This window comes from Bacillus sp. F9_6S_D1_P_5 (assembly GCF_054823925.1).
Window position 1 is genome coordinate 1 of record NZ_JBTREW010000022.1, and the last position, 57,671, is coordinate 57,671.

At 34.9% G+C, this 57,671-nt stretch carries 48 protein-coding genes and 1 pseudogene; 15 read left to right on the forward strand and 34 right to left on the reverse strand.

The features are described from left to right. Positions 1 to 121: 121 nt before the first annotated feature. The 3 genes from ACUXEY_RS22375 to ACUXEY_RS22385 are packed head-to-tail and all read right to left on the reverse strand — an operon-like array spanning position 122 to position 3,015. Positions 122 to 943, reverse strand: a complete 822-nt coding sequence (locus tag ACUXEY_RS22375) for an ABC transporter ATP-binding protein (RefSeq protein WP_429602008.1) — start codon at positions 941 to 943, stop codon at positions 122 to 124. Between the two features lie 12 nt (positions 944 to 955). After that, the gene (locus tag ACUXEY_RS22380) at positions 956 to 2,014 is read right to left on the reverse strand and encodes a FecCD family ABC transporter permease (protein WP_000760067.1); all 1,059 of its coding nucleotides are present in this window, start codon (positions 2,012 to 2,014) and stop codon (positions 956 to 958) included. Continuing rightward, positions 2,011 to 3,015 (reverse strand): FecCD family ABC transporter permease, encoded by a 1,005-nt coding sequence (locus tag ACUXEY_RS22385; protein WP_098096025.1) that lies wholly within the window; start codon positions 3,013 to 3,015, stop codon positions 2,011 to 2,013. Before ACUXEY_RS22385 ends, ACUXEY_RS22380 begins: the two co-directional genes overlap by 4 nt. Positions 3,016 to 3,187: 172 nt before the next feature. Here ACUXEY_RS22385 and ACUXEY_RS22390 point away from each other — a divergent pair, with 172 nt between their 5' ends. Both ACUXEY_RS22390 and ACUXEY_RS22395 read left to right on the forward strand, forming a co-directional pair. Beyond that, the gene (locus tag ACUXEY_RS22390; RefSeq protein ID WP_166704596.1) at positions 3,188 to 4,153 is read left to right on the forward strand and encodes an ABC transporter substrate-binding protein; all 966 of its coding nucleotides are present in this window, start codon (positions 3,188 to 3,190) and stop codon (positions 4,151 to 4,153) included. Positions 4,154 to 4,534: 381 nt separating this feature from the next. Then, positions 4,535 to 5,920 (forward strand): peptide MFS transporter, encoded by a 1,386-nt coding sequence (locus ACUXEY_RS22395; RefSeq protein WP_088313982.1) that lies wholly within the window; start codon positions 4,535 to 4,537, stop codon positions 5,918 to 5,920. Positions 5,921 to 5,962: 42 nt separating this feature from the next. Here the strand turns inward: ACUXEY_RS22395 and ACUXEY_RS22400 are convergent, their stop codons facing one another. Further along, the gene (locus ACUXEY_RS22400) at positions 5,963 to 6,142 is read right to left on the reverse strand and encodes an acid-soluble spore protein H (protein WP_000382683.1); all 180 of its coding nucleotides are present in this window, start codon (positions 6,140 to 6,142) and stop codon (positions 5,963 to 5,965) included. A gap of 191 nt (positions 6,143 to 6,333) precedes the next feature. Further along, positions 6,334 to 6,621, reverse strand: coding sequence for an ArsR/SmtB family transcription factor (locus ACUXEY_RS22405; RefSeq protein WP_000081429.1), 288 nt, complete (start codon positions 6,619 to 6,621; stop codon positions 6,334 to 6,336). A gap of 822 nt (positions 6,622 to 7,443) precedes the next feature. Here ACUXEY_RS22405 and ACUXEY_RS22410 point away from each other — a divergent pair. Beyond that, positions 7,444 to 9,063 (forward strand): L-lactate permease, encoded by a 1,620-nt coding sequence (locus tag ACUXEY_RS22410; protein ID WP_166704594.1) that lies wholly within the window; start codon positions 7,444 to 7,446, stop codon positions 9,061 to 9,063. 37 nt (positions 9,064 to 9,100) lie between these two features. Here the strand turns inward: ACUXEY_RS22410 and aspA are convergent, their stop codons facing one another. The 3 genes from aspA to gloA2 form a co-directional block, all read right to left on the reverse strand. Further along, a complete protein-coding gene (gene aspA / locus ACUXEY_RS22415; protein ID WP_461301637.1) occupies positions 9,101 to 10,534 on the reverse strand; it encodes an aspartate ammonia-lyase in 1,434 nt (477 codons plus the stop codon). A gap of 162 nt (positions 10,535 to 10,696) precedes the next feature. Continuing rightward, positions 10,697 to 11,995: a hemolysin family protein gene (locus ACUXEY_RS22420; protein WP_429602010.1), complete on the reverse strand. Its 1,299-nt coding sequence runs from the start codon at positions 11,993 to 11,995 to the stop codon at positions 10,697 to 10,699. Positions 11,996 to 12,102: 107 nt separating this feature from the next. Continuing rightward, complete coding sequence (gene gloA2 / locus ACUXEY_RS22425; protein WP_166704591.1) at positions 12,103 to 12,489, reverse strand: SMU1112c/YaeR family gloxylase I-like metalloprotein; 387 nt, start codon at positions 12,487 to 12,489, stop codon at positions 12,103 to 12,105. Between the two features lie 91 nt (positions 12,490 to 12,580). Here gloA2 and ACUXEY_RS22430 point away from each other — a divergent pair, with 91 nt between their 5' ends. The 3 genes from ACUXEY_RS22430 (at position 12,581) to ACUXEY_RS22440 (ending at position 16,459) form a co-directional block, all read left to right on the forward strand. Continuing rightward, positions 12,581 to 13,759 (forward strand): NupC/NupG family nucleoside CNT transporter, encoded by a 1,179-nt coding sequence (locus ACUXEY_RS22430; protein WP_461301638.1) that lies wholly within the window; start codon positions 12,581 to 12,583, stop codon positions 13,757 to 13,759. Between the two features lie 186 nt (positions 13,760 to 13,945). After that, complete coding sequence (locus ACUXEY_RS22435; RefSeq protein WP_461301639.1) at positions 13,946 to 14,962, forward strand: LCP family protein; 1,017 nt, start codon at positions 13,946 to 13,948, stop codon at positions 14,960 to 14,962. A 234-nt stretch (positions 14,963 to 15,196) separates the two neighbouring features. Further along, positions 15,197 to 16,459: a VanW family protein gene (locus ACUXEY_RS22440; protein ID WP_461301640.1), complete on the forward strand. Its 1,263-nt coding sequence runs from the start codon at positions 15,197 to 15,199 to the stop codon at positions 16,457 to 16,459. Positions 16,460 to 16,507: 48 nt separating this feature from the next. On the opposite strand, the gene ACUXEY_RS22445 is transcribed toward ACUXEY_RS22440, so the two are convergent. Then, the gene (locus ACUXEY_RS22445; protein ID WP_166704587.1) at positions 16,508 to 16,780 is read right to left on the reverse strand and encodes a hypothetical protein; all 273 of its coding nucleotides are present in this window, start codon (positions 16,778 to 16,780) and stop codon (positions 16,508 to 16,510) included. Between the two features lie 15 nt (positions 16,781 to 16,795). Continuing rightward, complete coding sequence (locus ACUXEY_RS22450; RefSeq protein WP_000822716.1) at positions 16,796 to 17,314, reverse strand: RNase A-like domain-containing lipoprotein; 519 nt, start codon at positions 17,312 to 17,314, stop codon at positions 16,796 to 16,798. A 398-nt stretch (positions 17,315 to 17,712) separates the two neighbouring features. Here ACUXEY_RS22450 and ACUXEY_RS22455 point away from each other — a divergent pair, with 398 nt between their 5' ends. Then, a complete protein-coding gene (locus tag ACUXEY_RS22455) occupies positions 17,713 to 18,261 on the forward strand; it encodes a TVP38/TMEM64 family protein (RefSeq protein ID WP_461301641.1) in 549 nt (182 codons plus the stop codon). 63 nt (positions 18,262 to 18,324) lie between these two features. Here the strand turns inward: ACUXEY_RS22455 and ACUXEY_RS22460 are convergent, their stop codons facing one another. The 3 genes from ACUXEY_RS22460 to ACUXEY_RS22470 all read right to left on the reverse strand — a co-directional run bounded on the left by ACUXEY_RS22460 (position 18,325) and on the right by ACUXEY_RS22470 (position 21,726). Then, entirely contained in the window at positions 18,325 to 20,025 is a 1,701-nt protein-coding gene (locus ACUXEY_RS22460; protein WP_166704585.1) for a M4 family metallopeptidase, read from the reverse strand. 175 nt (positions 20,026 to 20,200) lie between these two features. After that, the gene (locus ACUXEY_RS22465; RefSeq protein WP_064477121.1) at positions 20,201 to 20,455 is read right to left on the reverse strand and encodes a Phr family secreted Rap phosphatase inhibitor; all 255 of its coding nucleotides are present in this window, start codon (positions 20,453 to 20,455) and stop codon (positions 20,201 to 20,203) included. Further along, a complete protein-coding gene (locus tag ACUXEY_RS22470) occupies positions 20,452 to 21,726 on the reverse strand; it encodes a helix-turn-helix domain-containing protein (RefSeq protein WP_429602012.1) in 1,275 nt (424 codons plus the stop codon). Before ACUXEY_RS22470 ends, ACUXEY_RS22465 begins: the two co-directional genes overlap by 4 nt. A 199-nt stretch (positions 21,727 to 21,925) precedes the next feature. Here ACUXEY_RS22470 and ACUXEY_RS22475 point away from each other — a divergent pair, with 199 nt between their 5' ends. Continuing rightward, on the forward strand, positions 21,926 to 23,389 hold the full coding sequence (locus tag ACUXEY_RS22475) for a nicotinate phosphoribosyltransferase (protein ID WP_461301642.1): 1,464 nt from the start codon (positions 21,926 to 21,928) through the stop codon (positions 23,387 to 23,389). Positions 23,390 to 23,591: 202 nt separating this feature from the next. Here ACUXEY_RS22475 and ACUXEY_RS22480 read toward each other — a convergent pair whose 3' ends face one another. The 7 genes from ACUXEY_RS22480 to fdhF form a co-directional block, all read right to left on the reverse strand. After that, a complete protein-coding gene (locus tag ACUXEY_RS22480) occupies positions 23,592 to 25,958 on the reverse strand; it encodes a heavy metal translocating P-type ATPase (RefSeq protein WP_461301643.1) in 2,367 nt (788 codons plus the stop codon). A gap of 21 nt (positions 25,959 to 25,979) precedes the next feature. Next, complete coding sequence (locus ACUXEY_RS22485) at positions 25,980 to 26,357, reverse strand: ArsR/SmtB family transcription factor (protein WP_000918377.1); 378 nt, start codon at positions 26,355 to 26,357, stop codon at positions 25,980 to 25,982. A 266-nt stretch (positions 26,358 to 26,623) separates the two neighbouring features. Then, positions 26,624 to 28,039 carry an amino acid permease gene (locus ACUXEY_RS22490; RefSeq protein WP_461301644.1) on the reverse strand — a complete coding sequence of 472 codons (1,416 nt, stop codon included), beginning with the start codon at positions 28,037 to 28,039 and terminating at the stop codon, positions 26,624 to 26,626. Between the two features lie 103 nt (positions 28,040 to 28,142). After that, complete coding sequence (ald, locus tag ACUXEY_RS22495; RefSeq protein ID WP_001219742.1) at positions 28,143 to 29,276, reverse strand: alanine dehydrogenase; 1,134 nt, start codon at positions 29,274 to 29,276, stop codon at positions 28,143 to 28,145. A gap of 369 nt (positions 29,277 to 29,645) precedes the next feature. Then, on the reverse strand, positions 29,646 to 31,517 hold the full coding sequence (locus ACUXEY_RS22500; protein WP_429602014.1) for a glycerophosphoryl diester phosphodiesterase membrane domain-containing protein: 1,872 nt from the start codon (positions 31,515 to 31,517) through the stop codon (positions 29,646 to 29,648). A 156-nt stretch (positions 31,518 to 31,673) separates the two neighbouring features. After that, complete coding sequence (locus ACUXEY_RS22505; RefSeq protein WP_001040526.1) at positions 31,674 to 32,156, reverse strand: helical membrane plugin domain-containing protein; 483 nt, start codon at positions 32,154 to 32,156, stop codon at positions 31,674 to 31,676. 12 nt (positions 32,157 to 32,168) lie between these two features. Further along, on the reverse strand, positions 32,169 to 35,105 hold the full coding sequence (gene fdhF, locus ACUXEY_RS22510; RefSeq protein WP_461301645.1) for a formate dehydrogenase subunit alpha: 2,937 nt from the start codon (positions 35,103 to 35,105) through the stop codon (positions 32,169 to 32,171). Between the two features lie 300 nt (positions 35,106 to 35,405). On the opposite strand from fdhF, the gene fdhD reads away from it, so the two are divergent. Together fdhD and ACUXEY_RS22520 are read left to right on the forward strand one after the other, a co-directional pair. Continuing rightward, positions 35,406 to 36,212, forward strand: a complete 807-nt coding sequence (gene fdhD, locus ACUXEY_RS22515; RefSeq protein WP_429602016.1) for a formate dehydrogenase accessory sulfurtransferase FdhD — start codon at positions 35,406 to 35,408, stop codon at positions 36,210 to 36,212. A gap of 230 nt (positions 36,213 to 36,442) precedes the next feature. Further along, the gene (locus ACUXEY_RS22520) at positions 36,443 to 36,949 is read left to right on the forward strand and encodes a GNAT family N-acetyltransferase (RefSeq protein WP_000405874.1); all 507 of its coding nucleotides are present in this window, start codon (positions 36,443 to 36,445) and stop codon (positions 36,947 to 36,949) included. Positions 36,950 to 37,457: 508 nt separating this feature from the next. On the opposite strand, the gene ACUXEY_RS22525 is transcribed toward ACUXEY_RS22520, so the two are convergent. Further along, positions 37,458 to 37,580: a hypothetical protein gene (locus ACUXEY_RS22525; RefSeq protein WP_001068388.1), complete on the reverse strand. Its 123-nt coding sequence runs from the start codon at positions 37,578 to 37,580 to the stop codon at positions 37,458 to 37,460. A gap of 329 nt (positions 37,581 to 37,909) precedes the next feature. On the opposite strand from ACUXEY_RS22525, the gene ACUXEY_RS22530 reads away from it, so the two are divergent. The 3 genes from ACUXEY_RS22530 to ACUXEY_RS22540 all read left to right on the forward strand — a co-directional run bounded on the left by ACUXEY_RS22530 (position 37,910) and on the right by ACUXEY_RS22540 (position 40,769). After that, positions 37,910 to 38,581 (forward strand): response regulator transcription factor, encoded by a 672-nt coding sequence (locus ACUXEY_RS22530; RefSeq protein ID WP_000238949.1) that lies wholly within the window; start codon positions 37,910 to 37,912, stop codon positions 38,579 to 38,581. Positions 38,582 to 38,646: 65 nt separating this feature from the next. Beyond that, positions 38,647 to 40,110: a HAMP domain-containing sensor histidine kinase gene (locus ACUXEY_RS22535; RefSeq protein WP_461301646.1), complete on the forward strand. Its 1,464-nt coding sequence runs from the start codon at positions 38,647 to 38,649 to the stop codon at positions 40,108 to 40,110. A gap of 146 nt (positions 40,111 to 40,256) precedes the next feature. Then, a complete protein-coding gene (locus tag ACUXEY_RS22540; RefSeq protein ID WP_000351216.1) occupies positions 40,257 to 40,769 on the forward strand; it encodes a GNAT family N-acetyltransferase in 513 nt (170 codons plus the stop codon). Between the two features lie 34 nt (positions 40,770 to 40,803). On the opposite strand, the gene pdxR is transcribed toward ACUXEY_RS22540, so the two are convergent. Next, the gene (gene pdxR / locus ACUXEY_RS22545) at positions 40,804 to 42,204 is read right to left on the reverse strand and encodes a MocR-like pyridoxine biosynthesis transcription factor PdxR (protein WP_461301647.1); all 1,401 of its coding nucleotides are present in this window, start codon (positions 42,202 to 42,204) and stop codon (positions 40,804 to 40,806) included. A 120-nt stretch (positions 42,205 to 42,324) separates the two neighbouring features. Between pdxR and ACUXEY_RS22550 the strand changes: the two genes are divergently transcribed. Together ACUXEY_RS22550 and ACUXEY_RS22555 are read left to right on the forward strand one after the other, a co-directional pair. Continuing rightward, the gene (locus tag ACUXEY_RS22550) at positions 42,325 to 43,251 is read left to right on the forward strand and encodes a DMT family transporter (RefSeq protein ID WP_166704574.1); all 927 of its coding nucleotides are present in this window, start codon (positions 42,325 to 42,327) and stop codon (positions 43,249 to 43,251) included. A 115-nt stretch (positions 43,252 to 43,366) separates the two neighbouring features. Further along, positions 43,367 to 43,891, forward strand: a complete 525-nt coding sequence (locus ACUXEY_RS22555; protein WP_461301648.1) for a DUF4871 domain-containing protein — start codon at positions 43,367 to 43,369, stop codon at positions 43,889 to 43,891. 292 nt (positions 43,892 to 44,183) lie between these two features. On the opposite strand, the gene ACUXEY_RS22560 is transcribed toward ACUXEY_RS22555, so the two are convergent. The 12 genes and pseudogenes from ACUXEY_RS22560 to ACUXEY_RS22615 all read right to left on the reverse strand — a co-directional run bounded on the left by ACUXEY_RS22560 (position 44,184) and on the right by ACUXEY_RS22615 (position 57,513). Beyond that, the gene (locus ACUXEY_RS22560; RefSeq protein ID WP_166704572.1) at positions 44,184 to 45,383 is read right to left on the reverse strand and encodes an NAD(P)-dependent malic enzyme; all 1,200 of its coding nucleotides are present in this window, start codon (positions 45,381 to 45,383) and stop codon (positions 44,184 to 44,186) included. A gap of 59 nt (positions 45,384 to 45,442) precedes the next feature. Then, positions 45,443 to 46,789: a 2-hydroxycarboxylate transporter family protein gene (locus tag ACUXEY_RS22565; RefSeq protein ID WP_461301649.1), complete on the reverse strand. Its 1,347-nt coding sequence runs from the start codon at positions 46,787 to 46,789 to the stop codon at positions 45,443 to 45,445. A gap of 122 nt (positions 46,790 to 46,911) precedes the next feature. Further along, complete coding sequence (locus tag ACUXEY_RS22570) at positions 46,912 to 47,619, reverse strand: response regulator (protein WP_461301650.1); 708 nt, start codon at positions 47,617 to 47,619, stop codon at positions 46,912 to 46,914. Next, positions 47,616 to 49,220 carry a sensor histidine kinase gene (locus ACUXEY_RS22575; protein ID WP_461301651.1) on the reverse strand — a complete coding sequence of 535 codons (1,605 nt, stop codon included), beginning with the start codon at positions 49,218 to 49,220 and terminating at the stop codon, positions 47,616 to 47,618. Before ACUXEY_RS22575 ends, ACUXEY_RS22570 begins: the two co-directional genes overlap by 4 nt. A gap of 78 nt (positions 49,221 to 49,298) precedes the next feature. After that, positions 49,299 to 50,246 carry a methyl-accepting chemotaxis protein gene (locus tag ACUXEY_RS22580; RefSeq protein ID WP_439984951.1) on the reverse strand — a complete coding sequence of 316 codons (948 nt, stop codon included), beginning with the start codon at positions 50,244 to 50,246 and terminating at the stop codon, positions 49,299 to 49,301. Continuing rightward, a pseudogene (locus ACUXEY_RS22585) lies at positions 50,238 to 51,281 on the reverse strand (HAMP domain-containing protein); the annotation flags it as partial. The pseudogene ACUXEY_RS22585 and the gene ACUXEY_RS22580, both read right to left, overlap by 9 nt. 253 nt (positions 51,282 to 51,534) lie before the next feature. Further along, positions 51,535 to 52,284, reverse strand: a complete 750-nt coding sequence (locus ACUXEY_RS22590) for a C39 family peptidase (RefSeq protein WP_429602023.1) — start codon at positions 52,282 to 52,284, stop codon at positions 51,535 to 51,537. Between the two features lie 13 nt (positions 52,285 to 52,297). Beyond that, the gene (locus ACUXEY_RS22595; RefSeq protein ID WP_166704567.1) at positions 52,298 to 53,119 is read right to left on the reverse strand and encodes a transporter; all 822 of its coding nucleotides are present in this window, start codon (positions 53,117 to 53,119) and stop codon (positions 52,298 to 52,300) included. 205 nt (positions 53,120 to 53,324) lie between these two features. Then, complete coding sequence (locus ACUXEY_RS22600; RefSeq protein ID WP_429602025.1) at positions 53,325 to 54,560, reverse strand: sensor histidine kinase; 1,236 nt, start codon at positions 54,558 to 54,560, stop codon at positions 53,325 to 53,327. 11 nt (positions 54,561 to 54,571) lie between these two features. Further along, a complete protein-coding gene (locus tag ACUXEY_RS22605) occupies positions 54,572 to 55,243 on the reverse strand; it encodes a response regulator transcription factor (RefSeq protein ID WP_001238626.1) in 672 nt (223 codons plus the stop codon). A 150-nt stretch (positions 55,244 to 55,393) separates the two neighbouring features. After that, complete coding sequence (locus ACUXEY_RS22610) at positions 55,394 to 56,098, reverse strand: metallophosphoesterase family protein (protein ID WP_461301652.1); 705 nt, start codon at positions 56,096 to 56,098, stop codon at positions 55,394 to 55,396. Between the two features lie 578 nt (positions 56,099 to 56,676). Beyond that, the gene (locus ACUXEY_RS22615; RefSeq protein ID WP_243870731.1) at positions 56,677 to 57,513 is read right to left on the reverse strand and encodes an ankyrin repeat domain-containing protein; all 837 of its coding nucleotides are present in this window, start codon (positions 57,511 to 57,513) and stop codon (positions 56,677 to 56,679) included. Positions 57,514 to 57,671 lie beyond the last annotated feature (158 nt).

The window sequence follows — 57,671 nt, forward strand, 5'->3', positions numbered from 1 at the left end:
TTCTAAATTCTATGATTTTATATTGTTTTCTTTCACTAAAATCAAAAAAGATTCCGGAGTGTTGGGAACCCCTTCAGGGTTTCCCAACACTCTGACGATGAATTCTCATCGTCTTTTTTATTTATCTCATTGCCTGAGCAACCTCTCTACGTACACGTCTTCCTTTTCCGTGCGGAATACAAAGTGGCGTCCCAAATAACGGATCCGTACTAATTTGACATTCCATTCGGAATACATCACGTACTAGTTTCTCATCTACTACTTCTTCTGGCTTACCTTGTGCATATATTTGTTTATCTTGAATGGCTACAATATTATCTGCATAACGGCATGCTAAATTTAAATCGTGTAATACCATAACAATTGTTCTTTGTTCTGTTTCATTTAATTCGAATAATAAATCTAGCACTTCAATTTGGTGGGTCATATCTAAATAGGTAGTAGGCTCATCCAATAAAATAATATCTGTATCTTGTGCAAGCGTCATTGCAATCCAAGCACGTTGTCGTTGTCCACCTGAAAGAGCATGCACATCACGCTCAGCAAATTCTGTCATACCTGTTGCTGCAAGGGCTTTTTGTACCATTTCCTCATCTTTTTCTGACCATTGCTTCAGCCATGTTTGATATGGATAGCGTCCTTGCTTTACAAGTTGCAATACTGTAAGCCCTTCTGGTGCTTGCGGTCCTTGCGGTAAAATTGCCATTTGACGAGCGATTTGCTTCGTTTGCATACTTTGAATGGCTTGATTATCTAATAAAATGTCACCAGTTGTTGGTTTTAGTAATCTAGCTAGTGAGCGCAATAATGTTGATTTCCCGCAACCGTTAGAACCGATAAAGATTGTAATTTCGCCTTTTGGAATTTCTAAATTCAACTCATCAATAATAATTGTTTCACCATAAGACAATGTCAAACGTTTCGTTTCCAATGCTTTTTGCATATTCATCTCCCTTTATGAATTCCGACTTTTATAAAGTAAATAAATAAAATAAGGTGCACCAATTGCTGATGTAAATACCCCTGCTGGAATTTCAAGTGGCGTGAAAACCGTACGCCCAATTAAATCTGCAGCAAGTACTAAAATTGCACCAACGATTGCCGCAACTGGGAGTAATGCACCGTATAAAGAACCAACTAGTCTTCGTGAAATATGAGGGGCCATTAAACCGACAAATCCAATTCCTCCGGCAAAGGCAACTGCTCCACCAATTAAAGCTGTACTAAGTAATAACATGAATATGCGTGACTTCGTTAAAGGGACACCAAGTCCTACCGCAATATCATCCCCTAGCTCTTGCGCATTTAAATGTCTAGCAGCTATAAATGATATTACCGTTAAAATGAGAACCCACGGCGCAAGCACCATAACGTTTTGCCATGAAGACCCGTAAACGGTGCCTGTAATCCATACATTCGCTTGACTCGCTTGGTAAATTGGCGCTAACAACATAAACAAAGTCGTTGCCGCTTTCGTTAATGCCCAAAAGCCAACACCAATTAAAACAAGACTAATCGGTGATAATCCGTCATTTCTCCATGCAAATAAATATACAAAAAGTGCTACAATCGTTGCCCCAACAAAAGCTGCTAACGGCATATAATGAATGCTTACAGTTAGCGCATTATTTTTATCACTAAATATAGCTAAAAATAATACAACAGCAACACTTGCACCACCTGTAATCCCGATAATATCAGGAGAAGCTAGTGGATTTCGAACGAGACCTTGTAAAATACATCCTGCTACAGCAAGTGCAATTCCTACAAGGATGGCAATTAAAATACGCGGCATACGAAACTTATTTACAACCATATTTGACATCGCATCGCCATTTCCAGTGATCGCTTGCCATACATCATAAGGAGCAATTTTCATGTCTCCCATACCTGCACTCGCAAAAAATAATCCTATTAAAACAACTAATAAACTGAATAAGACGAGACAAGCTCGTTTATACATTAAAAACGAGAGCCCGCCTTTTCCTATACGAAACGGAATATACTTCTTCATTTGCTAAGCCCTCTCTTACGTGCAATATAAATAAAGAACGGTGCACCAATAAATGCTGTCATAACACCTACAGGTACTTCTTGTGGCATAATGACATATCTTGCTGCTATATCAGCTAAGATTAATAGTATTGCGCCTAACAAGCCGCTATACGGTACTCTCCATCTGTGATCGACCCCAACAAGAAATCTGGCAAAATGCGGGGTAATAATTCCAATAAACCCAATCGGACCAGCGACCGCAACTGAACCACCAGATAACAAAACAATTATAAGTAACACGAATGATTTCATTAAAATTGTTCGTTGCCCAAGTCCTTTTGCAACATCTTCCCCCATCATCAATGTATTTACTTTCCCTGCCATCATAATAGATGCAATCCAGCCTATTAATAAATATGGGAATACAGATTGTAAAATTTCTAACTTTCTTCCTTGCACAGATCCGGCAAGCCAAAATAATACTTCTTCAAGCGCCTTTTCATTTAAAACAAGTAATCCTTGTGTTAATGATGAAAATAACGCACTAATTGCGACCCCTGCTAATGTTAATTTAAGAGGCGTTGTCCCCTCTTTTCCTAAAGAACTAGAAGCAAATACAAATACAGCTGCAACTGCTGCCCCTAAGAAGGCAATCCACGTGAAAGCTGATAATGATGTCACGGAAAAAAGAACAATTGCTACAACTATGAAGAAAGCAGCACCTGAATTTAATCCAATAAAATCCGGAGAAGCAAGTGGATTCTTCGTTAAAGTTTGCATAAGACAACCTGCAATGGCTAAACTAGCACCAACACTAGCTGCAATTAATGCCCTTGGTAGACGCACATTTTGAATAATAATATGCTCATTGGAACCATTAAAATGAAAAAAAGCATCTAACGCTAATTTCCAGCTCGTATTTGTATATCCGAAAATAATACTTCCCCAAATACAAGTAATGACTGCAATGATCCCAACAAATAATCCAATCCATTTTGCTCGATTTGTTTTTAATAACATGCAGCGTTTCCCCTTCAATGTATAATGATACGTTGTAAGTGTATTTCAACTTAATTCTCATTGTCAACGGAAATGAGAATTATTTTCAACCGTATGTATTGACAATCCAAAGATAAAGGCTTAATATCATGCTTGCTATTGAAAAAAATTCTCAATATGTAGGGGGTACATAATGAATTTCATGCGAAAGAAATCGTTTACAGTATTTGTATTTTTACTAGCCTTTTCATTACTTTTAAGTGCTTGTGGAAAATCAAATACGAAAGAAGAATCAAAAGAAGATACGAAAAAAGAAATGATTACTGTGGAACATGCAATGGGTAAAACAGAAGTTCCTGCTAATCCAAAACGTGTAGTTATTTTAACAAATGAAGGAACTGAAGCTGTACTTGAGCTAGGTGTGAAACCAGTTGGGGCTGTAAAATCTTGGACTGGTGATCCATGGTATCCACATATTAAAAATAAAATGAAAGATGTAAAAGTTGTTGGTGATGAAGGACAAGTGAATGTGGAAACAATCGCTTCTTTAAAACCAGACTTAATTATCGGTAACAAAATGCGTCACGAAAAAGTGTACGAGCAACTAAAAGCAATTGCACCTACTGTGTTCTCTGAAACGCTACGCGGTGAATGGAAAGATAACTTCAAATTTTATGCAAAAGCATTAAATAAAGAAAAAGAAGGTCAAAAGGTTTTAGCTGATTACGATAAACGTATGAAAGATTTAAAAGCCAAACTAGGTGATAAAGTAAATCAAGAAATCTCTATGGTTCGCTTCATGCCTGGTGATGTTCGTATTTATCATGGTGATACATTCTCTGGTGTTATTTTAAAAGAACTTGGATTTAAACGTCCTGGTGATCAAAATAAAGATGACTTCGCAGAGCGTAACGTATCTAAAGAACGTATTTCTGCAATGGATGGTGACGTATTATTCTACTTCACATTCGATAAAGGAAACGAGAAAAAAGGCTCTGAATTAGAAAAAGAATATATCAATGATCCGCTATTTAAAAATTTAAATGCAGTGAAAAATGGTAAAGCATACAAAGTTGATGACGTTATTTGGAATACAGCTGGTGGTGTAATGGCTGCTAACCTACTATTAGATGATATCGAAAAACGCTTTGTTAAATAATATTTCCCTAACCAGCTCCCCTTCTATGGAGCTGGTTATTTTTCAATTCACTTAAATGTCACATTATTTCGTTTTGTATTTTTATTCCCAATATGTTATATTATAAAAGTAAATAGAATATATTTTCTCTATATCAGAATAAATATTTTAATCTAAATTTTCTGATTAGTCTTTATTTTATTTTCTTTTAGAATTCAATTATTACATTTGAAAACGCTTATCATTGTGTTTTCAGGGCAAAATACAATAACGGTTGAAGAAAAATAGAACCTTTTTAGAAATTTTCTTTCTATTTCCATATAATTCTATTGACTTCTAAATATTTTGTAAATTAAAATGATTACATAAATATCCGTTATACAGGATTAGGGGGAAACAAAAATGGATGCAGCTTTAAAATTAGACAAAGCTGGAGAGCAACAATCACCAAAAAAACATCCACCAGGGTTGTACTTGTTGTTCTTAACAGAAATGTGGGAAAGATTTAGTTATTATGGAATGCGTGGCCTTTTAGTTCTTTATTTAACAACTGCTGCTGTTAGTGGCGGGTTAGGATTTGATAAGGCAGTCGCAGTGCAATTATATGGTACTTTTACAGCGGCAGTATATTTCATGCCAATTATAGGCGGATGGCTAACAGATCATTATATCACAAGACGTCATGCCATTACTCTCGGTGGAATTATTATGGCAATCGGAAACTTTGTACTATTCTCCATGAATACAAAAACAGGACTATTCCTTGGATTAATACTATTAGTTATTGGTAATGGATTCTTCAAACCAAATATTTCTACACTGCTAGGTGAATTGTATGGTGAAAATGATTCACGCCGTGACAGTGCATTTACTATCTTCTATATGGGTATTAACGTAGGTGCTTTCTTCGCTCCACTTATTTGTGGATTTTTAGCAGAAGATTTCTTTAAAACAAGCGTTGATGGCGTTATGGTTATGGGATATAAATACGGATTCTTAGCAGCTTGTATCGGTATGATTATTGGACAAATTGTTTTCAACTTATTAGCTCCTCGCTACCTTGGTACAGCAGGAACAACAGTTGTTGGTAAAAAAACAAAAAATCAACCTGCAATCGAAAAGAAACCTTTAACAAAACAAGAAAAAAATCGCACTTGGGCAATTGTAATTTTAACTTGTTTCGTAGTATTCTTCTGGGCAGGCTTTGAACAAGCTGGTAGTTCTTTAACACTTTATACAGATAAATTTGTTGATCGTACAATTTTTGGATGGGAAGTTCCAACATCTTGGTTCCAATCCGTTAATCCAGCGTTCATCGTACTACTTGCACCATTCGTATCTATGCTATGGTTAAAACTTTCTAAATCAAAGCGTGGCGATTTAAAAATACCAACAAAAATGGCATTTGGTATGATTTTACTAGGTATAGGTTACCTTGTTTTAACATTAGCGGTTCTAAAAACTGGAAGTAGTGAAGCTGATATAACTGTTAAAGCAAACTTATTATTCATCGTTATCACTTATATGTTCCATACAATTGGCGAACTATTCTTATCACCAATCGGTCTATCAATGGTAAGTGCAATTGCACCTGTTAAATTAGCATCATTACTAATGGGTGTATGGTTAGCTGGTTCAGGTATGGCTAACTGGTTAGCTGGTAAACTTGCTTCCTTTACACAATCATTAGGCTATCTTGAAGTATTTGCAAGTATTGGTATTATCGTTATCGTCCTAGGAGTTGTACTTCTTCTCTGCTCTAAAAAAGTTGCAAGTATGATGGAATAACAAATAAAAAAGACGCTTCTAAAATTAGAAGCGTCTTTTCTATTACTTCTCCTCTAAAGCCGTCACGTTCACGTGAACGCTTTCTCCAGGATTAGATACATCATACACTTGAGCAACTCCACTCTGCTCGTCACAGCTCTCAATCCATACTGGTACGCCCTCATATGTAACGTCAATTCTACTTGAAGAAGATAAAATTTGTTTCACACGTTTTACATCCATTCTACTATTCCTCCTTTTACTTACTACACTCCTTTCTATCTTTTCTTTTCCCTTTAGAATATATTCCATAAAACAACATGTTAATTAATAGCCTTTTCGTCCTTACATGCTAACATTTACTCTCATATCACCTTTCTGACAAATAAAAAAAGACGTATATCCCACACGTCTTTTTCCATAATATTCAAATTTTAAGAAAATAATGTTTTTACTACTTCACTTACTTTATCATTATGAATTTGATAATACACTTCTAACCCTCGTCGTTCAAAGCGTACTACTTTATTTTGTTTTAATTTCGTTAAATGTTGCGAAACAGTTGATTGCGGAATTTCTAACACTTCCTGTAATTGTGTTACATTACAAGTTCCTCGTTGCATTAGTTCCATTACTAGGCGTAAACGTAACGGATGCGCTAGCGCTCTTAACATTTGTACATCTTCTTCTGAAATACGACATTCGAATTGATTTTGGCTCATAAAGTTCCCCTCATTTTCGTTTTTATTTTCTTTTTATTTATTTATATATCTGTTCTTATATTTCCTGTTACGACATAACTTTATCAACTTATAAAGCCGAAAATTTTTTCCATCTTAACCAACAAAGAACTCAGGAAAAATTCCTTGCTGATTTTGAATATTATACTATATGATATAACGAAAAAGCAAAATAGCGAACTGCAAATACTTTGCTTGCAAACGTTGTTTTATCGGGCTTTTTGTTATATTTTCACCTCATTGCAACGTGCAGTAATGATATCGTAAAATACCATCTATAATTGATAACCTTTCGTAAAGTAGTTGGAGTATATTTAACCTCTTTGTTACACTAAAAGGAATTTTCAGTAAAAAAAGATACCGTAACATTAAAAATTAACTTATTGCTTTTTAATTCGTATTTAATAGCTTGAACTGTGACGGAATACTTCCTATTAAATGTATTCACTGTCCCCTTTCGGACTTGATCAAATAGGACAAGCTATACCAACCTAGCAAATATTAAATACTTCTGTATCCTTCCCTATTTGATCCAAAGACAGCTTCTAATATAGATTTGTAAGATCAATAATAAAAGAAAAGAATATGTAAATAATTTATTTAGCCCGCTCAAATCTATTTAAACGGGCTTTTTGTCTACTTTATGAACAAAGTATTTCTTTTAACACTATTATGGAATAATTATACTTTTTTACGTTGACAATAGTGTTGAAGGAGAATATACTAAGCATGTAAGTTGATTGTGAATAGTTTCACAAATAATGTGAATTTCTTCACATAAAATAGATAGGAGTTGTCATTATTATGAGTACTTGGACACAAATTTATGACCCATTAAACAATATTTGGTTATCTGCACTAATCGCAGCACTTCCAATTTTCTGCTTCATCATTTGTTTAATGGGACTGAAAATGAAAAGTTATATCGCTGGTCTTTACAGTGTAATCGTCGCTATTATTCTTGCTATATTCGTTTATAAAATGCCAGCAACAGTAGCTGTAGCATCTGCCGGATTCGGTGTTTTATCTGGATTTTATCCAATTTGTACTATCGTTATCGCAGCAATTTTCCTTTATAAATTAACTGTTAAAACAGAGCAATTCAATGTCATTCGTGATAGTATTTCAAGCATTACAAATGACCAACGTTTACAAGTATTATTAATCGCTTATTCTTTCGGTGCTTTCTTAGAAGGCGCAGCTGGGCTAGGGGTTCCAGTTGCTATTACAGCTGCATTACTTGTAGGTATGGGCTTTAATCCATTAAAAGCAGCAGGTATTTGTTTAGTAGCAAACATCGCTGGTGGTGCTATGGGTGCTATGGGTATCCCAGTTACAGTACCAGCACAATTAACTGAGCTAGACGCATTAACTATCGGTCGTCAAACTGTTCTTATTTTACCATTCATTAGTATTGTTTTACCTTTCTTACTTGTTTCAATGGTCGATGGAATTAAAGGTATTAAAGAAACTTGGCAAGGTATTCTTGTAAGTGGTGTTTCTTTCGCAATTACTCAGTTCGTCGTAACTTATTTCTTAGGTGCAGAACTTACTAATATTTTTGCAGCTGTTGTAAGTATGGTCTCTCTTGCATTATTCTTACGTGTTTGGCAGCCAAAATCTTCTACTAAAGAAGAAAAACAAGAAGAAAAAGAATCTCATACATTCAATCAAATTCTATATGCTTGGTCTCCATTCGTATTCTTAACTGCATTCGTAACAATCTTTAATTTAAAACCAATTAAAGCTTTATTTGCTCCGGATGGCGCACTAGCAAACTTAGTATTTAACATTCAGTTCCCTGGTCTTCATAATGCTGTTATGAAAACTACACCAATTACAAAAGCCGATACACCTTTCGCAGCTGTTTTCAAGTTTGATGTATTCTCATCTACAACTACTGCAATCGTATTAGCAATTATCGTTTCACTTATCGTATACCGCGTAAAAGGAAAAATGGTTAAAGAATTAATGGTTGAAACAATAAAAGAACTAAAAGCTCCAGTATATACAATCTGTAGCGTTATCGCTTTAGCTTACGTAGAGAACTACTCTGGTATGTCATCTACACTTGGACTTGCATTCTCTTCTACTGGTAATGCATTCCCTGTTCTTTCTCCAATCTTAGGATGGATTGGCGTATTCATTACAGGATCAGTGGTATCAAGTGGTTCATTATTTGCACCGCTTCAAGCAGTAACTGCAGATCAATTAAACATCGTTCCTTCTACTCTTGTTGCATTAAACGTAGTAGGTGGTACAATGGCAAAAATGGTTTCACCACAATCTGTAGCAGTTGCTTGTGCAGCAGTTGGACTAGTTGGTAAAGAATCTGTCCTATTTAAAACAGCAATGAAATACAGCTTAATCTTCTTAGCTATCATTAGCTTACTTCAATTAAACGCTGTATTTAATATCTTTTAAAAAAACACCGATCCAAATGGATCGGTGTTTTTTCACATTACATCTTCTTATTCTTTAATAAAGAAGCACCAGCAATTTCAGGATGTGTCATTTCGAACGGATCTAAAATAATATCCAATTCTTCTTCTGTCAGTACACCATGTTCTAAACATAACTCCCTAACAGATTTCCCTGTTTCAATTGCTTCACGCGCAATACGAGATGCTGCTTCATAACCAATATGAGGGTTTACTGCCGTAATAATTCCAACACTCTTCTCCACATATTGCTTCAGCAATTCTTCATTTGCTGTAATTCCTTTAATACAATATTCACGGAATACACGGAATCCGTTATTCATAATACTAATAGATTGAATTAAATTAAATACGAGTACAGGCTCCATTACGTTTAACTCTAATTGTCCCGCTTCTGATGCTAAGCAAATTGTATGATCATTACCAATTACTTGGAAAGCAATTTGATTGATTACTTCTGCCATAACAGGGTTTACTTTCCCTGGCATAATAGATGAACCTGGTTGACGAGCTGGCAATTGAATCTCCGCCAATCCAACACGTGGACCAGATGCCATAATACGAAGGTCATTCGCAATTTTAGACATATTCATCATACATACTTTTAATGCCGCAGATACTTCTGTGTATGCATCTGTGTTTTGCGTTGCATCAACTAAATGCTCTGCACCAACAAGTGGGAATCCGCTAAATGTTCTCAAGTGTTTAACCACTTGTTCAATGTACGTAGGGTTTGCATTTAATCCCGTACCAACAGCTGTCGCCCCCATGTTCACTTCATATAAATGTTGGCGAGACTGTTTAATTCTCTTTATATCACGCTCAAGCACGCGGCTATACGCTTCGAATTCTTGTCCAAGACGAATCGGAACAGCATCTTGTAAATGTGTACGCCCCATTTTAATAACGTGATCGAACTCTTTTGCTTTTACACGGAAAGCTGCATGAAGTTCTTCCATTGTAATAAGAAGTTCTTCTAACATCATAAGAGTTGCAATATGAATTCCCGTTGGAAACGCATCATTCGTTGATTGAGCCATATTCACATGCGTGTTTGGACTAATCTTTGCATACTCGCCTTTTTCATATCCCATACGTTCTAACGCTCGATTAGCGATTACTTCATTTGTATTCATATTAATAGAAGTTCCAGCACCGCCTTGGATTGGATCTACGATAAATTGATCATGAAATTTCCCGTCAACAATTTCTTGTGCTGCCTCTGCAATTTCATGTCCAATGTCTTTCGCTAAGTAACCAGTATCCATATTTGCAAGTGCCGCCGCTTTTTTCACAATTGCCATTGCCGTAATGAGTGACGGATGAATGCGATATCCTGTAATCGGGAAGTTTTCTACAGCACGTAATGTTTGTACACCATAATAAGCTATACTTGGTACTTCTTTTTCACCTAAAAAATCTTTTTCTATACGTATATCCTTCGTTGCTATCATTTTCATCACCTATACTTTTCATTCTAAATCCCTATCTAAAAAATTCGCCCTCTAAAAATACGAGTATCATGCAGAAGAATTTTTCAGTATCCACCTTCACTATATAGCACCTCTTTTGAAAGCGCAAACATTTAATTTTCTATATATAACTTTTATAGAAAATCATTCTTCTCCCTTCTTTATTTCTACTCGTTTAATTTGATGCATATCTTTTTCCAGAACTTTAAAAGAAAAGCCATGTTTCTCAATAATATCTCCTTCAGCAACGATTTGCTTTTGTACCATAATCCAGCCACCAATTGTATCTACATCATCAGCGATTAAGTGGATGCCAAATAAATCATTCACTTCACTAATAAGCACTTTTCCTTCTACAATTTTACACCCTTCACTTATATGCTCTATAGGCGGGTGTTCATCTTCATCGTATTCATCTCGGATTTCTCCAACAATTTCTTCTAAAATATCTTCTAATGTAACAATCCCTGCTGTACCTCCATATTCATCATACAACACAGCTAATGGAATGTGTTTTCTTTGCATTTGTAATAGCAAATCATGTATGGGAATATTTTCTAGCACTTCAATAACTGGTCTTGTATATGGCGTAATCGAGCATTCCTCCTCTCGATTACCATCCATATAACGAATAAATAAATCCTTTACATTAACCATCCCAATGATTTCATCTTTATCTTCACCGAATACAGGATATCTCGTATATTTTTCTTGCGCAATTATTTTAATATGTGTTTCAAATGGTTCGTCCTCATATAAACCTACAATTTCCGTACGCGGCACCATAATTTCCTTTGCTACTCTATTATCAAATTCAAAAATGTTATTTACATATTTAAATTCTCTTTGATTAATCTCTCCGCTCTCATAACTCTCGGATAAAATTAATCGTAATTCTTCTTCCGAATGAGCAACTTCATGTTCAGAAGCTGGATGTAATCCAAATACCCCTGTCACAAGCCTTGCAGAACCATTTAAAGCCCAAATAAACGGATACATTACTCGGTAAAAGTAAATAATTGGCTTCGATAATAGTAAGCTAACTTGCTCTGCCCTTTGTATAGCAAGCGTCTTCGGAGCAAGCTCACCAATAACAACATGTAAAAACGTAATCACTGCAAAGGCAATAATAAATGAAACTGTACTTGCAATTGCAGGAGATAAATGTAGTTTTAAAAACAACGGCTCGAGTAAATGTTTTATAGTCGGTTCGCCTAACCACCCAAGCCCTAAAGCAGTAATTGTAATACCTAACTGACATGCTGATAAATACTCATCTAAATTCGAAGTTACTTTTTTAGCTGCCAATGCTCCACGTCGTTTTTCACTAACGAGTTGGTCAATACGACTGCTACGCACCTTAATAATTGCAAACTCAACAGCTACAAAAAAACCTGTTAATGCAATAAGGATGGCCACCATCAATAATTTTATAATATCCACATATACCCTTTAGCTTTCTTAGCTAAAGTTACACCTCCTTTAAAAAAGAAGTTTCACTTTAGTTTCTTCATTTACACAAAAGCAACCCTATATAAAATTCACCAATTTCAAACCTCATACAATTCTAAAGGTAGGCCATCAGGGTCTTGGAAAAAGACGAATTTTTTTCCGGTTATTTCATCCATACGTATCAACTCAGTCTCAACACCACATTGATTTAAATGTTTCACAGCCTCTTCAATATTTGTAACAGCAAATGCTAAATGTCTAAGGCCAGCCGCTTCTGGGAAGCTTGGGCGATTAGGCGGACTTGGAAATGAAAATAATTCAATTTGATACTCTTCCCCTACACATAAATCTAACTTATAAGAATCTCGTTCCTTTCTATATACTTCATTTATCGCTTTAAAACCTAATATCCGAGTATAAAAATCCTTTGACGCTTCATAATTCGAACAAATAATTGCAACGTGGTGCACTCTACATATATTCATGCTCTATCTATTCCTTTCTTTACCAAAGATGCATATTCTCCCTTGAAATGAAAAACATATATAGCAGAATATCTCTTTTAGGGGGCTTACTATGAAATTTATTACTTTTTTCGTGGGACTTATCGTTGTTTTCTTCCTTGCTTATATTGCTAGCAACAATAAGAAACATATTAAGTTTAAACCAATTTTCATCATGCTTATTATACAGTTAATTTTAACCTATCTATTATTAAATACAGAAATCGGCCTCATACTTATTCGTGTCATTTCCAGTCTGTTTACAAAGCTACTCGAGTATGCTGCTGATGGTATAAACTTCGTATTTGGCGGTCTTGCCAATAAAGGCGAAATGTCCTTTTTCCTTACTGTATTATTACCCATTGTCTTCATTTCCGTCTTAATTGGTATACTACAACATTTCAAAATACTACCATTTTTTATTCATTGGATCGGTTACTTCCTTAGCAAAATAAATGGTCTTGGGAAATTAGAATCTTACAACGCTATCGCCTCTGCCATTGTTGGCCAATCAGAAGTTTTTATTACGGTTAAAAAACAATTAGCTCAAATTCCACAACACCGTCTTTATACACTTTGTGCTTCTGCCATGTCAACCGTATCTATGTCTATCGTAGGTGCCTATATGACAATGATCGAACCTAAATATGTAGTAACCGCACTCGTTCTCAATTTATTTAGTGGTTTTATTATCGTACTGATCATTAATCCTTACGACGTTAAAGATGACGAAGATATTTTAGAAATTAAAGGCGAAAAGCAAAGCTTTTTTGAAATGCTTGGAGAATACATTCTAGATGGCTTTCGCGTAGCTATTGTTGTCGGCGCTATGCTCATCGGATTCGTCGCATTAATTAGCTGCATTAATGACCTATTCCTCATTATATTCGGCATTACTTTCCAGCAATTAATCGGCTACGTATTTGCGCCTGTTGCATTCCTTATCGGTGTACCAAGTTCTGAAATTGTCACAGCTGGTAGCATTATGGCAACGAAGCTTGTAACGAACGAGTTTGTAGCAATGATGGACCTTAGTAAAATTTCTAATAGCCTTTCTCCTCGTACAGTTGGTATTATTTCCGTCTTCCTCGTCTCTTTTGCCAACTTTTCTTCTATCGGCATTATTTCAGGTGCGGTAAAAGGATTAAACGAAGAACAAGGAAACGTCGTTGCCAGATTTGGCCTTAAATTACTATACGGAGCTACTCTCGTTAGCATTTTATCTGCAATTATCGTAAGCATTATGTTGTAATTAGGTAAAATTTTATCATTTTCTTATCCCTATCTTTTGTATACAATAACGAATAGATGTCTTATAAATAATCAAGACATCTATTTTTTATACATGTACAATCGCTTTTATTTAGCGTACAATATTTTTTATGTGTTTGAATATGCTTCTAGATGTATACACTTTGATAGTTTTAAAGGAGAAAAAATGATGAAATCCGATATGAACAAAGATACTCGAGCCAAAAAAGGACGCTCAAAGAAGAAACGCCTCCTTTGGTTCCTTCTTATTCCACTACTGATTATAGCACTTGGAGCAGGGGGCTACTCTTTCCATATATACAGTAAAGCGAAGTCTGTGTTAAGTAATGCCTATTCTGAACTGGGCCGCGGGGATAAATCCAGCAAACGTGAAAAAGCCGTTAAACCTATGACTGATAACATTTCTGTACTCATTATGGGTGTCGATGAAAGTGAAATCAGGGACAAAAATTACGGAAAAGCAACTCGTACAGATGCGCTATTACTTGCGACAATTAATAAAAACGATAAATCAGTTAAGCTTGTCAGTATTCCACGTGACTCACGTGTCTACATTAAATCACGTGAGAAATACGATAAAATTACACATGCACACGTATTCGGTGGTGTGGACAGCACGATTGATACGGTGGAGAACTTTTTAGATGTTCCAGTTGACTACTATGTAAAATTCAACTTTAAATCATTTATCAAAATTGTTGATTCCCTTGGTGGTATTACTGTCGATGTTCCGGTTGAGTTTACAGAACAAAATAGTAAAGACGAAGCAGATGCAATTCACCTGAAAAAAGGACGTCAACATTTAAATGGAGAAGAGGCATTGGCACTAGCTAGAACTCGTCATATCGATAGTGATTATATGCGCGGACAACGACAACAGCTTGTTTTAGAAGCTATTGCTGAAAAAGCACTATCTCTTAATTCCATTAATAAAATCGGTGGCCTATTAGACGCAGTTGATAAAGACTTAAAAACAAATTTAACTTTTGATGATATGATGACAATTGCGAAAAATTCAATGGGTTCAAACTTAAAAATGGACAAATTGCAAGTAGAAGGTACTGATAAATATATAGGTGGTATTTATTATTACGTTCCAAACGAAAAAAGCGTCAATAATATTTCGACAACACTACAAGAACATCTCGGTGTTACGAATAAAAATGAACATAAAAAATTATAATAAAAAGGCTGCTAGATCTTTCTAGACAGCCTTTTTATTATATTTTTCAACATATTTCTCGTACATATTGTGACAAAAAGAGACAATTATTACAACAGTGTAACATTTTTTATAAAATCATTACACACATAGTGGAAATAATAGTATACTAGTACGTACATAATGTTATTTTCATCATTTTTATACAAAAAATGTAATACATATATTTATACGAAAATTTCTGGGGGGAAATAAATGAAGCTAAGTAAAATACTGATCGGTTCTGCAATTGCTGGAGGCATATTACTTTGTGTAGGCGGTGTTGGTGGATATCAATATGTATCCAAACTAAATAATCAGTTAGATACTACTGCACTACCAAATACTACATTTGAAGGTATTTCTCTCGACGGAAAAAATAAACAAGATATTCAAGCCATTATTAATCAAAAGGTAACTGAATTAGATCAAAAATCACTTACCTATATATCACAAAATGATAAACAAACGTACACATGGAAAGATTTAGGGATAAATTACAAAGAAAAAGACCTTATCGACAAAATCTTTAAAGAACAAGAAGGAAACGCAATGAATCGTTACAAAATGCGGAAGCAAGCGGAAAACGGTGAATTAAAACGTGACTACAAATTAACACCTCAATTAAATACAACTGCTTATGAAAGCTTTATGAAGGATAAATATAATGAAACATTAAAAAATCCTGTTAATGCTGAATTAAGTATTGAAGGCACTACAGTAAATATTAGCCAAAGTCAAAATGGAGAAAAAATCGATAAAGCAAAGTTAACTGATTTAACGAGGCAAGCCATTACTTCTGGCACACCTGACGTTACATTACCAGTTACACTATTAAAACCTGAACGTTCTACAGAAGATATACAGAAAATGGGGATTAAAGAAGTAATCGCTGAATATTCGACTCCAATGGCTGGCCGTAATGGGAATCAATCCTTTAACGTAAATAAATCAGCTAAGACTTTAAGTGGCGTTATTGTCGCACCTGATGAAACGTTTAGTTTTAATGGCCGTGTTGGCGTAACGGATGCTGCACATGGCTATAAATCCGCTGCTGTATTTTCACAAGGTAAAGTTATACAAAGTGCAGGCGGAGGTGTTTGCCAAGTTAGTAGTACTTTATATAGCGCTGCTTTAAGAGCGGATTTAGGAATTGTTTCTCGAAGCAATCATTCTATGCCTGTAAATTATTTACCACTGGGGCAAGATGCAGCAGTGGCAGATTATGGTCCAGATTTAAAATTTAAAAACAATACAGGCAATCATATTTATATTCAAGCATTTTCAAATGGAGGTAGTATTACTACACGCATTTTCGGTACAAATACTGGTAAAAATGTTGAAGTTTCTTCTCAAGTAATTAGTAGAACTAACGATAAAATAACAGCAGTTACGTATAAAAAAGTAACACAAAACGGTGAAGTAATATCTAATGGACAAATTTCAAAAAGCGTATATAAAAGCGCTCCAAAACAATAAGACACTATCAAACGGATAAATTTCAAAAACAAAAAAGGCGTGATCTACTCACGCCTTTTTCTTTTGCAATAATAATAAAAAGGTTGCAAGATGGTCTTTCGTTTCTTCTAACGACCACATACGATTCCCTTGCTTCGCAGCTAATACGCACGCCTCTTCCCAAGCATCCTTTTTCTTCATATATATTAATTCATCGCGTAATTTCAAAACAATTTCTTCGTCTTCTTGCTCTATAAACTCTTCCATCACGCCTACTATTTCATCCTCATGAACACTTAACGTACAGTACGATTTAAGAAAGTATTGTAATGTCGTATACATATGTACTCCCCCTTCTTATTTATCAGATGGATAAGAAGTAATGATCTTATACCCTAAATCTCCTGACTTATCTCTCGCTAAAACAGTAACAGTTTTTACTAACTTGTCTTTTACATTCATATTTTTCTTTATTACCGTTTTTCCAACCGGGAATGAATGTGTTGTATTTAATACGAGACGAGCCTCTTTAGAATTTTTTAACCAGTCTTGAATTTCTTTATCATGCTGCTTCAAACTATCTTTTACAGCTTTCGTCGCTGTTTCCTTATCATAGTATGTACTTGCTGCTGATACTTTATCTGTCTTCAATCGATTCTTCAAATCTTCTTCTGATTTGCCTACATGTCTTTCAATCGTATGACCATTTTTAGGTGGTCCTTCCATTTCATCTAAAATATTATCACTAATTTTTTCTACTGATGTCGATTGATTCCCTGTTTGTTTCTCTGTTTTTTGTTCTTTTCCTGCACATCCACTTAAGATCAGCATTAGTGCCATTAAACTACTCAAGAAAAGACTACTTATTCGTTTCATCATATCACCTCTTTCATGATTATTATCGTAACTTCACTAAAAGTCAATTTCACACCGAAAAAACATACACATTTTTTAAATTCCTCACCTATTTTGCCATATTATCAGCCACTTTTCATAAAACCGCTATTTTCGACCCTTCTATAAATATACCCCTACGTTTTTATAATTATTTCCCAAGTTAAATCACCCCTAAAAACACAAAGAAAACCCTTTAATAACAAGGTTTGATTTTTGTTTTTTAAGAAACAAAAATATACCCCTAGTTTTATATACCTAATACCCTTATAAGGTATATAAGTGGTGTTTTATCAACGTTTTCTACATTATGTAAATTTATACTTGCCTACATAATGAAAATATGGTGTAATGCAAAAAAAGATAAAGGATTTTAAACGATGGCTGAAACAATTCAAAACTTCTTAACAGATTACTATTCAATCGCAATTCCACTTAGTATCTTAATTAACATCATCATCAGTCTTTTAGGTTTTATCCCTAGTATTTTTTTGACCGCTATTAACATACAGCTCTTTGGCGTAACGAACGGAACCATTATTTCGATCGCAGGTGAGGCATTAGGGGCTATTATCTCGTTTTATATTTATCGTATAGGCCTTCAAAAGTTCACTCACGATAAAGTAAATAAGTACCCAAAGGTAGAGCGTCTTCTTTATGTACAAGGCAGAGAGGCCTTTCTACTCGTCCTATCGTTCCGCCTCATTCCTTTCATTCCGTCCAGTATCGTGACTTTATTTGCGGCTCTAGGCAAAATGTCATTACTCTCCTTCAGTATTGCCAGTACAATAGGTAAAATACCGGCTTTGTTAGTCGAGGTATATTCGGCTTACCATGTCATGAATGGAACGAATGAAGCGAAGTGGATTGTAACAATCGCAGGCGCTATTGGATTGTTTTATTTGTGGAAAAAATGGAGAAAAAAATAAAGAAGGAGCATAGGCTCCTTCTTTATTTTTGAGGTATTTTATTAATAATAATCTCTTAAATCCTTAGTTTACACCAACAGCACTATATGATTGCTTAACTGCTGCTACTTCTGCAGAGCTAGCACCATATAAGTCAGCTGCAGCTTGTACTAATCCAGCACGAGCTTGACTAAACGTAGTAGATTGCGTGAAATATTGCGTATTTGCACGATAATAAATCGCTCCTACTTTATCTTTACCAATACCGTTCACAGTAACACCGTAATGCGTACCACCATTCGCTAATAAGTAAGCCGCTTTGTTAATAATACCGCTATTTGTATGAACGCCACCGTTATCACCAGTGCCAGTGTAACGCTTAGAATAATGATCTGGATCACCATATTTCGTTGGATCACTCATAGAGCGAAGTGCATCTCCAGCTTTACCAGGCGTGTAAATATCTTCACCAATTTCCCAATCAGGGTTACGGTTATCATAATACTCTACTAATGTACCAAATACATCTGAGATAGCTTCATTTAATGCTCCTGATTCATTTTGATAAATTAAATCTGAGCTATACTCTGTAACAGCATGCGTTAATTCGTGACCAATTACATCAATACCACCAGATAATGAAGTGAACGTTACACCATCACCATCTCCGTATACCATTTGTGAGCCGTTCCAGAATGCATTATTATACTTACTTCCGTAATGAACTGTTGATTTTAATGGTGCTCCTGCATCATTAATAGAGTTTCTATTAAATGTAGCTTTATAGTAATCATATGTTTTACCTGCATAGTAATGAGCATCTACTGCTGCTGCATCATACGCTGCATTGAAAACATTATCTGCATCTACCCATAATGTTCCTGGTAATGTTGAGCGGTTTTTCGCATCATATGTGAAAATCGTTGCTCCGCGCGTATTATCTTGTAAATAGTAAGATGATGCAGATAACGTTGTATTAAGCGATTTCGTATCTCCTAATACACCTTTACCAGTACCCACTGCATTTGTTCCTGTTACAGGCTTTACAGCTGGTTTCGCTTCCTGTTTAGGTGCCTCTTGCTTAACTGGTGATTTATCTTCATTTGCTACATGATCCAATTTATTATATTTATTTAATACTTTACCACTGTCTGCTTCAATGAAATAGTAGTAGTTTCCTGGGCTCGGCTCTAAGAAGTTTAAATTTACAACGTATGCATATGTTGTTTCTTCACCATTTTGATATACATATAAGTCCGCTTTTGGTTCTACCTCATATTTAGGTGTAACACCTAAATCTTTTTGCGCAATTTCAATTGCTTTTGCGCCTTCGATCTTATTTTTATTTTTCAACTTTTCTTTTTTGTCTAAATCAGGTGCAACTGTTCCAGACAATACTTTTAAAGAACCATCTTTACTTACGTGAGCTACTTGCGTAGAACCCCATACAGGTACTCCTTCGTATACTTGTTGTAAACGTAATACTGTTGAATCAGTTACAGCATCTTTCTTCGCTTGTTTCACTTTGAAAGAATCTTGCGCACTCTTTTCCCCTAACTTATAATCACCTTTTGCTGCGTTTAAGTAATCAAACACAACAGATTCTGCTTTCTTACCAGTTGCTCCAGTTAAATCCCCAGAAACAAACTCCGGTGACTGTACTGTCTCATTGTACTTCTTCGTAGAGAGCACATTTTTAGAATCTGCAAATGCAGAGCCTGTCCCTCCAAACGTTGTAACTGCCATTCCTGTCGCTAACACTAACGCTAAACTTTTCTTTTTCATGAACCTTCCCCCTAATAAATTATTTTTTGAAAAAGAGTAGTTTCATATTAGCATTATGTTTTCACTATTAATATACTAAAAATTCAATTAATTTATTTCTCAAGTTTTGTAGAATTTTGGGGAACAAATATTGAAAAACCCCTTTCCGATTGGAAAGGGGTTTTTCAATATTTTCTTAACCATAAATATCTGGATTAGAATAATTTATGAAACTTTTTTCTGAAAAATTAAAGCCATAAATATCCGGATTAGAATATTGTATATTCTCCTCTTTTACAGACTTCAATCCATAAATATCTGGATTAGAGTAATTTACTGATCCTTCTTTTAAGGATTTTACTCCATATATGTCTGGATTAGAATAATTAACTCCTAAAGAAAGAATCGCTACTATTCCTAATCCTACTACACCATATATACGTTTTTTCAATTCAATTCCTCCCTTTCTTCCAAAACTTTAATAACTTCTTTATAATATTTATTGCTTTCCTCGTACTTAAATTCATTCTCTAAGTACATTGCTAATTCTAAATAGGCATTTTTTAATTCTTTCATACTACCCACACTCTTAAAGAATGGAATAGCCTCATTCTCTAAAAATCTCTTAAACTCTTGGGATTCCCCAAAATATTTATACTTAAATATACAGAATGAATAAATCATTTTATTATATTTTTCATCACTACGTGAACACTCAATCCCTTTTTCTATCCATTTCTGTGCTTCTTCATAACATTTAAGATGAATAGATTGTTTAGCCAAACCATAAATTGTTTCAATATAATTCATATTGACAGTCTGCTGTAATTGGAAACTTTGAAGAAAATAGTTTTTTGATTTATCATGCTCATTCTTATAATGGTATAATTCTCCCATATTATTTAAAGTCATAGCTTTAATCATGTCTTTTTCCGCAAAAGAATCCACTTCTCTTAATATACTTTCATAAATCTTTAGAGCTTCTTCATACTGTGCTTTTTCCACATAACTTAAAGCAATAATCGTTTGACAATTTATTACATAACGGAATTTGTATTCGTTACGGAACCCTTCCATGGCAATATTAGCAAAGTGCATGGCTAAATGTGGTATATTTAAGTGACTATACGCAAGGCTCAAGTTATAATATATACCAGTTTCATAATACCCTTGCTCTTTAGCCATTTCTTCCGTTTCAATTAAATACTTCAAACTTTCCTTATGCTTATATTGCAGACTAAGTAACAATGCCTTACTATACGTATACAACATCTTCTGAAAAGGTGAATATTTCTTGTAAACTTTTTTCAATCTTTCCAACTCTTCTTCAACAGCAGGAAAATCTCGTTTCATAATTAAATAACGCGTATAAAGCAGTTTATAATAATTTATAATTTCAAAATCCAAAACATGCTTCATTTCACCTTGCAACTCTTCATATATGCGTTCTACTTGTGGCTTGTCCAAATGAACTAATGCATTTAGCCATTCATCCAACTTCCCCTTCACATCTTCTTCTACATCTCTCAAATCCGTCACGGCAATTTCTAATCTTGCGCAGAGCAATTGTAGAATCTCTTCTGATGCTTCGATCTTTCCATTTTCGATTTTACTTAAGTATGAGACAGAACAAATGCCCTGACATAATTCTTCTTGTGTCATTTTTTGCTGTAGCCGTTTATAAAAGACTTGTTTGCCTATTTTTTCTAATGTTTGTTGCATTGTCCTCCTCCATTCTCATTACCCCCATTACTCTAATAATACATAAAATCTTGAGAAATATAAATTGATAAATGTTAATTTTCTAAAAAATATGCAATATTTCATTTTTTTTCCTCTTGACTATACTTTCATATCCATTCTTTGCTACGAGCGATGAAAAATTGGTATACTATAACCAAATTATGGAGGTGTTTTCGCGATGACTTATTATAAAGACGATAGCTATGCCTTACATACAGATTTATATCAAATTAATATGGCTTATACATATTGGAAAGATGGTATTCACAATCGCCGCTCGGTGTTTGATTTATATTTTCGAAAGCTTCCATTCGAGAACGGTTATGCTGTTTTTGCTGGTCTTGAAAAGATTGTAGAGTACATAGAAAACTTCAGCTTTACCGAAAGTGATATCGCTTATTTAGCAGAATTACAATTTGAAGAAGAATTCCTTCATTATTTAAAAAATATGAAATTCACTGGGACAGTTCGAAGTATGCAAGAAGGTGAAGTTGTATTTAATAACGAGCCTTTATTACGTGTTGATGCACCACTCGGCGAAGCACAAATTATTGAAACTGCCCTGTTAAACATTGTGAATTACCAAACATTAATTGCAACAAAAGCAGCTCGTATGAAGCACGCTGCAAATAACGATGAACTTTTAGAATTCGGCACAAGACGCGCCCACGAGTTTGATGCTGCTCTTTGGGGCACACGTGCTGCCTTTATTGGTGGCTTCTCATCTACGAGTAACGTACGGGCTGGGAAGCGCTTCGGAATACCCGTAGCCGGCACACACGCTCACTCTTTCGTTCAAGCATATCGCGATGAATATGTCGCATTTAAAAAGTACGCTGAAACTCATAAAAAATGCGTCTTTCTCGTTGATACATACGACACTTTAAAATCAGGTGTTCCAAATGCAATTCGCGTCGCGAAAGAGTTTGGAGATCGTATCGATTTTTATGGCATTCGCCTTGATAGTGGTGATATGGCTTATTTATCAAAAAAAGCAAGAAAGCTATTAGATGAAGCTGGGTTTACAAATACAAAAATTATTGCTTCTAGCGATTTAGATGAATACACAATTATGCACTTGAAATCTCAAGGAGCAAAAATTGATGTATGGGGCGTTGGGACAAAATTGATTACGTCCTTTGAGCAACCAGCCTTAGGGGCTGTTTATAAACTAGTTGCGATTGAAGATACTGATGGAAAGTTAAATGATACAATTAAAATTTCATCTAACCCGGAAAAAATTACGACTCCAGGACTGAAACGAATTTATCGCATTATCAATCGAGTTAATGATCATGCAGAAGGCGATTATATTGCATTAGATTCTGAAGAACCAGGAAAAGAAGAACGCTTAAAAATGTTTCACCCTGTTCACACGTATATAAGTAAATTTGTAACAAACTTTGAAGCTCGCGAACTGCATAAAGACATTTTCATTAACGGTGAAAGAACATATGAACTACCAGACATATTAGATATTCAAAAATATAACGAACAGAGTCTCGCGCTATTTTGGGAAGAGTATATGCGAACTTTAAATCCCGAAGAGTATCCTGTCGATTTAAGTCAAGAATGCTGGGATCATAAAATGAATTACATTCAAACTGTTCGAGAACAAGTTGAAAAAAATATACAAAAATAAAACAGAGAAGCTCCCCCTTCTCTGTTTTTTCAATACTTTATGTATCTTTATAGAAAATATATTAAAATAATAAGACAAATATTTTATATTTGTAAATTTTAATATTGAGTTATTTATTTATAAAATAATATTTGTTATTATTTTATTGAGTCAATTTCAACAAAATAACCTAAAAAAGAGGACGCAGATTGCGTCCTCTTTTTTATAAATCTTTCACTCGTAGTACACGCATTGCATTTAACACTGCAAGTAGTGTCACACCGACATCTGAGAAGACAGCTTCCCACATTGTTGCAATACCGAAAGCACCAAGTAATAAAACTAATCCTTTTACACCTAATGCAAAGATGATATTTTGCCATACAATGCGTCGTGTACGTTTTGCAATGTGTACAGCTGTTGCAATTTTTGAAGGCTCATCAGTCATAATAACGATATCTGCCGCTTCAATTGCTGCATCTGATCCTAAACCACCCATTGCAATACCAACATCAGCTCTTGCTAATACTGGTGTGTCATTAATACCATCACCAACGAAAGCAACTTTTTCTTTTCCATGTTTCGCTGCATCAATTTTTTCAATCTCTTCTACTTTTTGTTGCGGTAATAGTTCTGCGTGAACTTCATCTAAACCTAATTCTTTCCCAACAGCTTCACCAACTAGTTTTGCATCACCAGTTAACATGACTGTCTTCTTAATACCTAGTTCTTTTAACTTTTGAATTGCTTGTTTTGAATCTTCTTTTACCTCATCAGAGATAACAATATAACCTGCATATTTTCCATCTACAGCAACGTGAACTAATGTACCTACTGTTTCTGGTTGCTTAAATGTAATGTTTTCTTTTCTCATTAATTTAGCATTACCTGCAAAGATTTCTTTTCCTTGCACTTTAACGACTGTACCGTGACCAGAAATTTCGTTATAATCATTGATTATTTTTTCATCAATTGATTTTCCATATGCATTTCGAATGGATTGTGCAATTGGATGATTAGAATACACTTCAGCAAATGCGGCATACTCTAATAATTCTTCATTTGTAATGCCTTCGCCCGGTTCCATTTTTGTAACTTTGAAGACACCTTTTGTTAATGTTCCTGTTTTGTCAAAAACAATATATTTCACATCATTTAAAGCTTCTAAATAGTTACTTCCTTTTACTAACACACCACTTTTAGATGCACCACCGATGCCTCCAAAGAATCCAAGAGGAATAGATACAACTAACGCACACGGACAAGAGATTACTAAGAACACTAACGCTCTATAAATCCAATCTGCAAATGTAGCTCCTTCTAAAATAAGTGGCGGAATGAACGCCATAATTGCCGCTGTAATAACTACAACTGGAGTGTAGTAACGCGCGAACTTCGTAATAAAGTTTTCTGTTGGCGCTTTTTTACTACTTGCATTTTGAACTAAATCTAAAATTTTTGATACAGTTGATTCACCAAATTCTTTTGTAACTTCAATTGTTAATACACCATTTTGGTTTACAAAACCACTTAGTACATCATTTCCAACTTCCACTTCACGTGGTACAGATTCACCAGTCAATGCTGAAGTATCTACCATTGATGTTCCTTCAACTACTTTTCCGTCTAACGGTACTTTCTCACCAGGTTTCACGATAATATAATCACCGATTTGTACATCTTCTGGTGATACTTGTTTCGTTTCATTTCCAACCTTTACATTCGCGTAATCAGGACGAATATCCATTAATGAAGTAATTGATTTTCGAGAACGGTTTACCGCAATACTTTGGAATAGTTCCCCTACTTGGTAGAATAACATTACTGCAACAGCTTCTGGATATTGCTGAATCGCAAAAGCTCCTAGTGTTGCAATTGCCATTAAGAAGTTCTCATCGAACACTTGGCCACGAGTTATGTTTCTTACCGCTCTCCAAACGATATCTCCACCTATTAATAAATACGCAAGAACGAATAACGGAATCGTTATCATTTGTGGTAAGCCAGCTAGTGCAGCAATTGCTGTCAAAATTCCGCCGACCACTAATCGTCCTACCATCTTTTTCACATTTGCTTCACCATGGTCGTGACTATGCCCGTGGTCATGACCACCCTTTTCTTCACGAATAACTTTCACATCTGGTTCTAACTTTTGAACGACATTTGTTATATTTGCTACAGTCGCTTCTAATTCTCTTCTATTCGCTACTTCAACTCTTAATTTCTTTGATACGAAATCAACAGTTGCTTCTGAAACGGTCGGCATTTCTTTCACTTTATTTTCAATCTTCATCGCACAGTTTGCACAATCTAAACCTTCTAATATAAACACTTCTTTTGCTACTTTTGTGTTTTTTTCTTCTTGTACTTTAATGTCCGGTTCTAATTTTGTAACGAGTTGTTTTGCTTCTGTAACAACTTCGCTTTCTTTATTTTGTGCTGTTTCTAAAATCATTGTTTTTGTCGCGAAATTTACAGAGCAAGAATTTACTCCTTCTATATTTCCAACACCTTTTTCAATTTTCATTGCACAGTTCGCACAATCTAAACCTTCTAACATCAGTTTCTTTTTCACTAATGCTTCAGCCATCGTTCTCCCTCCTCGCGTTTTTTATTCTTCCTCGTTTACGTGTTCAAACGCTTGCTCGAAGATATGAATTACGTGCTGGTCAGCTAACGAATAATAAACGACCTTTCCTTCTTTACGATTCTTTACAAGTTTCGCTTGCTTTAACACACGGAGCTGATGTGAAATAGATGATTGTGTCATTCCTAATAAATACGCTAAATCACAAACACACATTTCAGCTTCAAATAAAGCATGTAATATTCTCGTACGTGTACGATCGCCTAATACTTTAAATAATTCTGCTACTTTACTTAAACTTTCATCAGTTGGAATTGTTTGTTTTACTTGGTCAACAACTTCTTCATGAATTATCGTTTGAGAACATGTCTCTTGTGGTGTTTCTACTTTATTTCCAGCCATTATAGCTCACCTCTTTATTTGAACATATGAACAATCATTCATATATCTTATACTCTTATTATATGAGCAATCATTCATATGTGTCAATGAAATCTCATACATTTTTTCGAACATTTCGTTCACATTTTAATAAGGCTTACACATATTTTCCGCATCCATTACATTCTCATACAAAAAAGAATATACATTTTGCCCAAAAGAAAAAAGCCTTGCGCGCTCCCTAGACGCACAAGACTTACTACCTTATATCCCTTTTAATTAAGCTTTTAATTAGCTTGTTCTAAATTATCCTGCGAACTTCCATCGTCTTTTAAATGACTATGTTTTTTCGAATAAACAAAGTATACAACTACTCCAATTGCTAACCAAACACCGAAGTAGATCCATGTTGTTAATGGTAGGTTAAACATTAAGAATAAACAACATGCGATTGAAATAATAGGTAGCGTTGGTACAAGTGGTACCACAAAGCCACGTTGTAAATTCGGATGTGTTTTACGAAGAATAATAACCGTCACACCAACCATCGCAAATGTTAACAATGCTCCAATATTCGCTAAATTCGACAATTCTTTTAAATCGACAAATCCAGCAATTAAAGCACTACCAATACCTGTTAACCAAGTTGAGAATACTGGCGCTTCTGTTTTCTTATTAATTTTCGCAAATGATTTTGGTAATAAACCATCACGGCTCATCGCGAAGAATACACGTGTTGTTGCATAAATGTAAGCAAAGATTACAGCCATAATACCAATTACAGCTCCAACTGCGATTACACCTGCTACTTTATCTTGTCCTACAACCTCTAACACATATGCCATAGCTTCTGGTACATCTAATTCTTTATAAGAAACCATACCTGTCATAACGAGACAAACTACAACATAAATGATTGTACAAATAACTAACGAAGCAATAATACCAATCGGTAAATCACGTTGTGGATTTTTTACTTCTTCAGCAGAAGTTGCTAATGCATCAAATCCTAAGAAAGCAAAGAATACTGCTGCTCCTCCGGCAAAGATTCCGCTAATACCGTATGGTGCAAATGGCGTCCAGTTTTCTGGTTGTACGTAAAACGCACCAACTGCAATGAATAAAATAACAATACCAATTTTGATTAATACCATTATGTTATTCACACGTTTACTTTCTTTCGTACCTCTTGATAATAACCAAGTTAAAACTAAAGTAATGACTACTGCTGGTAAATTCACAATCCCACCTTGTGATGGAATCTTTAACAGCTCTGTTGGAATTTCTAATCCAAATCCACTCACTAAGTTATTGAAATAACCTGTCCATCCACCAGCTACTGCGGCAGTTGTTACGACATATACAGATAGTAATGTCCATCCCATTAGGTGGGCAATAAACTCACCAATTGTCGCATATGAATATGTGTATACACTACCTGAAACCGGCAATGTAGATGCAACTTCTGCATAACATAATGCTGCAAATCCACAAACAATCGCTGCAATCATGAATGAAAAAATAACTGCTGGACCAGCATCTCTTGCTGCTACTAATCCTGTTAATACTAGAACTCCTGTACCGATTATCGCACCAATCCCTAGCATTGTTAGGTCGAATGCCCCTAGCGTTTTCGTTAAAGTTTTACTTTTACTTTCCCCTAACAGTTGCGTAACGGATTTCTTTTTAAATAGGTTGGCCACGATGTATGCCCCCTTTTGCCAAGAAGAGCTAAGAGATATTCACTCTTAGCTCTTATCATGTTGGTTTATATATTGTTCGATTTTGTTTTGTATAATGCTTCTATTAGCAAGATACTGTTTCTGCTTCTAATAATTCTTTAGCACCTTTGTATTCTACACCGTGAGCTTCTGCAACTGCTTCGAATGTTACATAGCCATCTAATGTGTTAATACCTTTTAGTAATGCAGAGTTGCCTAGGCAAGCTTCTTTGTAGCCTTTGTTAGCAATTTGTACTGCATATGGTACTGTTACGTTTGTTAATGCAAGAGTTGATGTACGTGGAACCGCACCTGGCATGTTTGCAACTGCATAATGAACAACGCCGTGTTTTTCGTAAGTTGGGTTATCATGAGTTGTAATACGGTCAGTTGTTTCGAAAATACCACCTTGGTCAATCGCGATATCTACAACAACAGAACCTGGTTCCATTGATTTAATCATTTCTTCTGTTACAAGTTTTGGCGCTTTTGCACCTGGGATTAATACTGCACCGATTACAAGATCAGACTCTTTTACAGCTTCTGCAATATTGTAAGGATTAGACATTAAAGTTTTTACTTGGTTTCCGAAAATGTCATCTAATTGACGAAGACGTTCTGCACTTAAGTCGATGATTGTTACATCCGCACCTAGTCCAACTGCAATTTTAGCAGCATTTGTACCAGCTTGTCCACCACCGATGATTGTTACTTTACCACGTTTAACCCCTGGAACACCTGCAAGTAAGATACCTTTACCGCCTTTGTTTTTCTCAAGGAATTGTGCACCAATTTGTGCAGCCATACGACCAGCTACTTCACTCATAGGTGCAAGTAATGGTAGAGAACGGTTTTCTAATTGTACTGTTTCATATGCAATAGAAACAACTTTCTTTTCGATTAATGCTTTTGTTAATTCTGGTTCTGGAGCTAAGTGTAAGTATGTGAATAAGATTAAACCTTCGCTGAAGTGTTTGTATTCGCTTTCAATTGGTTCCTTAACTTTCATAACCATTTCCATGTTCCAAGCTTCTTCAGCTGTATCAACAATTTTTGCTCCTGCTTCAACATACTGAGCATCTGTGAAACCAGATCCTAAACCTGCACCCTTTTGAATGAATACTTCGTGATTGTTACGAATTAAATGTACAACACCTGCTGGTGTCATTGCCACACGGTTTTCGTTGTTTTTAATTTCTGCTGGTACCCCAATACGCATAATGAAATGCCCCCTTATAATTAACAGAAAAAAGAAAGTCTTTTTTCTTTTTGTAATAATTAATAACTTATGTCCTTATTCTAGCATAACTTAAAAGTTATGAAAACGCTAACATACTATATTTTTAAAGTTTATATATTTAGAATAGTGTAAATATATGGAACATTGATTCTATTAGCCTCTTTGTTCCATCTCATTTTCTATCACTCTATTTTTATTATACTCCTTAAAAATAAGCAGCAATCATTTATTATTGAACAATAATGTAACAATGTAAAAAACACCAATGATTCCGTATACATATACAGTTATTAATTTGCACAATACTTTAGGGATATATTCTTTTCATAAAAAAACAGCTGCGGGCATTTAGCCAGCAGCTGGGTAACTAATAAATAACTTAGAAAATAAATCATCTGTTGTTTCCGTAATTTTATCAAACAGATCACTTTCTTCCGCTTCTTGCTCTTTTAACATCTTAATTGTTTCACGTGCATCTTCAGGGTAATCGGTAATGATACCATCTACGTTTAACTTATAATATCCCTTTAAACTTTCCATATCATTTACCGTCCATACATAAATTGGTTTGTTTAACTTCCTTGCTTCTTTTACTAACTTCTTATTTAACATGTATTCTTCCGCTACATAAAAATCAGCTTTCACATTCTTTAAGTTGGCTCTACTTGCATACAGTATATATCCGACTTTTATATCTGAATTTGCACGCTTAAACTCTTTAATAAGCGGGTAATGTAACGTTTGAATAACACATTGCTTCTCAAATTCATTATCTTTAATCGTTTTTAATACTTTATTTACAAAATCTTTTTCGCCACCATGAAGCTTCACTTCAATATTAAGTTTGATTTTTCCCTTAGCCAGCTTAATGATTTCATCAAGTGTACTTATTTGTCCTGAAAACCCATCTTGACTAAGAGTAAGCTGTCTTAACTCGTCCATCGTTAAATCCGAAACATGAACATTAGCATTGGCAAGACGTTTTAGCTTCAAATCATGTATAACTGCTAGTTCACCGTCTTTCGTTTGCAGTACATCAATTTCAGCATAATCTGCTTTCGCATCAATAGCTCCCTGCACAGCTTCTTTCGTATTCTCTACACCTTTTGAAATATAACCACGATGAGCCATAATAATTGGCTCTTTATATGTGTTTGTAATAAAGGTCACAATGAAGGCAACTACCATTCCCGCAGTAATAATCCCTACAATATATACGCCAATAAATTTCCAACGATGTTTTTGGAAGAAACATTTATCTGCTTTTGTTTTCGAATAATCTAATCCTTCTTCTAATAAAACATCTTCCACCGGAACCTTTTGTAAATACAATCTTGTTAAAGCCATAATGTAAAACGGCGTCATAATAAAGCTAAATAGATACAATGTACTTGTTAAGAAAACTGAAATAGTTGACTCTGCTAATAGTGCAAATGTCCCTTCTGGGTTTGTAAATTCATATACCCCCCACAGACAAAGCAAATAAATCCCTACACATAAAAGAAAGACGATTCCTACAGATATGAAAAAACCTACTAAAAAGAACAATACTTTAAAGAAGCTTTCTTTTACTAAGTTTGCGCTTTTGCGTGCTGCCGTGCGGAACGGCTTTTGCTCTAAAACGATAATAGGTAAAACAAAAATCCAACGAAGATTTAAGTAGGCAACTACAGCAAAGAAAGTATAATACCCAACTTGCCCCATTGTTGTCTTAAATAGTTCACCTGTAATAAAATTAGGAATTTGAATTTCAGGAATCAATGCAGATTTATACCCCATACTTAATAGTGGTAATAGTACAACTGCATACAAAACAAATCCAGGCAAGCAATATGTAAACAGAGAAGGTAAATACGTTACTGTTTTATACAAAATGGGACGTAATCTCACCTTTTGCCTTTTATGAGCGAAGTACGAAATGATAATAAGTACTGCAAACTCTGTAAAGATAAGAAACAATGCCAGTATAGATAAAATTACAATTGCCAAAATGCCGTATGGTGTCTTTAAAAACGCTAATAATTCATCATTCGTCGCATTTGCATAACCACCAAAATACAATAACTTATTGAAAATAATCCCAAATAGAGGGACAAATACAATTGCTGCTAATAATTTATAAGCAAGTTGAAAGGTTAATACATTCCAAAAAGCAAATCTAACTGTTTGAAAGGAATGTCCCATTACTCCTGGTATAGATAGTCTTTTACGGTGTTGCATATATTCCTCCACATTCTAAAACGATATTTGAGATGGATTCCATATTTCCATTTCCAATCCATCTTTTTAATAATAATATATTCCGCTTAACATGAACACTCTTATACATATAACGAAAAAAGTGATGGCTACTTCCCATCACTTTTTCATTTTACTCTATTTTTTCTCTAACCCTTGTCCAAATGCTTTCAAGAAGCTAAAACCGAATGTAATAGCTCTATTGATATCTGGATCTTTTAACACTTTAAAGAAATCCATCACTTTTGTTTTCTTACCACTATTTAATTCATCTGTTGCAAATTGCAATCCAGTGACTAAACTCGATGTGATTTGCTTCGTTATTTCTGGGTCAACTGAGGATAGTGCTTCCCCCGCCCCCATCATGTTGTTGAGTGCATTTTTAACTGGTTCACGATTTAATTGCTCCACAGCAATTTTTGAAACATCTTCCTTCGCAGCAAGTAAACTAATCGCCGCATCTAATATACCAGCCTTCTGCAACTGTGCTAAAAGCTGCATCGTTTCTTCTACTGCTTCACGATTATTAGATAGCTCATTTAGAAGTTCATCTGCTACTTGCTGTTTCTGCTCTTCCTCTGTTACAACTTTCTTTTTAATTAACGTAATTTCTTTCGCCACTATCTTCGCCCCCTAGTCCACAAGTGATACGTATTGTTTTCTTTGCCATTTTTGCTCAATTTCAACACCATTTTGCGGATTACGCTGTTTATCTCGCGGGTTTGAAGATGGTAACGGACGGTTTCCTTTTTCACGTAACACACGCATTTTCACCATCGTTTGTTTATACGCCGGTGTACACGTATACAGGTCTGTTGCCGTCCCAGTTAAAATATTAATCGCTTCTTCATTTATCGTTGCATGCATCGGTAAATATAGCTCTTTCCCCGTTACACGGTCAGTAATAAGCGCTTGTACTTTAATTTTTCCAAATGGTGATGCTAATTCTACAAGACCACCATCTTTCACATTGCGCTCTATAGCGAGTTCAGGTGAAATTTCAACGAATACTTCAGATACTTTAGATAAAATACCAGCTGATTTATTCGTCATATTCCCTTCATGGAAATGTTCCAGCATGCGTCCATTATTTAACAGTAAATCATACTCATCTGGCGCTACAACCGGTGGTACCCATTCATCTAATGATAAACGAGCAAGTTTATCTGGGAAGTTAAATCCGTCTACATATAATAGCGGTGTATCACTACCATCATGACTCCCCCAACATAAACTATTCCAGCCTTCTAGACGGTCGTATGTTGCTTGAGAGTATAACGGTGCAAGTGACGCGATTTCATCCATAATTTCACTTGGACTTTCATAATTCCAATCCCTGCCTAGTGCACGAGCAACTTTTTGTAAAATCCACCAGTCTGGTTTGGAATCACCTAGTGGTTTCAATACTTCATATAATCTTTGAATACGGCGCTCTGTATTCGTAAACGTTCCTTCTTTTTCTAAGCTTGGTGCTGCTGGTAAAATAACATCAGCAAAACGAGCTGTTTTTGATAAGAACATATCTTGAACAACGAGGAAGTCTAAATTCGATAAAATATGTTGCACATGGTTCGCATTTGAATCGACTAAAGCCATTTCTTCACCCATGACATACATACCACGTAGTTTTCCCTCTTCTGCCGCAAGTAACATTGCAATATTGTTTAATCCTGGTGCTTTCGGAATCGTTGTACCGTATGCTTTTTCAAACTTCGCACGAAGCGTATCATCTGATACTGCTTGATAACCTGGAAGCCAGTTTGGTAATGTTGCCATATCACAAGCACCTTGTACGTTATTATGTCCTCGTAATGGATATGCGCCTGCCCCAGGACGACGATAGTTACCTGTAACAAGCAGTAAATTTGAAATGGCTGCAGATGTTGTACTTCCTCCTGTATTTTGCGTTACACCCATTCCCCAAAGTACACAAGTACCATCTGCTTCATATACCATACGAGCCATTTCTTTCAAATTTTCTTTCGAAATTCCCGTAATTTCTTCCGTATAATCAAGCGTATACTTTTCTAACATTTTGCTATATTCATCAAAGTTCTTCACATTTTCAGCTAAAAACTTTTTATCGTGCCAATCTTGATCAATAATATATTTCGTAATACCAGCAAGCCATACGTAATCCGTACCTTGGCGCGGATGAATAAATAAATCCGCACGCTCTGCCATTTCATGTTTACGAAGGTCTGCTACGATTAGTTTTTGTTCGTGTAATTTATGAGCACGTTTTACACGCGTCGCAAGTACTGGGTGTCCTTCTGTTGGATTCGCACCAACGATAATGACAAGGCCTGCTTCAGCTATATCTTTCACTGTTCCAGCATCCCCACCCATACCGACAGTTTTAAATAAACCGTCTGTTGCTGGAGATTGACAGTAGCGAGAACAATTGTCCACATTATTCGTGCCATATATTTGTCGAGCTAGTTTTTGCATAAGGTAATTCTCTTCATTTGTTACTTTTGAAGAAGAAATAAATCCAAATGCATCGCTACCATATTCAGATTTAATATGCTGCATGTTAGAAGCAACAACCTCTAATGCTTCTTCCCAAGTCGCTTCAACAAACATGTCTCCTTGGCGAATTAATGGCTTCGTAATGCGATCTTCACTATTTACAAAGTCCCATCCAAATTTACCTTTTACACATGTGGAAATACCATTAACCGGTGCATCTGAAACAGGTTGCACTTTTAATATATGGCGATCTTTCGTCCATACTTCGAAAGAACAACCGACACCACAAAATGTACAAACTGTCTTTGTTTTATTAACTTTCGTCTTACGCATCGCAGCCTCTACTTCTGAAACCGCTAAAATACTACTATATCCAGGCTCTACATCCTTTACAAAATCAATCATCGGATCTAACACATGTGGTTTTAATCCTGTCATGAACCCAGCTTCACCTAACATTGATTTTTCCATTAACGCATTACATGGACATACTGTTACACACTGCCCGCAACTTACACAAGATGAGTCATTAATGCTTACACCACTATCCCATATAACACGTGGGCGATCTAAACTCCAGTCTATCGATATAGTTTCATTAACCTGTAAGTTTTGACATACTTCTACACACTGTCCACAAGCAATACATTGATTTGGATCATACCGATAAAATGGATGTGACATATCCACTTCACAAGCACTTACTTTCGGCTCATACGGATATTTCTGTTCTTCAATTCCCATCATATGTACGGTGTTATGGACTTTACAGTTACCATTATTGTTATCACAAACGGTACAATACAATAAATGATTCTCTAATATTCGATCCATCGCCTCAGTCTGTGCCTCTTTCGCACGCTGGGACTGTCTTTCAATATGCATACCGTTCTCGAGTTTCGTTGAACAAGCACGCATTAACTTTCCATTCACTTCTACAATACACGTATCACAAGTTTGAATTGGATCTACTTCTGGTACGTGACAAATTTGAGGATGTTCCAAATTACTCTCGTTAAATAATTGTAGTATCGTCTTTTCACCCGATGCGGAAAATTCTTTACCATCCACGGTTACACGGACTGTCTGTTCTGCCATAGTTTCCCCTCTCCTTACAACCAACTGTACAAAGCAATTATGAATCCGTTTTCAAAATCGCATTACTGTACATATTTTTGAAACGCTCTGCCCAAATACTTTTCTTATGAAGTCGATTCTAGATGTTATAAGGTATAACTACGAAAGCTTGAAAATATCACTATTCTACTGTTCTATTATATCGTACATATACAATAATAACCAAAATAATCTGTGATCTTCTTGCTAATAGGTGTTTTTATTTCCTCATTGTTTTATGATAAATACGGGAGAGAAATACACTTAAAAGGGGGATTTTATATGGGACCCACGCAAGAGACTTATACAGTTGTACGCTATCAATCTGGTACATTTTCAAAACAACTTGATGAGATTGTTACAGAATCTCCTATTACTATTAAATTAAATGGTGAAGAGTATGTAACAGTCGTATGTACACCAAATTACATCGAAGATATGGTAATTGGTTTTTTAATTTCTGAAGGAATTATTTCTTCCTATAAAGATGTTGAAGAAATATGGGTTCAAAAAGATAACGGAATTGTCCATGTAACCTCATCAAAAGTAAATCCACTCTATCAAACTTTATATAATAAACGATACATCACTTCTTGCTGCGGAAAAGGTAGACAAGGTTTTATTTTCGTAAACGATGCGGCAAAAGCAAAAGATTTACATGATATACACGTGAAAATTACTCCTGAAGAATGCTTTTACTTAATGAATACGTTACAACAATCTTCCACTACCTTTCGCCAAACCGGCGGTGTTCACAATACCGCACTATGTGATCGAAACAATATCCTTCTATCAAGAATGGATATTGGCAGACATAATGCATTAGATAAAATATACGGCCATTGTTTGCGCAATGATATATCTGTTAAAGGGAAAATCATTGCATTTAGCGGGCGTATTTCATCCGAAATTTTACTTAAAGTTTCAAAAATCGGATGTGAAATTGTTCTATCTAAATCCGCTCCAACAAAACTAGCATTGCAACTCGCTCACGATTTAGGCATTACAGTCGTAGGATTTATTAGAAATGAATCTTGTAATATTTACACACATCCACATCGAATTGATGGTTATCAATCAAATAACTAAAATAACTCCTCGATTGGGGAGTTATTTTAGTTATAAAAATGTAATATATTAAACACTTGAATAGTTAATAAAGTTAATATATAATTTCATTACATATTAAAAACAAAACATTATAGCATATATCTTTTCATTCTTTTACAAATTAAAAGAGACTGCTAACAAAACGCATACACAATCTTATAAAAGTAATGGATTTATTTTATTTGAAATCGACCAAGGAGGTTACAACTATGGAAATTCGCTTATTAACGACAGAGGACGCAGAAATATATTTAAAAGTTTGTATGGAAGGTTTAACGAAGAACCCGGAAGCTTTTAGCTCTTCTTATGAAGATGTTCTGAAACACGAGGATCCTGTAGCTGCTATGGCAAAACGATTAAGCAATCCGGATAAGTATACTCTAGGGGTCTTCAAAGATAACGATTTAATCGGCATTGCTACTTTAGAAACAAAACCATTTATTAAACAAGAACATAAAGCAAAAATCGGTTCCGTTTTCGTTTCCCCAAAAGCACGTGGCCTCGGAGCAGGACGAGCTCTCATTAAAGCAATTATTGAAAATGCCGATAAATTACATGTAGAACAACTTATGCTCGATGTTGTAGTTGGTAACGCTGGTGCCAAAAAATTATATGAATCATTAGGTTTCCAAACTTACGGCGTACAAGAGCGTTCATTAAAACATAACGGTCAATATTGGGACGAGGAACATATGGTTCTGTTCTTAAATGACTAATACTTCAATATAGTTTTTTAAAAGCATCTTCTTATTAAAGAAGGTGCTTTTTTCATTACAACAATGTAATCTTCATGTCACCTTTATCGATCGTACCAAACCTTTCCATTCATTATACTAAAAGTATAAAGTGAAACTTTACTCAGTGGAAAGCTTTACCTCCACTGAGTATTAGTTGAACCAATCGGGCATTTATGGGCAGTTGATCTTCCATCTAACTTCTTCGCATCCACTAAATCTTTAGATGGAAGTCTTACTGCCCATTAATTCGGGGTAAAGTGACACTTTAATTAGTGAGGCACCAATCATACAATGAACGTATAGCATTCAATTGATAGGTAGAGGAGAATGTGACATGAAACAAAACAAACGAGCTATGCTTTTAATATTTACTACAGCAATTGTAACTTCTGGGTTAGCAATTTTACCTTGGTTTATTATATAGAACGATTCCCCTAATAACGAAAAAAGCTTATCGCTTCTTAAGAAGCGATAAGCTTTTTTTATATTATAAAATCCCCAAAATTTTATTTACACAACTTATAATAATAACCATAGATACGGCAATGCACATGACAACCGTATTACGATCTTGCTTTTCTTTTTTTGAAATTTCTTCTTTTGGATTCATGTGTATGATCTCCTTTTAAAAAAAGTGTGAGATAGGAAATTTTTCTTATCCGATGCGAGGTGAATACGAAAACCTTCTCTATCTCACATACACAATAGAATGGAATTGTCATTTTATAAATAAAATGACATGACGTTATGTCGCAACATAGGGTATTTTGTGTCGCTACGTTTTCTATTATAAAAAATAGTTGTGCAAAACTAGTGCATTTTTTATGTCAATTACCCTGAGCGAAAAATAACTCTTCCACTCAATCACATAAAAAGAGTTTTTTATTATTTTCATGTAAACTATACAAATAGACTGAACAGTTTGGGGTGCACAAGATTATGGTAAAAATTTTATTAGTAGACGATGAAGAACGTATGTTACGATTATTAGATCTGTTCTTAAGTCCTCGTGGCTATTTTTGTATGAAAGCCACATCTGGCCTTGAAGCACTAAAATTAATAGAACAAAAAGACTTCGATATTATTTTGTTAGATGTTATGATGCCGAATATGGATGGATGGGATACTTGCTATCAAATCCGTCAAATTTCCAACGTTCCAATTATTATGCTAACAGCTCGTAATCAAAATTACGACATGGTGAAAGGCCTCACTATGGGCGCGGATGACTATATTACAAAACCATTTGATGAGCATGTTTTAGTTGCACGAATTGAGGCTATATTACGCCGTACAAAGAAGGATGGCTTCGTTAGCTTCAACGGTATTGAGTGGGATAAAACGAAACATACTGTCACAGTGTATGACGAAAAAATCTCACTAACTCCTATCGAGTTTTCATTACTTGGACTATTTTTACAAAATACAAACCGTGCTTATAGCCGAGATGATTTAATCGAAAAAATTTGGGGTTATGAAACAGATATTGAATATAGAACAATCGATTCACATATTCGCAATATCCGTGATAAATTGCGCAAAAAGGGATTTCCAGTTGAAAATTACTTAGAAACTGTCTATAAAGTCGGATATAAATGGAAAAGTGAATAATTACTTCGGTCAGTGGACAATAGTATATCACTGACCCTTTATATGAAATAAGGTATGGTGAGAAAATGAGTAAACTTTCACTTAAAATTGGGACATACTTTTTAATATTAGCTTTATGTATTGAAACAATTGCTTTCGTATCTTTTTACAAAAGCATTTCAACAATGCGGATTGAGGAAGAAACACTTGCTCTTTTAGAAAAAGGCAATCGCTATAGTAACAAAATTACAAGACGTTCCAAGTGGAGTGCACATGCTCAAGAAAAGACAAACATCGAACGTGCTGAATACAATAAAAATCCTAAACGTCCTATATACCCAGAGTTCGATATCGCGGATGAGGCTGAACACTTAGTTGAATCAGAATCAATTGCTAACTCTGATATAGCTATCATTATAACGGACAATAATGGAAAAATCATTTCCACTTCAGAACCTGTAACAAAGGCTATGCAAAAACAACTTACTTGTAAAACAAAACAAATCCCCAAAAATGGATTGATCGTCGAGAAGAACTGGAAAAAATCAAAATTCATCACAACGGTAAGCCCAATTAACACAACAGAGTTTCAAGGAAAATTATATATGTTATTAAAAACATCTTTCTTAGAAAATATGTTACTTAAACTCATGAATCAATTTCTTATCATTAGTGTTTTGACAGTTATTTTAACGACTATTTCTGTCTTTGTTTTTTCTCGTGTTATTACAGAACCGCTTATAAAAATGAAGAGGGCGACAGAAAAAATGTCAAAATTAAATAAGCCAATTCAATTAGGTATTAAACGGAATGATGAACTTGGAAGCTTAGCAAAAACAATTGAAGATTTGTCCAGTGAACTGACTTATATGAAAAAAGAACGAAATGAATTTCTCGCTAGTGTCGCCCATGAACTATTAACCCCATTGACCTATATGAAAGGTTATGCGAAGGTAGCAAAGAGAGACTCTTTAACGAAAGAAGAGCGAGAAGAATACTTACAAATCATTGAGGATGAAACAGATAGTGTAACCGATCTCGTCCAAGATTTATTTATGCTTGTACAATTAGAACAACACCAATTTGTTATAAAAAAACAGAAAGTGACCCTTCAACCATTTTTAGAACGAATGGTTGAAAAAACAAAAACAACATTAACTAATAAGCAAATGCAACTTCATGTATATTGCAAAGACGATTTAAAAGTTTGCATAGACGAAAGACGTATGGAACAAGTTATGTTAAATTTATTACACAATGCTTATCAGCATTCGCCAGAAAACACATCTATTACGATACGTGTACTCACGAAAACTGATTCTTTCACAATAAGTGTAGACGATGAAGGTGAAGGTATTCCTGAAGTAGATATCCCGCATATTTTTGATCGTTTTTATCGTGTTGATAAATCCAGAACGAGAGCTACTGGAGGAAAAGGTATCGGGCTAGCTGTTGCAAAAGAAATTGTAGAATTGCATAACGGTTCCATTCTAGTAAAAAGCCAATTAGGAGTAGGAACAAACTTTATAATCGAGCTACCTTTTGAATAAGATGCGTGTGAAAACACCAGTAGTAGTAAACACTACTGGTGTTATTTTGTTCATAAAATCAGCTCATATAAGCTAAGCTTTTGAAATTATTCTTATTTCAATATAAAATAAAGATACATTTGTCAAAGATTTGGAGGGTGATATAATTGGATATCCATGTATTAACAAAAGACGAAGCGGAAATTTACTTAGAACTTCGTGTAGAAGGATTAAAGCAAAACCCTGAAGCTTTCAGCTCTTCTTATGAAGATATTATTAATAAAGAGTGTGCGATTGAATATAAAGCACAAAAATTAGCACAAGATGAAAACTATACGCTAGGTGCATTTAAAGATGGACAATTAATCGGGGTTGCAACACTGGAAACGAAACCATATGTCAAACAAGAACATAAAGCTAAAATCGGTTCTGTATATGTATCTCCAAAAGCACGCGGACTTGGAGCAGGAAAAGCACTTATTAAAGAATGTCTTGAACTTGCTAAATCTTTAGAAGTAGAACAAGTTATGCTTGATGTTGTTGTTGGCAACGATGGAGCAAAAAAACTTTATGAATCATTAGGATTTAAAACATTCGGTGTACAAGAACGTTCATTAAAATATAACGGACAATATTGGGACGAAGAGCATATGGTCTTATTCTTAGATGAAAATAAATAACAAAAAAACATCCTCTCGTGTATGAGGATGTTTTTTACTCTTTTCTAAACCAGGCTGTATTTAATAGTTGAATCGCTTTCGCAATTTCTTCTTCTGATAAAATCGCAAACCCAAGTAAAACCACATTTTCAGGTGCAGTACCATCTTTATAGTACGTAGAAACAGGATATATTTTAATACTACATTTTGCAGCTTCTTGAATTAGTTCCTCTTCTCGCATTCCATTATGCACTTGTAATAAAATGTGCAATCCCGAATCTTCTCCTATCACTTCAACATGATTAGAGAAATACTTTTCTATTTCAAAGACGAGTCGATCCCTCTTTTTTCGGTAGACGACACGCATTTTATGAATATGTTTTTCCCAATAGCCTTCATTTAAAAACTTTCTAATCACTTCTTGGTCCATTCTTGAAACACTTTGTGTATAAAATAAATATTCCTTTTGATACTTTTCAATTAAATGCTTCGGTAATACTATATAGCTCATCCGTAATGAGGGTAACAAGGCTTTTGAAAGCGTCCCCATATAAATAACTTTCCCATCTGTATCTAATCCTTGTAGTGCCGGAATTGGCCTTCCTGAATAGCGAAATTCACTATCGTAATCATCTTCAATAATATACCTGTCTTCCTCTTTTTTCGCCCATTGTAAAAGCTGCGTCCTTCTCGTAATAGGCATAATCATTCCATATGGGAATTGATGAGAGGGAGTTACAAATACAACATTTGCATCACTATTTTCTAAATCCGTCATACAAATGCCATCCTTATCTAAAGATAACATTTGAACCTTTTTTTCTCCCTGTTCAAAAACGACCATTTTCCTATGATAACCTGGATTTTCAACTGCATAATTACTTCCCTTTAACAATTGAAAAAGTAACTTCACTAATATTTGTGTTCCCGCTCCTAATACAATTTGACTAGCTGAGCAACGCACACCTCTAGATTCATACAAATAGCTCGCAATTTCCTCCCTCAGGCTCAATTCCCCTTGAGGGTGTCCAAGAAAAAGCAACTCATTATTATGTGGCTGCCATACATCATTTATAAGCTTGCGGTACGTATTGAACGGAAACGTATTCGTATCAACTCCTGTTTGGGTGAAATCAAATGTATAGTTTTCCTCCCGAAACGGTACTTCTTCTACTTTCTCTTCGCTTCCTTCTACATAAATCATTTGTTCAACTTTACATACAAAATAACCTTTTCTCGATGCCGACTCAATATAACCTTCTGCAAGTAATTGCTCGTAAGCCGCTTCTACTGTATTCTTACTCACTTGTAAATAGCTCGCCAGCTTTCTTTTTGCAGGTAATTTTGTTAAAGCTGGAATCGTTCCATCTTTAATTTCTTTTTTTATATACTCATACAATTGCACGTACAATGCCTTTTTACTATTCATATTTAAATTAGGCGTTAATTCTAACATAATATCTGACCCCTTCATAAAACTGAAATCTGATACTTTTTACAGTACCAGAAGTTATATATAATTCCTTGTATCATGTCACACATAAAAAATCAAATACTCGAGAGGGGATGCATGATCATGAACAACAATAGACGGATGGGACTCATTATGATTATTACAGGAGCTACCTTATGGGGATTATCTGGCCCGATGATTCAGTGGTTATTTCAACACGCTAACGTATCATCAATTGATTTTTTAACAATTCGCTTGTTGCTTGCGGGAATATTTATTTTATCTTTCTTGCTTATAAAGAAACAAAACATATTTCAAATTTGGAAACATCCTAGACATTCTATACAACTTATTATTTTCTCTATTCTCGGCATGCTCGGTGCGCAGTACGCCTTTATTGAAACGGTTCATATTAGTAACGCAGTCACAGCGACATTATTTCAATTTCTAGGTCCTGTTCTTATTACCATTTATGTCGCATTTGGACAAAGAAAATTCCCTGCTTCTATGCAACTACTCGCAATTATAACTGCCCTAACAGGAACGTACTTTATTATTACAAACGGTTCAATTGAAAATATTGTTTTATCAAAAGAAGCCATTATTTTCGGTCTATTAACAGCAATTGGATTTGCATTTTATACCCTTCATCCAGCTTCTCTTATTAAAGACTGCGGAACAACTGTAGTAATTGGCTGGGGAATGTTAATTGGCGGCATTGCCCTCCTTATTTGTAATCGCTCGTTTGAATGGGATCAGCTTTCACAAACTTTTACATCAAAAACTTTTTCTATGCTTATTCTTATCATCATAAGTGGCACCCTTTCTTTCCTCCTTTATATCGGTAGTCTGAAATATTTAGCAGCAACAGAAACGAGCATTTTATCTAGCATTGAACCACTTGTAGCTGCCATCGTTTCAATCGCTTGGCTAAATGAATCCTTTGGAGCCTATCAATTATTAGGCGGCGTATGTATTGTTCTTTCTGTTATTTTCTTAACGATGCCGCAAAAAGAGAATGAACCTACCTTTTCAACTGAACAAATATAAAAAATGTCAAAAGAGGTCGTACAAAACTTACGACCTCTTTTGACGTTTTAAAGGAATTGTCCCGCTTTCTAGCAAATACAATTACACTAACAATAAAAATTAGGAGTGTGACACCATGAAAAAAATTGGAACTATGCTACTTTTCTCCTTTCTCGTCGCTGGATGCACACAAGCGCAGCCTGATTCAGAAGCACCTAAAAAAGAAGCTATCGCCACGTCATCCACCCAAGTTAATGCACCTTCCTTCTTTCATCTTAGCGTTTTAAAAGATGTAAATTGGGAAGAAACACCCTCCTTCATACAAGAAAAAACACCTTTAAAAGGTATCGAAGAAAAGATCGCAATGGCTGATAGCCCCATTATCGCAAACGAAAAAAATGAAATAATGTGGTACTTTTTAGATCCTGAAATGCCCACTGGAAAACTATCTATTATTGCACTAAAGCAAGGATCAGTAACTCCAACACCCGTACTCTTTCAACAAGAAACTTCCAAACCAACTTGGACTACTTCAAATACAATTGATTCCACTACAAACGAACTCCCTCTCACTATGTCACTACCTTCATCTGGATTATGGGTATTAAACATATATGTAAATGAAAAATATTATGATCAGTTTGTAATTACTGCTGAGTAAAGTGACAAAACTAAAACACTTTCTTACAACAATGTAATTTCTACGTCATGTACTTCGATAGTTGAAGTAGCTCTCTTCTCTTATACTTAAAGTAAGAAATGACACGAGGAGAGATGAGAGATGAAAAAAATGATAGAAGTAATCGTAGCAGTAACTGAGGTTTTAGTAAATGGTAAACAAGTTGCAATGGAATTAAATAAATAATGAAGAAGCATAAATAATTCTATATTTCTTCATTATTTTGATTTCTTATCTCAAAAAAGCAGTGCCTTTTTGGCACTGCTTTTAGCTATTAATAACTTGGTATTTTCGTAATTTGCGCCACACCCGAATCAATGGCTGCTTTCGCTACTGCTTCTGCAACACTTGGAACAACTCTTTTATCTAATGGATTTGGGATTACATAATTCGCATTACGTTCTTCGTCCGTAATGATGTTAGCGATTCCATATGCTGCCGCTAATTTCATTTCTTCTGTAATATCAGTCGCGCGCACATCTAACGCACCTCGGAATATTCCAGGGAACGCCAATACATTATTTACTTGATTCGCATAATCCGAGCGCCCAGTTCCTACTACAGCTGCTCCAGCCTCTAACGCATCCTCAGGGAAGATTTCTGGAATTGGATTTGCCATTGCAAACACAATTGCTTTCTCATTCATCGTCTGTACAAGTTCTTTCGTTAATACGTTAGGGGCAGATACACCGATAAAGATATCAGCCTGATGAATCGCTTCTTTTAACGTTCCACGCACATGTTCTCGATTTGTCTTTTTTGAAACTTCAATTTGTGCTTCGTTCATCCATGCTTCACCTTCACAAACAATACCTTCTAAGCTAACTAATGTAATGTGCTGTGCACCAGCCTTTAATAATAATTTTCCAATTGCAATTCCTGCCGAACCCGCACCGTTAATAACAATTTTCACATGATCCATTTGTTTGCTAACAACTTTTAATGCATTAATAACAGCTGCTAAGACGACGATAGCTGTTCCATGTTGATCATCATGGAATACAGGAATATTCGTTTCTTCTTTTAATCGTTTTTCAATTTCAAAACAACGCGGTGCTGCAATATCTTCTAAATTGATCCCTGCAAATGTAGGCTCTAAATTTTTCACAAGGGTAACGATTTCATCCACATCCGTCGTCCCTAAGCATAATGGGAAAGCATCTACATTAGCAAATTTCTTAAATAATATACTTTTTCCTTCCATAACAGGCATAGCCGCTTTCGGTCCAATGTTTCCTAAACCAAGTACCGCTGTTCCATCTGAGACAACTGCCACCATATTCCCACGTGCTGTATAGTCATACACTGTTTCTTCATCTGCTGCAATTGCTTTGCAAGACTCCGCTACACCTGGTGTATATGTCAGACTTAAATCATCCGCTGAATTTACTTCTACTTTACTTGTAATCTCAATTTTCCCTACTAATTCTTTATGCAATAACAATGATCTCTCATTAATTTGATTTTCTAACATACTTATAATCTCCCCTTAATTTGACAAGCTAGCTATATGAATATAGCTAGCTTGTTTGATCATGAAAACATTTTTAATAAGATTGTCGCTGTTACAACCATTGCTGCTCCACCTAAACGAGTCGAAATTTGCGCGAATGGCATTAATTCCATTCGATTGGAAGCTGATAAAATAGCAACATCTCCAGTTCCACCTAAACCACTATGACATCCAGTTACAATCGCTGATTCAACTGGATACATTTTCATCACTTTCCCTACAAGAAAACCTGACGCTACCATTGTAAGAACAACCGATGCACACACAACAACATAGCCTACTGAAAGAACTGCCGCTACGTCTTTTAATGGAATATATAGCAATCCTAGTCCAACCATTAACGGCCAAGTTAAATTCTTCGAAATAAATTTATATAGATGGAATGCCCCTTGCTCCATTTTTGCCGGCATTAATTTAAAGTATTTCACAAGTGCTGCTGAGAAGATCATAATGATTGCCCCGGGGATACCGATGAACTTAGAAGCAAATCCTCCAAAGATGAAGAACGTACACGCGATTAATAAACCTGCTCCCATTAATGAGAAGTCAATTGGCTTCTCTGTATTTTGTTCTTTTAATAATTCTGCTTGATTGTCTGTTTTTACTAATACACCGTTACCACTAAGCTCCGGTTTCTTTTCACCTAAACGCTTCATATATCCTGCACTCACAATTGCGAACATATTCCCAATAATAGCTGCTGGAATAAGCTGTGATACAAACGTTGCTGATGATTCATTTAAAATATCACTATAAGCTAGCGACAATGGTAAAATTCCTTCTCCGATACCACCACTCACAATTGGTACGATGATAAAGAAGAATGTTTGCTTCATTTCAAATCCAAATAGTGAACCGACCAATAACCCTACTACTACAGAAGCTAACGTCCCTACTACTAAAGGTATAAACATACGAACGAAACCTTGTACTAACACTTTACGATTCATTCCTAAAATACTTCCGACTACTAAACAAGAAATATATAAATATAAAAAGTTTGATTTTTTCATTAACATAGTCGCAGCTTCCATTGAAGCTGGATTCATCCAGTTAAAAAATACAAGTAATGATGGAATAAATAACGAAAGTATTGCTGGACCACCGATATTTTTTAAAATTGGAATTCTCATTCCAATGTCACCTAAGAAAATACCCATGATCATAATAACCGCAAATCCACCAATCATATCTGCTGGTAATTTATTATATACAGATGCCCCATAAATAATAGCAGCCAATACTACATATAACGGTAAAGGTATAACACCGATTTTTACATTCATAATTTTAGAAGCGAAAGATTCTCTTTGTACTTCATTTCCTTTAGGAAATGATACCGCTTCCACATTCTTTTGAATTCCCATATGGCACCCCCTTGTTTTCTTAATAACAATATTAAAACGCTTTCAATAGTAAAAATAGTTTTTGTAAGTTTTGTAATTGATTTTGTAATTAAAAAAAGTATAAGCGACTTATAATAAGTCGCTTATACGTAAAACTCTATTTTCTTTTGATCAACACATCTTAGTTTACTTACAGGTCTCCCCACATGTTGGTACATCATTTCGTTTTCTAATACTCCAATGTCAGTTAAAAACATTACATATTTCCGAATAGAAACTCTTGAAATCCCAACTAATTGTGACATTTCATCTGTTGTAAACGCTCGTCCATTCAGCGACTCGATTTTCTGCCAAATTAATTGCAACGTTTGCTTCGTTAATCCTTTCGGAAGCTCTTTAGTAACAGTAGACTCTCTTTTTTCTTTTTGCAAAATTAACGAATCTAATTCCGATTGACTAATTTTTTGTTGTTCTTTCATGAAAGTAAGTTTTTCTCGATATATAGTTAATGCTTCTTTGAATCGTTCCAATGTAAATGGTTTAATTAAATAATCTACTACGCCATATTGTAATGCTTTTTTAATACTCCCCATATCATGTACAGCTGAAATCATCATAATATCGATTTCTTTTTCTTGATTCCGAATATACATTAAAAGCTCAAATCCAGTCTCTTTAGGCATAAAAATATCAAGTAAGACTAAATCTATTCGTGATTCCTCTAATACTTCTATCGCCGATTTTACGGAATTAACTGCTTGAACAAGTTCAAACCCTCCTACTTGCTCTAAATAATGCGTATTTAACATTGCTACCATTGGGTCATCTTCTACAATTAAAACTTTAATCATATTTGCCTCTCATCCCTACCTTTAGGTATTTCAATTGTTATCTTTGTTCCCTTTCCTACTAATGAATGCATATGAATTTCCCCATTTATTCGCTGTATACTTTCTTTTACAAGATACAAACCATAACCGCGGTTATCTCCCTTCGTGGAATAACCTTTCGTAAATAATGCCTCTATTTCTTTTTCTTGTATACCTTTTCCCGTATCTTGCACTGTAATAATTAATGTATTCCCATATTGTATCTCAACTTCAACTTGCTTCTTTTCACAATTCGTCACTGCCTCTAATGCATTATCAATTAAATTTCCGACAATCGTAATTAGTTCATGAGTAATACTTTCATCATCTATTTCTGGCATGTAAGAATCTTCACTTATGATTAATTTTATATTTTTCTCTCTAGCATAGCTCAGTTTTCCGAGTAAAAAACCAGCAAATACTGGACTCTTTATTCTTTTCATAACCCCACCAATTTCATATTGGTGCTCTGATACCATACCGCTTATATACTTCTGTAATTCTTCATACTGTTTCATGTGTGTAAGCCCTAATACGACATGCATTTTATTCATAAATTCATGCGATTGTGCCCGTAATGCTTCCGCATATAGCCTAATACCAGTTAATTCTTCTGCTAATTTTCTAATCTCTGTTTTATCACGGAATGTTGCAATCGCGCCAACTATTTCTCCTTTTACATATAAAGGAACACGATTCGTTACAATCGTAATTCCATAAATATTTTGTTCTTCGTTTAATTGTACCTCTCCAGTTTGTAATACTTCTTTTATACGAGAATTAGGCATATACAACTCAACATCTTTACCGATAAAATCTTCTTCAAGTCCACTTTTCTTAAACAATCGTTTTGCCTCATTATTTATTAAAGTTACATTGGCCTCTTTATCTACAGCAATAATACCTTCCTTTACAGATTGTAGCATCGTATTTCTTTCTTCAAGAATTTTCGCTATCCTGTGAGGTTCAAGACCAAATAAACTTTTCTTTATATGTCTGGCTAGCAATATTGCTCCTATCATTCCTACTAGTATCCCAACTCCAACTCCAATATAAATGATATGTCTACTTTCCTTAACTCTCTCTTTTACATTATCTGCTGAAATACCAACGGCCACCGCTCCAAGTTGTTCACCTGTTTCAGAAAATACAGGTACAAACACTCGCATTGAAATACCTAAAGTTCCTTCTGCCAGCGATACATGTTCCTTTCCTTTCAATGCAGGTCCTTCATCTCCCCCAATAAAATGACGACCTATTTTTTGAGGATTTGGATGTGACTTTCTTATTCCATTCATGTCCATAACTACAATAAACTGAACACCTGTGTTTTTTAATATTCTATTTGTATACGTTTGAATTGCAGAAGTATCTGCTTTCCCAATTAAACCATCGATTACAATTGAATCATTCGCCACAATGTGTGCAATTGTTTTTGCTTTCTCGGCTTGGCTATCCTCCGTTGTCCGTTCTACATTGTGACTAATTAATATATCTGTCACAAGTAAAGAAAAAATTACAACTGTACAAACTAACAATGTAATCGTTTTCCATAAATTCCATAGTCTTTTTCTTTTTTTCATCCCGTTAATGACTCCCCTAATTGCTAAATAGAAAAATAAGTAAGGTGATATTATTCTCACCTTACTTATCTGCTGTTATTATACTTTAAATTTACTAGTCATCGCTTGTAGTTCTTCGGCCATCTCAGCTAAGTTTTGCGAAGCTGAACTAATTTCTTCCATTGAATTCACTTGTTCTTCTGTTGAAGCAGCAACACTTTGCATACTAGCTGTATTTTCTTCTGCAGCTGCTGCAATTTCATCAATAGCATTTGTCACTTCATTTGCATCTCCAGCAATTCTCTTCGTTGTTTCTACCATTTCATTCACTTGAGAAACAATATGTGTAGTAGAACTTAAAATTTCCGTAAAACTTACTTTCGTTTTTGTTACAACATCAAGACCTTGTTGAACTTCTCCATTCACATTATCCATCGCCTTAACAGTATGTTCAATATCAGCCTTAATTTCTGCAATTAAATTCGCAATCTCTCCAGATGATTCTCCTGATTGCTCCGCTAATTTTCTAACCTCATCTGCTACAATAGCAAATCCTCGGCCCTGTTCACCTGCTCTTGCTGCTTCAATAGCCGCATTTAAAGCTAATAAGTTCGTTTGAGTAGCGATATTTTGAATTGCTTCAGAAATAGCTCCTACCTGCTTTGATTTCTCATCAAGAAGTTTAATAATAGCATCCGACTCGGATACCGACCTAGAAATAGACTGCATTTGTGTTGCAGTTTGTTCAACCAAGTCTTCCCCCTCTTTAGCTCGCTCTCTCGCATGTAATGAGGAGATAGAAATCGATTCTGCGCTTCCAGTTACATCTTGAATTGCTGTATTTACTTGTTGTAATGTAGCCGCACCTTCTTCAACACCTTGACTTTGTGATTCAGCCCCACCTGATACTTGTTCCATTGCAATTGTAATTTGATCTGTCGCATCATTTGCTTGCTGTACGCTCGCTGTTAACTCTTCAGCCGATGCAGCGACATGCTCTGCTGAAAAACTAATTTGAGTAATCACATCTTGTAAAGAGGCAGACATTTCATTAAAGGAATTCCCTAATTTCCCTATATCATCATTTGAATGAATTGTAATTTTCTCTGTCAAATCCCCCTTACTAATTTTATATGTCGAGTCAGCTATTTTTCTTAATGGTCTTGTAATAGACTTTGTGATGAAATAAATTAATACACTACCAAATACAATAGCGATAGCAATGACAATAAAAGTCTTATAAAACACTGGATTCGCAGCTTCGGTAATTTCTTCATCAAACATGACTCCAACTACTTTCCAGCCCGTTTTCTCATTTGTTGCAAAGATTAAATTCTTTTTATCATCTTTTTCTGTATAAGCAACATTTCCTTGTTTTTCTTCATAAATTGGTTTAATCCAAGGATCAGTAACTTTTGCACCTGGTTTTCTAGATGGATGACTAACAATTTGCTTATTTTGATCTAAAATAACTGCATAACCTTTTTCCCCAATATTAATCATTTTGGAGATTTTTAAAATGTTATCTAAATTTAAGTTAATTCCTATAACACCTTTACCATCTTTTACTTCTTTAGCAATTGTCACTACCATATTTTTTGTAGATGCTGATTGATATGGCGCTGTAACAATTACTTTCCCTTTATTTTCATGTGCTTCTTTATACCAATCTCTATCTGTTGGATTATACCCATCAGACATTTGGATAAATGGTTCTCTTATAAACTTTCCCGTCTGCGTTCCAATGTAAATACCTTCTACTTCTGGATGAAGTTTTATATATTGCGCTAATTTCGTTCTTACTATTTCTTCTTGACCGTTTGGATATGTATCCTCTGTTAAGATGTCCGCAAAGTATGCTGCATCAACAAATTTCTCTTCTATATTTTGAGAAATAACAGTATTTAAAATCGAAATATTTTCCTTTGCTTTACCTGTGATTTGTTGTTCAAAATTTGTTTTGGCAGTTTGATATGAAACACCACCGATAATAAGTCCTGGTATAGTTAAAATAAGAAAAAATGAAATGATTAATTTTTTCTTGATACTCATACATTTAACCCAGTTAAATATTTTTTGCATAATAAGCCTCCTTTATGTAATGTGGATACTTGTGTAATTTTATACAAGCGACATATATAAAACAATATATAATGATAACATGTAATATTTTTGTCAATTATGCATTTTTACATATTCACTACTTCTAAAGATTTAATCATAAGAAATAAGAGAACTTGAGCTTATATAATAAGCTCAAGTTCTCTTATTTCTTTACAAAAAAACGCCTACAAAAAATCCGCTTACAATTCCTTACATCTCTTTCCTTACTAATTCATTTGGAGCTTTTCACATAACTAATCGCCTGACTACCCATTTGCACCCATGCCTGTTCAAATTTTTCTCTCGGCACTTTTACATCTAAGCTATCCTTAAGTGGATCCCGAATATATACAGATTCCTGATCATATCCAATAAGTACTACACAATGTTCATTATACGTAATAGAAACATCTCCACTATTTGTTTCCCATGTAGTAAATTCATCTTCATCTAATGGCGCAAATGTTGCATTTGTAATCATAACTACCGGTTGTCCTGATTTTACACTCTTATAAAGTTCTTCTATATTCTTCCCTGTTAAGTCTACAGCTTTATTAGGTAAATACTGTTTCGCTAATTGAAATAGTGGTCCATGATATACACCATATCCAGATTCAGAAAAGGTATAAATATTCCCTACAAATCCTTCATTCGGATTCCCACGTACACCATCATTCATAAAATCAACTTTCTTTATTTCATTTGCTAATTTCATTTTATCCGCTTTAACACCTGCATATTGTAACAGCATCGCTAAACTTGTTACTTCGCAGCCCCTATCTAGCTCTGGTAATTGCTGAATTAAAGGTACATTTGATAAGATAACCTTTTCATCATTATTACTAAACTCCGCTTCTTTTCCGCTTCGTATATGGAAGAATGTTAACTTCTCCACATACTTTGTTATTCCATTTGTATATATATTCCATGCTGCTATAGCTAGTAAAGCCATACATATATACCACTTCCATCTTCGTATCACTCTCACGCCCTTTTTAGTTCGTTAAATAAGAATAAAACGCGTCAGCATCCGTGCGAATCACCGGTATAAAATTTAGTTCTTTTCCTTTTTCAGGCTGATCTTTTTTTATTTTTTCGGCTAATTCTTGAACGTTCATATTCGTTTTATCCATATTAAGCTCATCTGCCATTTGTAATACTTTTTGCTCATTAATTTCTTTTAATACTTGATATATATCTTTCCCATACAAATCAATATGATATTTTTTTGCTTCTTCCTGTACTTTTTGTTCATACACTTCTTGTGCTAACGTTTCTATCTCTTTTCCTTTTTGGGAAATACCTAACTTCCCTGCTTCCTCTCTTACTTTCGTTCCATAGATTTCTTCCTCAATGTCCTCCATTTCTTTTCCATTTATCGAGATGCCTAATTTATCCGCTTCATCGTTAATTTTAATCGTATTAATTTGATTAATTAAATTTACAATCGTTGTATTCTCTATAGATATGCCTAGCTTTAACGCTTCTTGCTTTATTTTTGTTTCATAGATTTCTTCTGAAAGAGTTCCAACATCTTTTCCTTCAATCGAAATTCCTAACTGTTCTGCTTCCCTTCCTACTTCTGTTTCATGGATTTCTTTTTCTAGCGTAATTTGTTCTTTCCCTTCCGTTTCAATCCCTAGATTCTCCGCCTTTTCTTCTGTATGCACCGCATGTATCTTTCCATTGTTTAATTGTTCTTTACTGCGCTGCGTGTAATTTGTCTTTCCTTTTGATGTTTCAGAAGGAGAGGCACCGCCTAATATACTTAAACTCATTACTCCAATAGTGAATACCGTCATCATTTTCTTTTTCAAAATTAATTCCTCCCTCTTACACTCTCTTTTCCATCATTCCCTATACATAATCGAAATAACGTTATGATTGATATAATCTGCTCAAATCCCTTTTTATAATCGCTTCTTCATAGGGCTAACTTTCTGTATATCATACATGTTATAAATAGTTTCTTAACTTTCCCTTAAAAAAAGACGACCTTGTAAAACAAGATCGTCTTCTCACTTATATCCTTTGGTTTTTCGGAAGAATCACTTCAAAACAAGCGCCCTCTCCCCATTTGCTCTCTACTAATATTTTTCCATAATGCTTTTCTACAATCCAATTTGCAATTGAAAGACCTAATCCAGCTCCTTCTGACGCACTTCTCGCTTTATCTCCTTGATAAAAACGATTAAATAGTTTTGGGATATCCTCATCTTTCACTCCTATCCCATCATCGTTTACTCGTATACGAATCGAACTGTTCGTTTGCATACAATCAATTTGAATATGCCCACCTTCATTCGTATACTTCATCGCATTATCTAACAATATGACCATCATTTGATGAACTCTCTCTCTATCACCCGTAAATGATATATCATGTTCTACTCTCAATATCATCTCTTTTTCTTGATATGACGCAATTTCCTTATATGGATCTACTATTTCTTCTAACAATGTATCCATTTCAAATGTTTTCTTATCCATCTCAATTTGATTAGAATCTGAACGTGCTAACAATAATAAATTAGCTACAAGCTTAGATAATCGTCTACACTCCTTTGAAATCGTAGAAATATCCATCGCTTTTTCTTCTATTGTCGCAGATGGTGATTGAAATAATATATCTGTTTTGGATTGAATAACCGCAAGTGGTGTCCTTAATTCATGCGATGCATCCGAAACGAATTGCTGCTGTTTTTCCCATGAATTTTGAATGGGTACGAGCGCCCTGCCAGCTAAAAAAAATCCAATTCCTATTGCACATAAACTTCCTACGCTACACCCTATAACAAGAATTAAAAATAAAGTATTTAACATGTCTTTTTCAGCTGTTATATCGCGTACGATTTGAACTATTTTTCCATCTTGTTGAAATGCAAACGTTCTAAAATATATCCCTTGCACTTCTATATCTTGCAAAGTTCCTAATTTCTTTGGCGAAAACTTTCCTAAATTGTCTTCAAAGAGTAAACGTCTTTTGCCGTTTTCAACATCTATCTCCACTGTGTTTCCACTCCAAGTTAACTCCATTATCCTCGGATCCCCAATTGGAGGATATCCCCTCATTTTTTTAGTTAGTTTTTTATCATTTGCATTCTCTCTATGTTGAACGGCTTTTGCTATTGATTCATTTACTCCACTATAAATACGCTTATATGTGTACGAATAAATAATACTACCTAATACACCTATCAAAATGATAAATACTAATGAATTCAATATAGTCAATCGAATGCGCGTCTTCTGAAACATACTTCCCTTTTTCATTGTTCTTTTAATATATATCCAATACCTCGAACGGTTTGAATATCTTTCTGATAACCGAATGGCTCTAATTTTTTACGTAAATGATGTACATACACTTCTACAATTGCTACTGTCGTATCTGAATCAAATCCCCAAACACGATCAAAAATTTGTTCACGCATTAAAATCTTTCCGCTATTTTGAACAAGGTACTCTAGAAGCTCATATTGTTTTAATGTTAGCTTCATACTTTGTCCATCTACTTGAACATCTTTATCTTTTCCGAACAGCTCAATCCCTTTATAACGAATAGTCTGCTTTGTTGTTAAACTACCGCTTCGTCGTAATAAAGCACGAATTCTCGCTTTTAACTCTGGAGCTTGAAATGGCTTAACGATATAATCATCGCCACCAAAATCCAAGCCTTTCACGCGATCTTCTAGAGAATCTCTCGCTGTCAAAAATAGGACTGGTGTTTCAATCTTTTCATCACGTATTTTTTGAATTACTTCAAAACCGTCCATTTCTGGCATCATCACATCAAGCAAAATGGCATCATATATATTTTGTAACGCTAGAAATAATCCATCTTCTCCATTCAATGCTGTATCTACTTCAAATTCATCACGTAATATTTGGACAATAGACTCTAATAAAGAAGCATTATCTTCTACTACGAGTAAGCGCATATTCTCACCTTCCACCATATTGTTCAATTCTATTTATAATTACATTTTAACGTTTTTTCCGATATAAAATTGGGAAGATTTATTATAAAAGCTCTTCCTTAAATTTTGCTTAATAAAAAATTGAAAGAAATAAGATTCCCCTCATCTCTTTCAACTTTTTACTACGTATACCTTTTTACTCGGCAATTCTAAACAATTTAACTGGCCACCATATACAGCACCGCCATCAATCCCTATAATACGATTACTACCAAAATACACGCTGCAATTCTCACTACCATGAAGTGTTTTTGTTTCCGTATGGCCAAATACAACAACCTTTTCACCACTGTATCCATTATGAAACTCATTACGAATCCACATTAACTTATATAGTTCACATTCCGAAACTCGCTTCAATGGCTCAACACCAGCATGTACAAATATATACTCTTCTGTCTCAACGTAATGATCTAATTCTTGAATAAACTTTACATGTTCCTCTAAAACATGAGATTGTAACATTGGTTTTCGGAAGGCTTCCTCATTGACCACAATATCTTCTTCTACAAAGCCATAGCTGTATAAAGTCTTATCTCCACCATTCCTTTTTACCCAATGGTTCCATGAACGTTCCTCATCCGTCGTTAACGCTTTAATCATCATATCTTCATGATTGCCCTTTAGAACGAGGGCTCCCTCTTCTTTTAACGCTTTTACCTTTTCAATTACTGCACGCGCATTTGGACCACGATCTACATAATCCCCTAATAAAATCAATTGATCCTGTCTTGCGTCGTATTGAGTTTCTTCTAATAACTGTTCGAACTTTTCTATTTCTCCATGAATATCACTAATAACAAGAATTCTTTTCATATTATCCCCTTCTTTCTAAACCACTCTCTTTCTAATTATAGTTCAAAACAACAGAAATTTCTGAACTCATATTTATTACAAACAAAACGATTATGCTTACAACAATGTAAGTCTCTTGTCATCCAATTCGATAGTTGCAATTGCTATATTTCCTTATACTAAAAGTAAGAAATGAAACAAAAAACAAGGAGAGATGAGACATGAAAAAAGTGATGGAAGTTGTAGTAGCATTGGCAGAGGTTTTCGTAAATGGGAAACAAGTTGCAATGGAGTTAAACAAATAATGAAAAGGACAAGATTCATTCTAGACTCTTTACTCATATAAAAGAGATAAGACTTCTTCATTTTTTGGATCCCTTATCTCCTTTTAAAGAAAGCCGTATCCTTTTTTTAGGATACGGCTTTCTCTTATTGCCATGTTTCATTTACACACTTTATTATTCCTTTTACTATGTATCTATCCCTCCCCTCAAATAACTTGTTCAAAACAAAAATCCCATTTACATACACATTACTGAATCCATCATACGAAATGACTTCTTCATTCTGTCTATCTAAATGGGATTATTTCATACTTGTTATTCCACCGGTTGTAGTTGTGGCTGTACTACTTCATTCGCTCCAGCTACCCTCAACATATTTGCAATATCTTTAAAACCCCTTTTTTCAGCATATTGCAATGGCGTAATATTTTCCTTATTGGCCATATTTACATCTGCCCCGTGGTCAATAAGCATTTGAATTACTTTCTTATGATTTTCACTACCATTTCCTAATATGATTGCTTCTACTAAAGCTGTTCCACCACGAGCATTTCTATAATTCACATCAATATCTGTATGCTCTAACAATTCTTTTACGACCTCTACATGGCCACGTTCAGATGCAGAAATGAGTGCTGTTCCACCTGATTTAGTAATTTCTTTCGTATTAACCCCTGCATTAATTAGTAGCTTTACAATGTCTGTATATCCTTCTCTACTTGCATAAAGAAATGGATTACTTTGTTTCTCATCTTTACTTTCAATATTAGCACCTGCACCAATTAACGCTTTAACTGTCTCTACGTGATTTTGATACGTTGCTGCAAGGATAGGCGTTTCTCCGTTGTCACCTTCTACATTTATATTGGCTCCATCTTGAATCAGCTTCATAGCTGTTTCTGTGTCTCCAAGAGTCGCAGAAAGTAGCAACTGTTTGTCCATTAAATTTATACTTTTTTCTTCTTTAGATTCTTCCTGTTCTTTATGCTTTTCTTTTTTCTTTTCGTTTTTCACATGAACCGGTTTCGATTCTGGCTCCTCTTGCTTATCGCAAGCCACTACCGTCATTAAAAGTCCTAATAACATACATAATAAAATTTTTTGTTTTCTCACAACTACAGCTCCTATGAAAGATAATGTTTTCTTAACCATTCCTCCATCACATACAATAACTCTTCCTGATTACATTTATCCATAAGCCCTTTATATTCCTTCTTTAATCGGATTATCTAAACTTATACCTATGTTTCTCAACCTATCTTAGCGAAGCAATTAGTTTAGCATGATTTTACCGCATTTGTATACATTTC

Bases quoted from the DNA above. Each gene is read 5' to 3' on its own strand.
- ACUXEY_RS22375 (WP_429602008.1), bottom strand. From the start codon at position 943: ATGCAAAAAGCATTGGAAACGAAACGTTTGACATTGTCTTATGGTGAA.
- ACUXEY_RS22380 (WP_000760067.1), bottom strand. From the start codon at position 2,014: ATGAAGAAGTATATTCCGTTTCGTATAGGAAAAGGCGGGCTCTCGTTT.
- ACUXEY_RS22385 (WP_098096025.1), bottom strand. From the start codon at position 3,015: ATGTTATTAAAAACAAATCGAGCAAAATGGATTGGATTATTTGTTGGG.
- ACUXEY_RS22390 (WP_166704596.1), top strand. From the start codon at position 3,188: ATGAATTTCATGCGAAAGAAATCGTTTACAGTATTTGTATTTTTACTA.
- ACUXEY_RS22395 (WP_088313982.1), top strand. From the start codon at position 4,535: ATGGATGCAGCTTTAAAATTAGACAAAGCTGGAGAGCAACAATCACCA.
- ACUXEY_RS22400 (WP_000382683.1), bottom strand. From the start codon at position 6,142: ATGGATGTAAAACGTGTGAAACAAATTTTATCTTCTTCAAGTAGAATT.
- ACUXEY_RS22405 (WP_000081429.1), bottom strand. From the start codon at position 6,621: ATGAGCCAAAATCAATTCGAATGTCGTATTTCAGAAGAAGATGTACAA.
- ACUXEY_RS22410 (WP_166704594.1), top strand. From the start codon at position 7,444: ATGAGTACTTGGACACAAATTTATGACCCATTAAACAATATTTGGTTA.
- aspA (WP_461301637.1), bottom strand. From the start codon at position 10,534: ATGATAGCAACGAAGGATATACGTATAGAAAAAGATTTTTTAGGTGAA.
- gloA2 (WP_166704591.1), bottom strand. From the start codon at position 12,489: ATGAATATATGTAGAGTGCACCACGTTGCAATTATTTGTTCGAATTAT.
- ACUXEY_RS22430 (WP_461301638.1), top strand. From the start codon at position 12,581: ATGAAATTTATTACTTTTTTCGTGGGACTTATCGTTGTTTTCTTCCTT.
- ACUXEY_RS22435 (WP_461301639.1), top strand. From the start codon at position 13,946: ATGATGAAATCCGATATGAACAAAGATACTCGAGCCAAAAAAGGACGC.
- ACUXEY_RS22440 (WP_461301640.1), top strand. From the start codon at position 15,197: ATGAAGCTAAGTAAAATACTGATCGGTTCTGCAATTGCTGGAGGCATA.
- ACUXEY_RS22445 (WP_166704587.1), bottom strand. From the start codon at position 16,780: ATGTATACGACATTACAATACTTTCTTAAATCGTACTGTACGTTAAGT.
- ACUXEY_RS22450 (WP_000822716.1), bottom strand. From the start codon at position 17,314: ATGAAACGAATAAGTAGTCTTTTCTTGAGTAGTTTAATGGCACTAATG.
- ACUXEY_RS22455 (WP_461301641.1), top strand. From the start codon at position 17,713: ATGGCTGAAACAATTCAAAACTTCTTAACAGATTACTATTCAATCGCA.
- ACUXEY_RS22460 (WP_166704585.1), bottom strand. From the start codon at position 20,025: ATGAAAAAGAAAAGTTTAGCGTTAGTGTTAGCGACAGGAATGGCAGTT.
- ACUXEY_RS22470 (WP_429602012.1), bottom strand. From the start codon at position 21,726: ATGCAACAAACATTAGAAAAAATAGGCAAACAAGTCTTTTATAAACGG.
- ACUXEY_RS22475 (WP_461301642.1), top strand. From the start codon at position 21,926: ATGACTTATTATAAAGACGATAGCTATGCCTTACATACAGATTTATAT.
- ACUXEY_RS22480 (WP_461301643.1), bottom strand. From the start codon at position 25,958: ATGGCTGAAGCATTAGTGAAAAAGAAACTGATGTTAGAAGGTTTAGAT.
- ACUXEY_RS22485 (WP_000918377.1), bottom strand. From the start codon at position 26,357: ATGGCTGGAAATAAAGTAGAAACACCACAAGAGACATGTTCTCAAACG.
- ald (WP_001219742.1), bottom strand. From the start codon at position 29,276: ATGCGTATTGGGGTACCAGCAGAAATTAAAAACAACGAAAACCGTGTG.
- ACUXEY_RS22500 (WP_429602014.1), bottom strand. From the start codon at position 31,517: ATGCAACACCGTAAAAGACTATCTATACCAGGAGTAATGGGACATTCC.
- fdhF (WP_461301645.1), bottom strand. From the start codon at position 35,105: ATGGCAGAACAGACAGTCCGTGTAACCGTGGATGGTAAAGAATTTTCC.
- fdhD (WP_429602016.1), top strand. From the start codon at position 35,406: ATGGGACCCACGCAAGAGACTTATACAGTTGTACGCTATCAATCTGGT.
- ACUXEY_RS22520 (WP_000405874.1), top strand. From the start codon at position 36,443: ATGGAAATTCGCTTATTAACGACAGAGGACGCAGAAATATATTTAAAA.
- ACUXEY_RS22525 (WP_001068388.1), bottom strand. From the start codon at position 37,580: ATGAATCCAAAAGAAGAAATTTCAAAAAAAGAAAAGCAAGATCGTAAT.
- ACUXEY_RS22530 (WP_000238949.1), top strand. From the start codon at position 37,910: ATGGTAAAAATTTTATTAGTAGACGATGAAGAACGTATGTTACGATTA.
- ACUXEY_RS22535 (WP_461301646.1), top strand. From the start codon at position 38,647: ATGAGTAAACTTTCACTTAAAATTGGGACATACTTTTTAATATTAGCT.
- pdxR (WP_461301647.1), bottom strand. From the start codon at position 42,204: ATGTTAGAATTAACGCCTAATTTAAATATGAATAGTAAAAAGGCATTG.
- ACUXEY_RS22550 (WP_166704574.1), top strand. From the start codon at position 42,325: ATGAACAACAATAGACGGATGGGACTCATTATGATTATTACAGGAGCT.
- ACUXEY_RS22555 (WP_461301648.1), top strand. From the start codon at position 43,367: ATGAAAAAAATTGGAACTATGCTACTTTTCTCCTTTCTCGTCGCTGGA.
- ACUXEY_RS22560 (WP_166704572.1), bottom strand. From the start codon at position 45,383: ATGTTAGAAAATCAAATTAATGAGAGATCATTGTTATTGCATAAAGAA.
- ACUXEY_RS22565 (WP_461301649.1), bottom strand. From the start codon at position 46,789: ATGGGAATTCAAAAGAATGTGGAAGCGGTATCATTTCCTAAAGGAAAT.
- ACUXEY_RS22570 (WP_461301650.1), bottom strand. From the start codon at position 47,619: ATGATTAAAGTTTTAATTGTAGAAGATGACCCAATGGTAGCAATGTTA.
- ACUXEY_RS22575 (WP_461301651.1), bottom strand. From the start codon at position 49,220: ATGAAAAAAAGAAAAAGACTATGGAATTTATGGAAAACGATTACATTG.
- ACUXEY_RS22580 (WP_439984951.1), bottom strand. From the start codon at position 50,246: ATGTCTGCCTCTTTACAAGATGTGATTACTCAAATTAGTTTTTCAGCA.
- ACUXEY_RS22600 (WP_429602025.1), bottom strand. From the start codon at position 54,560: ATGTTTCAGAAGACGCGCATTCGATTGACTATATTGAATTCATTAGTA.
- ACUXEY_RS22605 (WP_001238626.1), bottom strand. From the start codon at position 55,243: ATGCGCTTACTCGTAGTAGAAGATAATGCTTCTTTATTAGAGTCTATT.
- ACUXEY_RS22610 (WP_461301652.1), bottom strand. From the start codon at position 56,098: ATGAAAAGAATTCTTGTTATTAGTGATATTCATGGAGAAATAGAAAAG.
- ACUXEY_RS22615 (WP_243870731.1), bottom strand. From the start codon at position 57,513: ATGGTTAAGAAAACATTATCTTTCATAGGAGCTGTAGTTGTGAGAAAA.